Raw genomic sequence first — 57,448 nt, 5'->3', positions numbered from 1 at the left:
GATCTGGAGGGCCTGCTGGGTGGTGGCCTCGTCGGTGACCGGGATCGGCTGGTAGGGCGAGCCGTTCCAGCAGGGCTGGGGGGTCTTGGAGTCGCAGAGGCGGACCTTGTCCCGGACGTCCTGGACCTTCATGTCCAGGACGTCGGCGAGCCGGGTGAGGACGCCGACGCCGTCGTCCTTCATCTTCAGCAGCTCGGTGCGGCTGGCGGAGACGACGAGCCGGGTCTCGTTGTCGGCGAGCGGGACGCCCCGCGCGTCGAGGATCGAGCCGCGCACGGCGGGCTGGACGACCTGCTGCACCCCGTTGCCGGCGGCTTCGGCGGTGTACTCGTCGCCGTTGCGGATCTGGAGGTACCAGAGGCGGCCGCCGAGGGTGAGCAGCAGCGAGAAGACGAGCACCTGGATGACGACGAGCCGGATCTGGACCCGCTGGGTCCGCCCGGTCTCGGGGATGTTGCTCACGCGGGGCCCCCGGTGGTGGTACGGGAGCGGTGCCCCGTGAAGTGCGGTGTCACAGTCGCTTGACCCCCTTGATGCGTCCCGCGCGGGCGGCCCGGCTGCGGGCGGCCTTCACGCGCAGGCCGCCGCGCTGGTTGCCGATGCGCAGCCCGGTGCCGGAGGCGAGCCAGCCCGCGGCGACGTCGTTGCTGCCGCCGGACGCCTCGGAGAGCGGATCGTTCTCGGTGCGTCTGGCCAGGGCCATGATCAGTGGCACGGTGAAGGGTGCCAGCAGCAGGTCGTAGACCGCGGCGGTGAACAGCAGGCTGCCCAGGCCCACGTGGCGGGCGGCCGTGTCACCGACGAGGGCGCCGACGCCTGCGTAGAGCAGGGTCGAGCCGAGCGCGGCGGCGACCACCACGGCCATCGGGGCGAAGGCCGACTTGAGCTGGCCGTTCTCCGGCCGGGCGAGGCCCGCGAGGTAGCCGATGACGCAGAGCACCAGGGCGTAGCGCCCGGCGGCGTGGTCGGCGGGGGGCGCGAGGTCCGCGAGGAGGCCGGCGCCGAAGCCGATGAGCGCGCCGCTGACGGGCCCGTACACGAAGGCGAGTCCGAGGACGGTGAGGAGCAGCAGGTCGGGGACGGCGCCGGGGAGCTGGAGGCGGGCGAGGACGGATACCTGGACGACGAGGGCGACGACGACCAGGGCGATGGAGAGCAGAGTCCGGTTCAGGCGCATGGGGATCAGCTCTACTCCTGGTCGTTTGCCGCGTTGTCGGGTTGCTGGTTGCCTGCCGCGTCGCCGGCTGCCGCACCGTCGCCCGGCTTCTCGTTGATGTTGCCGACGACCTTGCCCGAGCCGTCGACGAGGTCGCCGTTGGGCTGGACGGTGACGGTGACCGTGGGGGTGGGCTTGGGCTTCGTCTTGACGGGCTGCTTGGGCAGGACCGCGTCGCGCGGGTCCGAGCGCGGGGCCTGGACGACGACGCCGACGATGTCGAGCTTGGTGAACCCGACGTACGGCTTCACGTAGACGGTGCGGGTCAGCGCACCGCCCGAGGGGTCGACGCGGACGACCTCGCCGACCGGGACGCCGGGCACGAAGGGCTTGTCCTTGCTGGAGCCGAAGGTGACGAGCCGGTCGCCCGCCGCCACCTCGGCCTTGCCGTTGAGGAACTGGACCGAGAGCGGGCGCGATCCCTGGCCGGTGGCGAAGCCGAGTTCGTCGGTCTTCTCCATCCGGGTGCCGACGGTGAAGTCGGGGTCGTTGGCCAGCAGGACCGTCGAGGTGCTCGGGCCGACGGTGGTGACGCGGCCGACCAGCCCCTCACCGTTGAGGACGGTCATGTCGCGGCGGATGCCGTCGTTCGACCCGGCGTCGATGGTGACCGTCCAGGAGAAGCCCTGGGCCGCTCCTATGGCGATGACCTCGGCGCCCTTGATGCCGTACTGTCCGGCGCCCGCGTTCTTCAGCATGGCGTCGAGCTGGCGGACCCGGCTGTTGGTGCGGTCGTCGCTGCCGAGCCTGGCCTTCAGTGCGGCGTTCTCCTGCTCCAGGGCGGAGATCCGGTCGTGCCGTCTGCCCGAGTCCCGTACCGCCCCTATGGCGTTGCCCACCGGGTCGACCGCCGTCGCGACGCCGTTCTCGATCGGCCCGAAGACGGTGGCCGCGGCCTGCCGTGCGCCGTCGACCGGTGACTCCTCGCCGCCTCGGATATCGACCGTGATCAGGGCGAATGCGATGGCGATCAGCAGCACCAGGAGCAGCCGGCTCTCTCGTGTGTCCCTCACGTGCGGCGGCCGTGCCTTCCTCGTCGGAATGTTCGTGCCTGTGTGTACGAGGCTGTCGTGACGTCAGCACCCGTGTACCTCGGTACGTGTACGTGTACAGCAACGATCTATATCAACGATCCGGCGGGCGGAGCCGCAGCGTCCGCGCGCCGGATCGGGTGATGCTGCGCCTGTCCTACCGGCGGGGCTGGGCGTCCAGCACCTGCTGGAGCGCCTCGAACTCCTCGACGCACTTGCCGGAGCCGAGCGCCACGGAGTCCAGCGGGTCCTCGGCGATGTGGATCGGCATGCCCGTCTCGTGGCGCAGCCGCTCGTCCAGGCCGCGCAGCAGCGCGCCGCCGCCCGTGAGGACGATGCCGCGGTCCATGATGTCGCCGGAGAGCTCGGGCGGGCACTTGTCGAGGGTCGTCTTCACGGCGTCGACGATCGCGTTGACCGGCTCCTCGATGGCCTTGCGGACCTCGGCGGCCGAGATGACGACCGTCTTGGGCAGCCCGGAGACCAGGTCCCGGCCACGGATCTCGGTGTGCTCGTCCTTCTCCAGGTCGAACGCGGAACCGATCGTGATCTTGATCTGTTCGGCGGTCCGCTCACCGAGGAGGAGCGAGTACTCCTTCTTGATGTGCTGGATGATCGCGTTGTCCAGCTCGTCACCGGCGGTCCGGATCGACTGGGCAGTGACGATTCCGCCGAGCGAGATCACCGCGACCTCGGTGGTGCCGCCACCGATGTCGACGACCATGTTGCCCGTGGCCTCGTGGACCGGCAGGCCGGAGCCGATGGCCGCGGCCATGGGCTCCTCGATGATGTGCACCTGACGCGCGCCGGCCTGCGTCGACGCCTCGATGACGGCGCGGCGCTCGACGCCGGTGATGCCGGAGGGCACACAGACGACGACCCGGGGGCGGGCCAGGTAGCGGCGCTTGTGGATCTTGAGGATGAAGTAGCGGAGCATCCGCTCCGTGATCTCGAAGTCGGCGATGACGCCGTCCTTCAGGGGCCGCACGGCAACGATGTTGCCCGGCGTGCGCCCGATCATCTTCTTGGCCTCGGAGCCGACCGCCAGGATCCCGCCGGTGTTGGTGTTGATGGCCACGACGGACGGCTCGTTCAGGACGATGCCGCGCCCCCTGACGTACACCAGCGTGTTGGCAGTCCCGAGGTCGATAGCCATGTCACGGCCGATGAACGACATTGAGTTCCCCTTGTTCCCCATGAGGATGCGTCGGGCCTTCCCAAGAAGCAATGATGGCTTGTTCTGGTAGGCGAGGTTGGCGCTGCGGGCGTGGAAGCTTCCATCGTAGTGCCGTATGCACGGACACAGCGCGAGGGTCCTTCGCCGGATCGAGCGGAACGGCTGCCCGTTCCACCCATGGTGACGTTACGTCGGAGGGATGCGTTCCCGCGATCCCAAACCCTATGCCGAAGGGCGACCGAATTACTTCGGTCGCCCCAGGCAGACAGCGCTGTTTGGCCGATCGGGTCAGGAAAGTCCCGGAAAGAAAAGCTTCAGTTCTCGCTCTGCGGACTCCTGCGAGTCCGAGGCGTGGATGAGGTTCTCCCGGGTGATCGTGCCGAAGTCACCACGGATGGACCCGGGCGCGGCGGCGATCGGGTCGGTGGGGCCGGCCAGGGCGCGGACGCCCTCGATCACCCGCTCACCTTCGGCCACCAGGGCGACGACCGGGCCGGAGGCCATGAACTCCACGAGCGGCTCGTAGAACGGGCGGCCCTTGTGCTCCCCGTAGTGCTGCTCCAGCGTGTCCTGGTCCAGGGTGCGCAGCTCCAGCGCGGTGATCCGCCACCCCGCCTTGCGCTCGATCCGGCCGACGATCTCGCCGATCAGGCCGCGGCGGACCGCGTCGGGCTTGAGCAGGACGAGGGTGCGCTGAGTCATGTGCGGCTCCTTGCAGACACTACGGGTGCGGTGAGGCGAGATTACAGGGGTACGGGACGGAGTCTGCGCCCGGGTTCACTCAGGGTCACCCCCAGCGTTCCCGGGCACCTGCCGTCACGTCAGGCCGTGGCCTCGCCGGCCTCCTGCCGGGCCTGCTGGTCCGCCCAGCGGGCCTTGGCCTCGTCGATCTTGCGGCCGTAGTGGATGGAGGCCCACCACAGTCCGCCGAAGACCAGGCCGAGGATGAACATCATCGGGACCACGAAGCCGCTGAGGACCAGCGCGCCCTGGAGCGCCCAGCCGAGCTGGACGCCGCCGGGGCGGGTGAGCATCCCGCAGAGCAGCAGGGAGAGCACCATGCCCACCCCGCAGACCGTCCAGACCGTGGTCTGGGAGACGTCGTCCAGCTTCATCGCGACGAGTCCGGCGAGACCGATCACGAAGAACTCACCGAGCAGCGTCGAGGCGCAGAGCGTACGCATCCCTTGACTCAGCCCCTTCCCAGAAGCAGCCGGGCCTCGCCGACCGTGATCACCGATCCGGTCACCAGGACCCCGGCGCCCGCGTACTCGTCTTCCTCCTCGGCCAGCGTGATCGCCGCCTCCAGAGCGTCGTCGAGACGCGGTTCGACCTGGACCCGGTCGTCGCCGAAGACCTCGACGGCGATGGCGGCCAGCTCGTCCGCGTCCATCGCGCGGTCGGTGGAGTTCTGGGTGACGACGACCTCGGCGAAGATCGGCTCGAAGGCTTCCAGGAGCCCGCGCACGTCCTTGTCGCCGCTGGTGCCGACCACGCCGATCAGCCGGGAGAAGCTGAACGCCTCGGAGATCCCGCCCGCCGCGGCCCGGGCTCCCGCCGGGTTGTGCGCGGCGTCCAGGACGACGGTCGGGCTGGAGCGCACGACCTCCAGACGGCCGGGCGAGATCACCGCGGCGAACGCCTTGCGGATGGCGTCGATGTCGAGGGAGCGGGCCTGCTCGGCGCCGATGCCGAAGAACGCCTCGACGGCGGAGAGCGCCACTGCGGCGTTGTGCGCCTGATGGGCCCCGTACAGCGGGAGGAAGATGTCCTCGTACTCGCCGCCCAGGCCTCGCAGCGTCAGCAGCTGTCCTCCGACGGCGACCTCACGGGAGGTGACGCCGAACTCCATGCCCTCGCGGGCGACGGTGGCGTCCACCTCGACGGCCTTCTTCAGCATCACCTGCGCGGCGTCCACCGGCTGCTGCGCCAGGATGACCGTGGCGCCCTGTTTGATGACGCCGGCCTTCTCCCCGGCGATCTCGGCGGGCGTGTTGCCGAGGCGGTCGGTGTGGTCCAGCGAGATGGGGGTGACGACGGCGACGGTGGAGTCGATGACGTTGGTGGCGTCCCAGGTGCCGCCCATGCCGACCTCGACGACCGCCACGTCGACGGGCGCGTCGGCGAAGGCCGCGTACGCCATGCCGGTGAGCACCTCGAAGAAGGAGAGCCGGTAGGGCTGCTGGGCGTCGACCATCTCGACGTACGGCTTGATGTCCTCGTACGTCTCGATGAACCGCTCGGGCTCGATCGGAGAGCCGTCGAGGCTGATCCGCTCGGTGATCGACTGGACGTGCGGCGAGGTGTAGCGGCCGGTGCGCAGCTCGAACGCGTTGAGCAGGGCCTCGATCATGCGGGCCGTGGAGGTCTTGCCGTTGGTCCCCGTGATGTGGATCGAGGGGTAGGCGCGCTGCGGCTCGCCGAGGACGTCCATCAGAGCGGCGATGCGCGTGACGGAGGGCTCCAGCTTGGTCTCGCCCCAGCGTCCGGCGAGCTCCTGCTCCACCGCGCGCAGCGCCTGGTCGGTCTCGGGGTCGGTGGGTCGGGCGGGGACCGCTTCGCCCTGGGGGGAACCCGCGTAGGTGCGCAGGGTGCGGCTCCCGGCTTCGATCACCGCCAGGTCGGGGTCGCGCTGGGTCTCTTCGCCGACGATCTCCTCGAAGGTGTCGTCGGGCTGGGACGCGTCGTGCCGGTCTGAAGGGCGGGGCTCACTCACGGGGCCCAGTCTACGGATGGGCACCGACATCGCGCGCAGCGCCCGGCAGACTGTCTCCCGGCGGTACGGCGAAGCCCCCGCTCCCCCGGTCGGTCGGGGTGCGGGGGCTTCGTCCCTGAGCTGATCAGCTCTGCGGCAGGGCCGCCAGCTGGGCGGAGATCCGGTCGATGTCGGCCTCGGCCTTGGTGAGCCGGCCGCGGATCTTGTCGACCACGTTGTCCGGGGCCTTGGCCAGGAACGCCTCGTTGCCGAGCTTCCCGGTGGCCTGCGCCTTCTCCTTCCGCGCCGCCTCCAGGTCCTTCGTGAGCCGCTTGCGCTCGGCCGCCACGTCGATCGTGCCGGACAGGTCCAGGGCGACGGTGGCCCCGGCGACCGGGAGCGAGGCGGTGGCGTGGAAGCCGTCGCCTGCGGGCTGGAGCCGCAGCAGCTGGCGGATGGCCGCCTCGTGCGGGGCGAGCGCCGTGCCGGTCAGGGTCAGCTCGGCCGGGACCTTCTGGCCGGGCTGGAGGCCCTGGTCGTTACGGAAGCGGCGGACCTCGGTGACGACCTGCTGGACGAGCTCGATCTCCTTCTCGGCCGCGTCGTCACGGAAGCCGGAGTCGCCCGGCCACTCGGCGATGACGATCGACTCGCGGCCGGTGAGCGCGGTCCAGAGCGCCTCCGTGACGAACGGGACGATCGGGTGCAGCAGACGCAGCATCACGTCCAGGACCTCGCCGAGGACCCGGCCCGAGACCTCGGCCGGGCGGCCGCCCGCGAAGAACGTGGTCTTGGAGAGCTCCACGTACCAGTCGAAGACCTCGTCCCAGGCGAAGTGGCGCAGCGCCTCGCTGATCTTGGCGAACTGGAAGTCGTCGTAGAACGCGTCGACGTCGGCGACCGTCTTGTTCAGGCGGGAGAGGATCCAGCGGTCGGTGACCGACATCTCCTCGACCGGGGGCAGCTCGCCCTCGATCGTGGCGCCGTTCATCAGGGCGAAACGGGTGGCGTTCCAGATCTTGTTGGAGAACTTCGCCGAGCCCTGGACCCAGTCCTCACCGATCGGCACGTCGGTGCCGGGGTTGGCGCCGCGCGCGAGGGTGAAGCGCAGGGCGTCGGAGCCGTACTTGTCCATCCAGTCCAGCGGGTTGACCACGTTGCCGAAGGACTTCGACATCTTCTTGCCGTGCTCGTCGCGGACCATGCCGTGCAGGACGATCGTCCCGAACGGCGGGACGCCGTCGTTGACGTACAGGCCGAACATCATCATCCGGGCGACCCAGAAGAAGAGGATGTCGTAGCCGGTGACCAGGACGGAGTTCGGGTAGAACTTCGCGAGGCTGTCGGTCCGTTCGGGCCAGCCGAGGGTGGAGAAGGGCCACAGGCCCGAGGAGAACCAGGTGTCCAGGACATCGCTGTCCTGGGTCCAGCCCTCGCCGGTGGGCGCCTCGTCGTCCGGTCCGACGCAGACGACCTCGCCGTTCGGGCCGTACCAGACGGGAATGCGGTGGCCCCACCAGAGCTGGCGCGAGATGCACCAGTCGTGGAGGTTGTCGACCCAGTCGAAGTACCGCTTCTCCATCTCCTGCGGGTGGATCTTGACCTTGCCGTCGCGGACCGCGTCACCGGCGGCCTCGGCGAGCGGGGCGACCTTGACCCACCACTGGAGGGAGAGGCGCGGCTCGATGGTGGTCTTGCAGCGCGAGCAGTGGCCGACGGAGTGGACGTACGGCCGCTTCTCGGCGACGATCCGGCCCTCGGCGCGCAGGGCGGCGACGATCGCGGAGCGGGCCTCCAGCCGGTCCAGACCCTCGAAGGGACCCGGAACGGTGATGACCGCGCGCTCGTCGAGGACGGTGATGAACGGCAGGTCGTGGCGGTTGCCGATCTCGAAGTCGTTCGGGTCGTGCGCGGGGGTCACCTTGACCGCGCCGGTGCCGAACTCCGGGTCGACGTGGGGGTCGGCGACGACGGGGACCGTACGGTCGGTCAGCGGCAGCTTGATCTGCTTGCCGATCAGGTGCTGGTAGCGCTCGTCGTCGGGGTGGACGGCGACGGCGGTGTCACCGAGCATCGTCTCGGCGCGGGTGGTGGCGACGACGATGGTCTCGTCACCCTCCCCGTACGTCATGGAGACGAGCTCGCCGTCGTCCTCCTGGTACTCGACCTCGATGTCGGAGATCGCGGTGAGACAGCGCGGGCACCAGTTGATGATGCGCTCGGCGCGGTAGATCAGCCCGTCGTCGTACATCTGCTTGAAGACGGTCTGGACGGCCTTGGAGAGGCCCTCGTCCATGGTGAAGCGCTCACGGGACCAGGCGACGCCCTCGCCGAGGCGGCGCATCTGCCCGGAGATCTGGCCGCCTGACTCGTTCTTCCACTGCCAGACCCGCTCGACGAACGCCTCGCGGCCCAGGTCGTGGCGGGACTTGCCCTCCTTGCCGAGCTCGCGCTCGACGACGTTCTGGGTGGCGATACCGGCGTGGTCCATGCCCGGCTGGTAGAGGGCCTCGAACCCCTGCATCCGCTTCCGGCGGACGAGGGCGTCGATCAGGGTGTGCTCGAAGGCGTGGCCCAGGTGGAGGGAGCCGGTGACGTTCGGCGGCGGGATGACGATGCTGTAGGGCGGCTTGTCGCTGTGCTCGTCGGCTTCGAAGTAACCACGCTCTACCCAGCGCTCGTACAGCTTCCCCTCTACATCGGCCGGCGCGTACTGGGTCGGCAGTTCGGGGTTGCTGGCTGGCTGCTGCGATGAGTTCTCGGTCACGGGGGACAGTTTAGGGCCGTCACAGCTCTGCACTGAAACGGATTGGTTCAGTAACGGTGTCCGGGCCGATGGCCCATGTCAGGGCGGCTTCCGTCAGGATGTTCGCAACGCATAAGGAATTCTGGAGGGGACACCGCAATGAGCTACAACCAGCCGGGCCCGTACGGTGGGCAGCCGCCGCAGGGCCAGAGCGGACCGTACGGACAGCAGCCCGGGCCGTACGGCGGCCCGCCGCCTCAGGGCCCCCCGCAGGGCCAGCCCGGCTACGGCTACCCCCAGCAGGCCCCTCAGGGCGTCCCGCCGCAGCAGCCCGGTCCGTACGGCGCGCCGCCGCAGGGCCAGCCCGGCTACGGCACCCCTCCTCCGGGCCAGCCCGGTTACGGCTACCCGCAGCCCCAGCAGCCGGGCCCGTACGGGCAGCAGCCGCCCACTCCCCCGTACGGCGGTCAGCCGGCGTACGGGGGGCAGCCGCCGTACCCGCCGCAGCAGCCCAAGAAGAAGACCGGGCTGATCGTGGGGGCGTCCGTGCTGGCGCTGGCGGTCATCGGGGCCGGGGTCTGGTTCTTCGCTGCGGGCGGCGCGAGCAACAGTGATGTGGCCGACTCCACCAAGGGCTACAAGCTGACGCCGGCCGCCTCTGTGGACGACTACGCGAAGGACCCGTCCAAGCCTGACCGGTCCGGCCCGCTGACGGGGAAGTCGAAGACCGATGCCGAAGCCGCGGGCGTCAAGGACCCGCAGCAGGCCGGCGCCCAGTACCAGAGCGGTTCGAAGGACAACCCGCTCACGCAGAAGATGCTCCTGCTCCAGGGGTACTGGGGCGAGGTCGAGGACCCGGCCAAGGTCATCAACAATTCCTTCGGCGACGCCGAGAAGAAGATGAGCGAGAGCAGCAACGGCGGCGAGGTCTCGCTCATCGGCAGCCCCAAGGACGTCAAGCCGGCCGGTTTCGACGGCGCTCTGATGCGGTGCCAGGACATCAAGACGATCAACGACAAGGCCGACGGTACCCTCGCGAAGGGGCCGAAGGAGGTCATCACCCCGGTCTGCATCTGGGCCGACTACAGCACCGTCGGTATCGTCCTCGCCGTGGACATCGGCGGCGCCCTGACCGGCAAGGGCATCCCCCAGGACGACGTGGCCGCCCTCGCCGCCAAGCTCTACAACACCTCGCGCACCAAGATCTGACCCGCTCAACCCCGAAGGGGCGCCCACCGGTTGACCGGACGGGCGCCCCTTCGGCGCAGGTGACCGCGCTGCCGCTACGCGGACTTCTCGTGGCGGCCGCCGTCGTTCTTGCCGATCGTGCGCGGCTCGCGCGGGACCAGCGTCGGGTTGACGTGGTTGCGGACGACGTCCGGCGTGATGACGACGCGGGCGACATCCTTGCGGGACGGGACCTCGTACATCACGGACTGGAGGACTTCCTCCATGATGGCGCGCAGGCCGCGCGCTCCGGTCTGGCGCAGGATCGCCTGGTCGGCGATGGCCTCCAGCGCCTCGCGCTCGAACTCCAGCTCCACGCCGTCGAGTTCGAAGAGGCGCTGGTACTGCTTGACCAGGGCGTTGCGCGGCTCGATGAGGATCTGGAGCAGCGCCTCGCGGTCCAGGTTGTGGACCGAGGTCAGCACGGGGAGACGGCCGATGAACTCGGGGATCATCCCGAACTTCACCAGGTCCTCCGGCATGACCTCCTGGAACTGGTCGCTCGCCTGGATCTCCAGCTTGGAGCGGATCGTGGCGCCGAACCCGATGCCCTTGGCGCCGGCCCGGGACTCGATGATCTTCTCCAGTCCGGAGAAGGCGCCACCCACGATGAACAGCACGTTCGTCGTGTCGATCTGGATGAACTCCTGGTGCGGGTGCTTGCGTCCGCCCTGCGGCGGGACGGAGGCTGTGGTGCCCTCCAGGATCTTCAGCAGGGCCTGCTGGACGCCCTCGCCGGAGACATCGCGGGTGATCGACGGGTTCTCGCTCTTGCGGGCGACCTTGTCGATCTCGTCGATGTAGATGATCCCGGTCTCGGCCTTCTTGACGTCGTAGTCGGCCGCCTGGATCAGCTTCAGGAGGATGTTCTCGACGTCCTCGCCGACATAGCCGGCCTCCGTCAGCGCGGTGGCGTCCGCGATGGCGAACGGGACGTTGAGCATCCGGGCCAGCGTCTGCGCAAGGAGCGTCTTGCCGGAGCCCGTGGGGCCCAGCAGCAGGATGTTCGACTTGGCGAGCTCGATCGCGTCCTCGCGGTTCGCTCCGCCGCCGTTCTCCCCGGCCTGGACCCGCTTGTAGTGGTTGTACACCGCGACCGAGAGGGCCTTCTTCGCGGGCTCCTGCCCGACGACGTACCCCTCGAGGAACTCGTAGATCTCACGAGGCTTGGGAAGCTCCTCCCAGCGGACCTCGCTCGTCTCCGCGAGCTCCTCCTCGATGATCTCGTTGCAGAGATCGATGCACTCGTCGCAGATGTACACACCGGGTCCCGCGATGAGCTTCTTCACCTGCTTCTGGCTCTTGCCGCAGAACGAGCACTTGAGCAGGTCGCCGCCATCACCGATGCGTGCCACGAGGTTGATTCCCCTTCGCCTGGGAGGCCGCCTGGTTCAGCGGCTCCTGGTGCCTCTATCCGACGGTACCTTGCCTGGGCCCCCGTTCGGGCCCCCCTTGGCACGGTTCACACGGCCGAGACCGTGCAAACGGAATGTGCCAAGGGGAAAGACCGACGTCAGACCGATGCGCCCGCGGTCGTCTTACGGGTGGACACGATCTGGTCGACGAGCCCGTACGCCAGGGCGTCCTCGGCCGTGAGGATCTTGTCACGCTCGATGTCCTCGCTGATCTTCTCCAGCGGGGTCGTCGAGTGGCGGGCCAGCATCTGCTCCAGCTGCGTACGCATCCGGAGGATCTCGTTGGCCGCGATCTCCAGGTCGGAGAGCTGCTCGCGGCCCGTCTGCGAGGACGGCTGGTGGATGAGGACGCGGGCGTGCGGGAGCGCCATGCGCTTGCCCGGGGTGCCGGCGGCGAGCAGGACGGCGGCGGCGGAGGCGGCCTGGCCCATGCAGACCGTCTGGATGTCCGGCTTCACGAACTGCATCGTGTCGTAGATCGCGGTGAGCGCGGTGAACGAGCCGCCGGGGCTGTTGATGTAGATCGAGATGTCGCGGTCCGGGTCCATCGACTCCAGGCAGAGCAGCTGCGCCATGACGTCGTTGGCCGAGGCGTCGTCGATCTGGACGCCGAGGAAGATCACGCGCTCCTCGAAGAGCTTCGCGTACGGGTCGTACTCACGCACACCCTGCGAGGTGCGCTCCACGAAGCGCGGGACGACGTAGCGGTTGTCCACCTGCGGGCCGGTGTAGAGGCCGCTCGCGGAGGCGCCGGGGAAGTTGTTCATGTGGGTGTTCACCATCCTGGTGGCGTTCTGTGGGCTGGGGGTCTCGGCGTACGAGAGGTGTGCGGGCGGTGCTGCCGGTCCGGTGGGAACCGGATCAGGCACCCGTGCCGCCGCCGCCCGGGATGCCCGACGCGACCGTGATGATCTCGTCGATGAGGCCGTAGTCCTTGGCCTCCTCCGCCGTGTACCAGCGGTCGCGGTCGCCGTCGCGGATGATCGTCTCGACGGTCTGGCCGGAGTGGCGGGCAGTGATCTCGGCCATGCGCGTCTTGGTGCGGAGCAGGTACTGGGCCTGGATCTTGATGTCCGAGGCCGTTCCGCCGATACCGGCCGAACCCTGGTGCATGAGGATGTCGGTGTTCGGGAGCGCGAAGCGCTTGCCCGCCGCACCGCCGGTGAGCAGGAACTGGCCCATCGAGGCCGCCATGCCCATCCCGATGGTGACCACGTCGTTCGGGATGTACTGCATGGTGTCGTAGACCGCCATGCCTGCCGTCACCGAACCACCGGGGCTGTTGATGTAGAGGTAGATGTCCTTGTCCGGGTCGGCGGCAAGGAGCAGGAGCTGTGCGGTGATCTTGTTGGCGATGTCATCGTCGACCTGCTGACCGAGGAAGATGATGCGCTCGCCGAGCAGTCGGCTGTAGACCTGGTCACCGAGGCCTCCACCGAGGGACGGCTCTCCGGCGGCGTAGGGCATCAGATTCGTCACGTATCCACCTGCTCGTCTCTGACGGCTCCGGCCGTCTCAGCGTCTTCGTACCGGGCGGGTGAGGGACTCCCCCACCCTTCCTCTTCATGGACCCTAACGCGCAGGTGGGACAACGCCATCCCGGTTCCGCAACTGTTCGCTGGGAGCGCAAGCTCCGCAGGGGGCACAGGGGTTCCGGGCCCGCACGGCGGTACGGACGGGATACGGCGACGGGCCCCGGACGCGTGTGGTGCGTCCGGGGCCCGTCGTGCCGATCAGCGCGTGGCTGTCGTACGGATCAGCGCGAGGCTCAGGCCTCGTTCTTCTCCTCGGCCTTGTCCTCGGCCTTGTCCTCGGCCTTGTCCTCGGTGGCGGCCTCGGCCGCCTCCGTGGTCTCTTCCTCGTCGTCCTCGAGGTCGACGACCTCACCGTTGGTGTCGACGACCTTGGCGGCCTCGACGACGACGGCGAGCGCCTTGCCGCGGGCGACCTCGCCGACGAGCATCGGCACCTGGCCACCCTCGACGACGGCCTGGGCGAACTGGTCGGGGCTCATGCCGGAGGAGGCAGCACGCCGCATGAGGTGCTCGGTGAGCTCCTCCTGGTTGACGTTCAGCTTCTCCTTGTTGACGAGCTCGTCAAGGATGAACTGGGTCTTGATGCCCTTGACGGCCTGCTCGGAGGTCTCGTTCTCGAACTCCTCCAGGGTCTTGCCCTGGATCTCGAGGTACTTCTCGAGGTCGAGACCCATCTGGCCGAGCTGGTGGTGCTCCAGGTTGTGCTTGCGGGTCTGGACCTCGTCCGCGAGCAGCTTCTCCGGGATCGGGACCTCGGCGAGCTTCAGCAGCTCCTCCAGGACGCGCTCCTGGGCCTGGGTGGCCTGGTCGTACTGCTTGGTGGTCTCCAGGCGCTTGCGGCTGTCGGCCTTCAGCTCCTCCAGCGTGTCGAACTCGCTGGCCATCTGGGCGAAGTCGTCGTCCAGCTCGGGGAGCTCACGGGCGGCGACGGCGGTGACCTTGACGGTGACCTCCGCGGCCTTGCCCTCGGCGGAGCCGCCCTTCAGCTCGGAGGTGAAGGTGGCCTCGCCACCGGCCTCCAGGCCGGTCACGGCCTCGTCGATGCCTTCGAGGAGCTCGCCGGAACCGATGGTGTACGAGACACCCGCGGCCACGCCGTCCTCCAGGATCTCGCCGTCGACCTTGGCCTCCAGGTCGATCGTGACGACGTCGCCGTCGGCGGCGGCGCGCTCGACCGGGTTGGTGGAGGCGAAGCGCTCGCGCAGCTGCTCCACGGCCTTCTCGACCTCTTCGTCGGTGACCTCGAGGGCGTCGACGGTGACCTCGATGCCGGAGTAGTCCGGAATCTCGATCTCGGGGCGTACGTCAACCTCGGCGGTGAAGGCCAGCAGCTCGCCGTCCTTCAGCTCGGTGATGTCGACCTCGGGCTGGCCGAGGACGTTCAGCTCACCCTCGTTGACCGCCTCGGTGTAGAACTTCGGGAGGGCGTCGTTGACGGCCTCCTCCAGCACAGCACCGCGGCCGAACCGCTGGTCGATGACCCGGGCGGGGATCTTGCCCTTGCGGAAGCCCTTCACCGTGACCTGCTGGTTGATCTTCTTGTACGCCGCGTCGAGGCTGTCCTTGAGCTCCTCGAAGGGCACCTCGATGCTGAGCCGAACCCGAGTCGGGTTCAGGGTCTCCACGGCGCTCTTCACGGTTTCGGTCTCCTTGGTGGCTGACTTCTTGGGGTTCTGCTGGACCGCCGATCGGCGGCTTCGCGGACCGAGCCCGGTACATCAGACACACGGGCACGCAATTTGCATAGTAACGGCAAGGAGGAGCACTCCCCCAATGCGATCTTGCCGGTGGTCGGGGTGGCCGGATTCGAACCGACGACCTTCCGCTCCCAAAGCGGACGCGCTACCAAGCTGCGCCACACCCCGTCGGTGCGACACGTAGGGTACATGCACCGGAGCCGTGCGTCGGCCGCTTTGCGGGGCGGCCGGGGATCAGTGGCCGGGGGCCGGGTCAACGGGTGTGCGGACACCGCCGCCGACCCGCTACGATGCTCTTCGTGCCGCGGTCCCCGGACCTGCGGTGCGGCGCTCGCGGGCGTAGCTCAATGGTAGAGCCCTAGTCTTCCAAACTAGCTACGCGGGTTCGATTCCCGTCGCCCGCTCCATGCCTGGGCCCGGTCCGACATCTCGTCGGACCGGGCCTCTCGCGTGTATGCGTCTGTGCATGCGTGCGGGCCGCGCGGCGGACGCGGCCGCCCCTTCCGGGGCCGAACCGCCTCAGAAGCTGATCTGGTTGATCGTGTCCGCTATCGAGTTCATGAACCTGTTGATCGACGGGGCCATGCCGGTCGACGCCAGGAAGAAGCCGAAGAGCACGGCGACGAGCGCCGGCCCGGGCTTGATGGAGCCACCACGGATCAGCACCACCAGGATGACCGCGAACAGCAGCACCATAGACAGTGAAATAGCCACGTCTGATCACACCCTCGGTCGGTCCGCCTTGCCGGCCCGGAAACGTGCAACACTGCGCGCCCCGTCGCGCCCATCGTGCCACCAACTCCCCGGTGTCTGCTGCCAGGTGACGGATCGCACTGACCGGATCCCGCCATCCTGCCCAGCTCACCGGGGCTCCACGCCGCACACCCCGCGCTTCCGCCGCGAAATCCGCGCGGCCGCATATTCGCCGGCTCGGCAGAGGCGGCCGTTTCCATATCACCACAGGTCGTTCACAGGTAATTCGAGGCGCCCGGTGCGACGTAATACACTCGGTCAAGACTCTGCCGATATGCCCTGTTTAAGGGGGATCAAGCGTGTCATAGCGGGCAGCGTTCGACGGTTTCACATTCGAATTGAGGGGAACACGCGATATCTGATCGCGGTTTTACGCGAGGCAATCGACGGGTCTAAGGTGCCTGAGATGTTCCAAGCTCCGAGCGTATTCACCAGGGCCCCGCTCCCCCCGGCCACCCGGGAGTCGGAGCCCAGACGCGAGCAGGCGCTCACCCCCACGGCCGCCGCCCCGGCCCCCGCCCAAGCCCCGCCGACGGCGGCCAAGCGGCGCGATCCCTACTTCGACAACGTGAAGTATCTGGCGATCGTCCTGGTCGCGGTGGCGCACGCATGGGAACCGGTGATGGACGGCAGCCGGGCCACCCGGGCGCTCTACATGATCGTGTACACGTTCCACATGCCGGCCTTCATCCTCATCTCCGGCTACTTCTCCCGTACGTTCGACATGTCCGCCCCCAAGGTGAAGCGCCTGATCACCGGGGTCGCCGTACCGTACGTGCTGTTCGAGACGGCCTATTCGCTCTTCAAGCGGTACGTGGACGACGCGCCCGACACCTCGATCAGCCTGGTCGACCCGCTGTTCCTGACGTGGTTCCTGATCGCCCTGTTCATCTGGCGGGTCACCACGCCGATCTGGCTCACGCTGAGCCATCCGCTGCCGGTGGCGCTCGCCATCGCGGTGCTGGCCTCGATCTCCCCCGACATCGGCGACGACCTGGATCTCCAGCGGGTCTTCCAGTTCCTGCCGTTCTTCGTCCTCGGCCTGCTGGTGAAGCCCGAGCACTTCCAGCTGGTCCGACGCCGCGAGGTCCGGCTGCTCGCCCTGCCGCTGTTCGCGGGCGCCCTGCTCTTCGCGTACTGGATCGCCCCGCGCATGCGGCTCGGCTGGCTCTACCGCGCCAACAGCGCCCAGGAGATGGACGCTCCGTGGTGGTCGGGCGCGGTGATGTCCCTGGCCCTGTTCGGCTGCGCCCTGGCGCTTACCATCGGCTTCCTGGCATGGGTACCGCGCCGGAGCATGTGGTTCACGGTGCTGGGCGCCGGGACGATCTGCGGCTATCTGCTCCACGGCTTCCTGATCAAGGGCGCTGTGTACACGGGTCTGTTCGACCGGCACACCTGGCTCTCCGGCCCCGTCGGCCTGGTGATCGTCTCGGTCGCGGCCGCGGGCGCGGTGACGCTCATGTGCTCGCCGCCGGTGGCCCGGGCCCTGAAGTTCGCCACCGAACCGGACATGAAGTGGGCGTTCCGGACGGATCCCGCGAAGCGCTGAACCCGTCCCTTCCCCCTCACCTGATCCACCCGCGGCGGCGGCCGCGGGTGGATCAGTGCGTTTCCGGGTTGGCCGAATCCTTTCGGTCCGGCGGTGCTTCTCCCACGGTCAGCCCCAACAGCCCCCGCACCTGCGCATATTTCGCCGCCAACCGGGTACGCGTCGACTCCTCCAGGACCGCGAGGCGGGCCGGATCCGCGTTGTGGGCCAGATCCGCCTCCTTGACGAGCAGCGCGCCCGGCGTGGCGAGGATCCGGCGGGTGTAAGCGGACAGCTCCTCGCCCGGCCGTTTGGTGACGGCCAGGACCATGTCCTTGACCTCCTGCGGCAGTGCGGCCTGCGCCAACCACCGCGCGGAGAGCGCGTCGTCCTCGATCGCGTCGTGCAGCCAGGCCGCGGCGATCTGCCGGTCACTGCCGCCGCGCAGCCGCACACCCTCGGCCACCGCTGCCAGGTGTTCCGTGTACGGGCGGCCCGCCTTGTCGGTCTGGGTCGCATGGGCCTCGCGGGCCAGAGCCTCGACCTGGGCCAGGCTCAGATGTTTGCTGCACATGACCCGACTATCGGGGAGGTGTCCTCGTACGGCGTCCGTAAGTGACGATCACCACATGAGCACGCGCGGATGACGGGCACCTCTCCGTTGACGAGGCTCTCTCAGTGCCTGCGCGAGAGCAGCAGGAGCGCCCGGTCGTCGTTGACGTCCTTGGCGCAGGCCTCGATCAGATGCCAGGCCGCGCCCTCGAAGCCGGTGGAGACATAGCGGTCGGCCTCGCCGGTCAGCCGGTCGATCCCCTCGGCGATGTCCCGGTCGGACGCCTCCACCAGCCCGTCCGTGAAGAGCATCAGCACGTCGCCCGGCGCGAGCGAGCCCTTGACCGCGTCGAACTCGGCCCCGTCGTAGACGCCGAGCAGCGGGCCCTCCCCCGACTTCTCCTCCCACTGCCCACTGCCCGAGTGCAGCTGGAGCGCCGGCGGATGACCGGCCGAGAAGATCTCGTAGTCGCCGGAGTCCAGGTCCAGCACCAGGTGGATCGAGGTCGCGAACCCCTCGTCCCAGTCCTGCCGCAGCAGATAGCCGTTGGCGGCGGTGAGGAAGCCGTGCGGCGGCAGCGAACCGAGCAGCCCGCCGAAGGCGCCGGAGAGCAGCAGGGCCCGGGAGCCCGCGTCCATGCCCTTGCCGGAGACGTCGGTGAGGACGACCTCCAGGGTCCGGCCGCCGTGGGTGCGGGCCGCGACGACGAAGTCCCCGGAGAAGGACTGGCCGCCGGCCGGGCGCAGGGCCATCTCACGGTGCCAGCCCTGGGGCAGCCGGGGCAGGGCGCTCTGGACCCGGATGCGTTCGCGCAGGTCGAAGAGCATGGTGCCGCCGCGCCGCCAGGGCACGCCGACCCGGGCCCGGAACTGGGCGAGGATCAGCCCGAAGAACCCGCAGGCGGCGACCACGAGCACGGTGCCCGGGGTGACCCTGGCCGGGCCGTCCGCGTACGGGCCGAGCGTGAGCGCCTCCACGATCAGGGCGGCGGCGGACATGGCGTACAGACCGAGCAGGCTGGCGGGGCGCAGCAGGAGGCCGCCCGCGACGATGGGCAGGGCGAGGGCGGCCGGGTCGATCCAGACCGGGCTGGTGATGGTGGCGAAGGTGATGGCCGGAATCGTCAGCAGGAGACCGGCCAGGGCGATCCAGTCGGAGCCGTCGCCCCGGAAGTAGTCCACCCCGGATTTGCGCAGCCCGATGCGGGCCCGGTGCATCGATCTGCGCCACCGGGCCCAGAAGTCGTCCACTCCTCCACTACGGGCCATTGCCGGGACCCTATCCACCCGGACGCCTCCGGTGCAGGGGGACCCCGGTGACAATGCGCGCGAAATCGGGTCGTCCGCTTCCGCGCGCCCTGGTAGGGATGGCATATGACTTCAGAACTCCGTGTGCTGCGACCTGCTGAGTGGGACTCCTGGTTCGCCTGTCTGGAGCGTGCGTTCGGGGGCGTGCTGAGCGCCCCGGAGTCGCGTGCGCTCTGGAAGGAGCTGACCGAGCACGACCGGTCCATCGGACTGTGGGACGGGGAGGTGTGCGTCGGTACGGCGGGGGCCTACAGCTTCCGGCTGACCGTCCCCGGCGGTGCGGCGGTGGGCGCGGCGGGGGTGACGGCGGTGAGCGTCGCCGGTACGCACCGGCGGCGCGGGCTGCTGCGGACCATGATGCGGCGCCAGTTGGACGACGTACGTTCCTGGGGCGAGCCGCTCGCCGTGCTGACGGCGTCCGAACCGGCCATCTACGGGCGCTTCGGGTACGGGGCCGCGACCCGGGCCATGAGCCTGGACATCGACACTTCCCGCGTGCGGCTCGATCTGCCGCCGGGCACCGACGAGGTGCGGGTGCGGTACACGGATCCGGTGGCGGCCCTGCCCGCCTGCGAGGAGGTGTACGGGCGGCTCGCCGCGGAGCGTCCGGGCACGCCGGTGCGGCAGCCGAAGTGGGAGCTGGCCGCGGTGATCGACACGGAGAAGGACCGGGCGGGAGCCTCGCCGTTGCAGTGTGTGCTCTCCGAGCGGGACGGGGAGGTGCTGGGGTACGCCACGTTCCGGGTGCGGCCCGACTGGGACCGGGCGGGGCCGAGGGGAACGGTGGCGCTGCGGGACCTGGCGGCGCTGGATGCGGCGTCGTACGCGGCGCTGTGGCGGTTCCTTTTCGGCATCGACCTGACGTCGTCCGTGGAGGCGGCCGGCCGGCCGGTGGACGAGCCGTTGATGCATCTGGTCTCGGACGTGCGGCGGTGCGAGGCGCGGGTGCAGGACTCGCTCTACGTACGGCTGGTGGAGGTGGGGGCGGCCCTGGAGGCGCGGGCGTACCGGACGCCGGTGGATGTGGTGCTGGAGGTGGAGGACGCCTTCTGCCCGTGGAACGCGGGGCGCTGGCACCTGGTGGCGGACGCGAAGGGCGGTGCCTCGTGCCGGCGTGCGCCGGATCGCGCGCCGGATCTGGAGCTGCCGGTGCGGGAGCTGGGCGCCGCCTATCTGGGCGGGGTTTCGTTCACCTCGCTCGCGGCGGCGGGGCGGGTGCGGGAGGTGCGGCCGGGAGCGGTGGAGGAGGTCTCCACGGCGTTCTCGTGGCATGTGGAGCCGTGGCTGCCGCACGGGTTCTGAGCCGGTGAGGCGCGTTTCTGCCTCTGGGGCGTCAGGCTCCGGACACGCCCGGGTCCTGGCATCTTGGGCACCAGAAGAGGTTGCGGGCGGCGAGGTCCGCCGTCCGGATCTCGCTCTCGCAGATGTGGCAGGGCAGGTTGGCCCGGCGGTAGACGTAGACCTCGCCGCCGTGGTCGTCCACGCGGGGCGGGCGGCCCATCGCCTCGGGGAGGTGCTCCGGGCGGACGGTGTCGATCCGGTTGTGCCGCACGCCCTCGTGCATCAGCTCCACCAGGTCCGCCCAGATCGCGTCCCACTCGGCGCGGGTGAGGTCCTTGCCCGCGCGGTACGGGTCGACGCCGTGGCGGAAGAGGACCTCGGCCCGGTAGACGTTGCCGACGCCCGCGATGACCTTCTGGTCCATCAGGAGGGCGGCGACCGTGGTCCGGCTGCGGGAGATCCGCAGCCAGGCGCGCTCCCCGTCCTCGTCGCCGCGGAGCGGGTCCGGGCCGAGGCGCTCGTGTATCGCGCGCTTCTCGGGCTCGGTGATCAGGGCGCAGGTGGTGGGCCCGCGCAGGTCGGCGTGGTGGGCCGCGTTGACCAGGCGGAGGCGGACGGTGTCGGTGGGCGGCGGGGGCGGGGCGGTGCCGAAGCCGAGTTTGCCGAAGAGGCCGAGGTGGATATGGACCCAGCCGGTGCCGCCGAAGCCCAGGAAGAGGTGCTTGCCGTGGGCGTCGGTGGTGGTGAGGATGTGCCCGTCGAGCAGGGCCGCGCTGTCGGAGAACTTGCCCTGCGGGCTGCTCACCCGGACCGGCCCGCCCACGAACCGCTCGGCGTGGTCCTGGGCGAGGCGGTGGATCGTGTGTCCCTCGGGCACGGCGGGCTGCTCCCTGTGGTTCCTGTGGAGGGGCGGGCGGTGACATGGCCGTGCCGCCGGGTACGGAGCCCGGCGGCACAGGTGGCGTGAGGGTCAGCCCTGCTGCGGGTGGTGGGCCGGGATCGGGGGGAGCTCGCCGGTGGTCTCGTACGCCGAGAGCATCTCGATGCGGCGCGTGTGGCGCTCCTCGTTCGAGTACGGCGTGGAGAGGAAGATCTCGACGAACTTCGTGGACTCCTCCACCGTGTGCATCCGGCCGCCGATCGCGACGACGTTGGCGTTGTTGTGCTCGCGGCCGAGGGCGGCGGTCTGCTCGCTCCAGGCCAGTGCGGCGCGGACGCCCTTGACCTTGTTGGCGGCGATCTGCTCGCCGTTGCCGGAGCCGCCGATCACGATGCCGAGGCTGTCGGGGTCCGCGGCCGTCTTCTCGGCAGCACACAGGCAGAACGGCGGATAGTCGTCCTGGGCGTCGTAGATGTGGGGGCCGCAGTCGACGGCCTCGTGCCCGTGGGCACCGAGCCACTCGACGAGGTGGTTCTTGAGTTCGTAACCGGCATGGTCGGATCCGAGGTACACGCGCATGGTGCGAAGTGTGGCACGAACTGCGCGGGGCAGCGGTCAGCGGGGTCGGGGCCTGTCACGTCGCGGGTCAGGGGCCGCCTGCTCGCTCGGCCGGTGTGGCGAACGCCGTGCCGTTCCGCGATGCCCGGTTCCTGCCGCGGCTGCTGTCGCCGCTGGACGGTACGGATGTGGCCTCGGTGCGTGCAGTCCACGAGGAGGTGGGGCGGGTGCTGGAGCCGGCCGTCCTGGGGCGGTCGCTGCACTTCTCCTTCGGCGGCGGGGACCGCGCCGTCGGATCCCATGAGGCGGAAACGGGGAAGAGGCTCGCCGGTCTGGTCTCCCAGTACGATCCGGCGGGCCTCTTCGGGGGCGCTTACGGGGCTTGACGAACGGGGTTTTCAGCCTCGGCGGCCGAGGAGCTTCCAGGAGGCGGGCAGGGCGCCCATCGCCAGAGCCGCCTTGAGGGCGTCGCCGATCAGGAACGGGGTGAGCCCGGCCGCGACGGCGGCGCTCAGGGACATGCCGGTGGCGAGCGCCAGGTAGGGCACGCCGACGGCGTAGATGATCGCGGAGCCGATCACCATCGTGCCCGCCGTACGGAGCACCGAGCGGTCGCCGCCGCGGCGGGCGAGGGCGCCGACGACGGTGGCGGCGAGCAGCATCCCGAGGATGTAACCGAGGGACGGCATCGCGTAGCCCGAGGTGCCCTCGGCGAACCAGGGCATCCCGGCCATGCCGACGAGCGCGTACACCGCGAGGGAGAGGAAGCCGCGGCGGGCGCCGAGCGCGGTGCCGATGAGGAGCGCGGCGAAGGTCTGGCCGGTGACGGGGACCGGGGAGCCGGGGACGGGGACGGCGATCTGCGCCGCGATGCCGGTGAGGGCGGCGCCGCCCAGCACGAGGGCCGCGTCGACGGCGTAGCGGTGCCGGACTGCGGGCAGCAGGTCGGCGAGGACCGCTCCGGAACGGACGGGGGCGGCAGCAGTGCTCATCGGGACTCCGCGAGTGAGGGCAGGCAGGCTGGACGGCTCCGCCAGGCAGGTGGGGAGGGACTGCTGCCGACGTTAGCCCAGCAGTGAACGACCGATCACCATCAGCCGCCCACAAAGCGGTGAATGACGGGTTGGTGGGGTTCACACAAAGGCTGCCACGCAATCACCTCTGGGCGTGATGCTCGTCACGGAGGTGAGGCGGCAGGTGGCCCGTTTTGCCGGGAAGGGCATTGCGGGCCCAGACTGTAGGTTCCCCATAAATGATCCGAGAGTGACCCGCACCCCATGCACGAGGCTGTCGCCACCACGCCCGCCGTCCCGCCGGAGCCCCTGGTTCCCGCCGAGCCGCTCGCCCACGGACTGAAACAGCGTCACCTCACGATGCTCGGGCTCGGCGGGGTGATCGGGGCGGGGCTGTTCGTCGGGTCGGGTGCCGGGATCGCGGTGGCGGGGCCCGCCATCGTCGTCTCGTATCTGATCGCGGGGGCGCTCGCCATGCTGGTCATGCGGATGCTCGGCGAGATGTCCGCCGCGATGCCCGCCTCCGGTTCCTTCTCCGTGCACGCGGAGCGGGCGCTCGGGCGGTGGGCCGGGTTCAGCGTCGGCTGGCTGTACTGGTTCCTGCTGGTCGTGGTCCTCGCCGTGGAGGCGACGGCCGCCGCGCAGATCGCCCACGGGTGGGTGCCGGCGGTCGAACCGTGGGCGTGGGTGCTTCTCTTCATGGTGGTGTTCACCGCCGCCAACCTGACGGCGGTGAAGAACTTCGGCGAGTTCGAGTTCTGGTTCGCCTCCTTGAAGGTCGGCGCGATCGTCGTCTTCCTGGGGCTCGGGGTACTGGCGGTCTTCGGGTGGCTCCCCGACACCGACCCGGTCGGGATGACCAACCTGACCGGCCAGGGGGGCTTCCTGCCGAACGGCTGGGGCGGGGTCGTCTCCGGCGTCCTGACCGTGGTCTTCGCCTTCGGCGGCCTGGAGGTCGTCACCATCGCCGCCGCCGAGACGGACGACCCGGCCCGCGCGGTGGGGCGCGCGGTGCGCAGTGCGGTGGTGCGCATCCTCTTCTTCTACGTCGGCTCGATGCTGGTCATCGTGACCGTGCTGCCGTGGACCGCCCAGCAGTCCGGGCTGAGCCCGTATGTGAAGGTGCTGGACTCGATCGGGGTGCCGTCCGCCGGGCAGGTCATGAACATCGTGGTCTTCGTGGCGCTGCTCTCGGCGCTCAACGCCAATCTGTACGGGTCCTCGCGGATGGTGTTCTCGCTGGCGGAGCGCGGGGAGGCGCCGCGTGGGCTGCTGAAGGTGTCCCGCAGGCCCGGGACGGAGGGCGGAGTTCCCCGGCGGGCCGTGCTGGCCTCGGTGGCCTTCGGATTCGCCTCCGTACTGCTCAACCTGCTCTGGCCGGACACCGTGTTCCTCTACATGCTCAACTCGGTCGGCGCGGTGCTCCTGTTCGTCTGGGCGCTGATCGCCGCCTCCCAACTGCGGCTGCGCGCCCGGTTGGAGCGGGAGGCTCCGGGGGCGCTCACGCTGCGGATGTGGTGCTTCCCGTATCTGACCTGGCTGACGCTGGCCGGGCTGCTGGGGGTGCTGCTGCTGATGCTGACCGACGCCGACGCACGGCCGCAGGTGCTGTGGTCGGCGGGTGCGACGGCGCTGGTGCTGCTGGTGGCGGTGGGGCGTCAGTGGCGGGAGCGTAAGAGTTTGGCCTCTATCGGCCGGTAGGCGGGTGTGCACCTTGTGTGAGCCTCGTGCCCGTATAGCGGACACCCGTTCCGTGTGAACGGTGAGGATGCCCAGACTGTGGGTTCGTCCCTCGCCTCAGCTACCGAACAGAGCTCGTCCATGTCTCGGACCTCCGTGTCTCCCCCCACCGCTGACTCCGCAGCCCCCACCGGAGCCTCGACGGACTCCGCGCTCACCCACGGCCTCAAACAGCGCCACCTCTCGATGATTGCCCTCGGCGGGGTCATCGGCGCCGGGCTCTTCGTCGGCTCCGGGGCCGGGATCGCCGCCGCCGGGCCCTCGATCGTCGTCGCGTACGCGCTCTCCGGGCTGCTCGTCATGATGGTGATGCGCATGCTCGGCGAGATGTCCGCCGCCAACCCGGCCTCGGGCTCCTTCTCCGTGCACGCCGAACGGGCGATCGGCCCCTGGGCCGGGTTCACCGCGGGCTGGTCCTTCTGGTTCCTGCTCTGCGTCGCCGTCGGCCTGGAGGGCATCGGCGCGGCCCAGATCGTCAGCGGCTGGCTGCCCGGGACACCGGAGTGGGCCTGGGTCGCCGTGTTCATGGTGGTCTTCCTGGGGACGAACCTGGCGGCCGTGAAGAACTTCGGCGAGTTCGAGTTCTGGTTCGCCGCCCTGAAGGTCATCGCGATCACCCTGTTCCTGGTGCTCGGCCTGCTGGCCATCTTCGGGATCCTCCCGGACACGGACGCTCCCGGCCTGACCAACCTCGCCGGCGACGGGGGCTTCCTGCCCAAGGGCATGGACGGGTTCATCATCGGGCTCCTCGCCTCCGTCTTCGCGTACGGCGGTCTGGAGACCGTCACCATCGCCGCCGCCGAGTCCGAGAACCCGGTGCAGGGCGTGGCGAAGGCGGTCCGTACGGCGATGTGGCGCATCGCGGTCTTCTACATCGGCTCGATGGCTGTCATCGTCACCCTGGTCCCGTGGGACAACCCGAAGGTCGCCGAGGTCGGCCCCTTCTACGCGATGCTCGACCACCTCGGCATCGGCGGCGCCGCGCAGATCATGAACGTGGTCATCCTCATCGCCCTGCTCTCCGCGATGAACGCCAACATCTACGGCGCTTCGCGGATGGCGCGGTCCCTGGTCGCCCGGGGCCAGGGACCAGCCGTACTCGGCAAGATCTCCTCCGGGGTCCCCCGCAACGCGGTGCTGTTCTCCTCGGTGTTCGGCTTCCTGTGCGTGCTGCTCAGCTACTGGCGGCCGGACGACGTCTTCCCCTGGCTGCTGAACATGATCGGCGCGGTGATCCTGGTGGTGTGGATCTTCATCGCCGTCTCCCAGCTGATCCTGCGCCGCCGCACCGAGCGCGAGTCGCCCGAGAAGCTGGTCGTACGGATGTGGCTCTTCCCGGTCCTCACGATCGTCGCCCTCGCCGGCATGGCCGGCATCTTCCTGCTGATGCTGCGCCAGCCGGGCACCCGCGACCAGTTGCTGGCCACGGGGGCGCTGACGGCGGTACTGATCGGCATCGGTGTCGTACGTCAGCGGCGGCGGGGCGACGCCGCGGCGGAGATCCCCGCGCAGCGGAAGTAGCCGCCCACTGCTGTGACCGGCGCGGCCGCCCTCGCCCCGGTCACAGCAGAAGCAGCACCGCCGCGCCCCACAGCACCGACACGGCCACCAGCGGAGGTCCGACCGGCATGCCCTGCCGGGCCGTCGGCGCCTCCTCGGCCGGCCGCAGCTCCGGGCGGAGCACCAGCGCCTGCACCTCCTCGGTGGCACGCACCGCGTACGGTTCGCGGCCCAGGCGGCGCTCCAGCCACGCCCACCCGGTGGGGGACAACTCGACGGTGGAGTCGCCCTCCCCCGTGCCGACGCGGATGCCGTCCTCGAAGTGGCGTGCGGCGGTGATCGCCTCCCACTCGACCCGTCGAACGCGCCACGCCCCGGTCACCCACAGCCCGTCGCGGTCGGCGGTGATCCGCCAGGTGAGCGCCGTCGCCACGGCGGAGATCAGCCACGGGAGGGCCAAGGGCAGCCACAGCCAGTGCCACGAGGGCCCGTCGTCGACCATCGCCCAGATGCCCCCGCCCTGCACCGCCAGCAGTCCGAGGCCCACGGCGCGCGAGAAGCCGTGCGCCTTCCACACCCGCAGGCCCGTGCCGGGCGTCATGGCGGCGGCGATCTCCTCGACGGGCCGCTGCTCGCTCTTGCGCCCACGGCGCTTCGGGCCGCGCGTCGCCAGCCCCGGGACGGCCGGCTTCACGGCGGTGACGCTGCACTCGACCAGCACCTCGGGCTCGTCCGCGTCGAGGCGTGCTACGAGGGCGACTTCGGCGCCCGCGTAGGGGGCGCCGTACAGGACGGCCTCCCGCAGCGGCGGGGGCGGGTCGCCGCCGGTGAGGATCTGCCTGACCTTGGTGAGGTCGACGGCGTCCGCTTCGCCGTCGCCCTCGCCCCCCTCTTCGTCTTCCTCCTCGTCCTCCTCCTCGTCCTCCTCCTCGAAGGCGTGCAGCGAGTGGAAGTGCAGGACCGGCCGGAGGGTCTCCGGGTCATCGGCCGCGAACACCCAGGTGCGGCCGTCCTCGTGCCCCTCGCGCACCAGCACGCGCAGCACCGGCAGCGGCCGGCGCCGCATCCGCGCCGAACGCGTCCGCCCGTCCACGCCGTTCGCGAAGAACCCCAGCGCCGCGGCCGTGCCGCCCAGCACCAGCGACTCCCAGCCGAAGGCGTCGTACGGCTCCGCGACCAGCGCCGCCCAGTCGCCGTCCACCACGATGTCGACCTGGCTGCCCACGGGGAAGTCCTCGGGAAAGGCCGTCTCCAAGCGATGGGTCCGCTCGTCGGCCTCCACCTTCAGGATGTCGATGCCGTCGTCGTCCTGTTCCTGGGCCACGACCCGTCCGGACAGGTGCGTGGCGCCCGCGGCCCGCTCCTCGTACGCGTCCGCGACCTGCTGGGCCTGCCAGAAGCCGAAGCCCGCGGCGGCGAGCATCAGTGCGGCCAGCGCGAAGGAGAACCGGCCCCGGCGGAACGTCCGCGCGGCGGCGGGCAGCGGCTGTGCGACCGGCCCGGCCGCCTCCAGGGCCAGCGCCCGCTGCCGCCCGGCAAGGGTGAGCCGGTGGACGATCCCGGCGGTGGTGAACGCGGCGGCCACGGGGTGGGCCAGCGCGTACGGTTCGCCGAACGACTCCGTGAAGCCGCCGTCCACGGCGAACCCCGCCAGCCCGGCTGCCAGCCCGGCGAGGGCGAGCCGGGGCTGCCGCCACACCCAGTACGGGGTCAGCACCAGCACGACCATCATCCCGAGCCCCGACCAGTCGGTGCCGCACGGCTCGGCGGACGTACAGGGGGCGAGAGGAGCCCCCTCCATGTACCAGATCATCGAGGCGACCAGCGCCAGCACCGCCCAGAGCGGGTGCGCCCACCGGGCGGGCACGGCGGCGAGCCAGCGCCGGGCTTCGGGGGTCCGCCAGTCGGCGGTGCCGGGGGGTATGTGCTCGGCGGGCAGCGGCACGGGAGGTCTGTTCACCAGCGCATTATGGCCAGGGACGGTGTACGGGCCCGGGCCGGGCCCGGCATTGGCGGTGCCGGCGCCCCACGGTGGCCGATCACCAGGGGGCCGGACGGCCGGTGGGGTGCCGACGCGGCGGCCGACGCGACGGCGGGGGTGGCGACGGAGGCTCCGGCGGCCGCGGTGGCGAGGAGGACCGAACGGCGCCTTGGTGCAGGGGACATGACAGCTCCTCGGGTGGCGGAGCCGCCACGCAAGCGAGGGCGGATGACCTCCCGGCGTACGGCGGCCGACCCTGCCGCTTCCGGTGGCCCACTGGTTCCCGGAGTAGCGCGTACGTATGGCGGCTGTCCGGGGAGTCGGGCCGGCGGACCGCGGTCTTCCCTCGCCCCGCCGCACACGCTCCTCGCGGACGCGCGTGCGGCGGGCCTGAAGGTCGCGCGTACACCTTCCGCGCCGAGAACCAGTACCTTCCGGCCGCCCACCGCCGGGTACCACGCCGAACGACTTCGGCGACGCGTCCGCCGAGTACGCCTTCCACCACGGGCAGGTCGTGGACGCGGTGGTGACGGACTTCCCGGACATCGCGGTGCGGGCCCGGGAGGAACTACGCAGTCAGGCGCCGGTTCTCAGCGGGTGGTGCGCTTGTTCGCCGTCTTCTTCGCGGTCTTCGTGGCCGCCGTCTTCTTGGCGGGAGCTGGCAGCGCCGTTTTCTTCGCCGCAGTGCGCTTGGTGGCCGCGCGCTTCGGTGAAGCGGCCGCGGCCGCCGCCTCCTCGGTGTCGGCACCGGCGTTCGACAGGGAGCCGGAACTGCTCTCCAGGTGGGCGCGGACGAACCACTGGAACTGCTCCAGGCCGCGCAGGTGCTCGATGAGCAGGTCCTCGGTGACGGGGTCGATCTCGCCGACCTTCTCGACCGCCTCGCGGTGGCCCTCGATGATCCCGGTGTAGACCAGGTCCAGGGCGCCGAGGTGGGCGATGGCGTCGGCGCGGCCGACGCTGTAGTCGTCCCAGGTGCGCTCCTTGACCAGGGTGCCCGGAGTGCCCTGCGGCTCGCCACCCAGGGCCGAGATGCGCTCGGCGGCCGCGTCGGCCATGTCCCGTACGGCGGCGGTCTGCGGGTCGAGCATCTCGTGGACGGCGATGAAGTGCGGCCCGACCACGTTCCAGTGGATGTGCTTGAGGGTCAGCGCGAGGTCGTTGAGCGCGTGCAGGCGCAGCGTCAGGAGGTCGATGACCTGGCGGCCCTCGTCGACGCCGAGACCGGGGACGGTGTAGCGGGGGGTGCGTGCGGGGGACATGGGGCTCCTCTTCGTGCAGACGTCGACGGTGGTGGCTTTTCGGAACGCGGGGGTCTAACCGGCGTCGGCGGTGCCGCCCTCGGTCGGGGCGGCGCCGGGGCGCTCCCCGCCGGGCCGGACGGGGCCCGCCGCCGCGCGGATGCTCGCCAGGGCGGCGTCGGCCACCGCGCGGGGGGTGATGCCGAACTCCTCGTACAGGCGCTCGTAGTCGGCCGAGGCGCCGAAGTGCTCGAGGCTGACCATGCGGCCCGCGTCGCCGACGACGTCCCGCCAGCCCTGGGCGACGGCCGCCTCGACGCTGACCCTGGCCCGTACGCCGGGCGGCAGGACCTCGTCCTGGTACGCGTACGGCTGGTCGGCGAACCACTCGCGGCAGGGCATGGAGACCACCCGCGCGTCGTGCCCCTCGGCCGCCAGCAACTCACGGGCCTCCAGGGCGATGTGGACCTCGGACCCGGTGCCGATGAGGACGACGTCGGGCGTACCGCTCCTGCTGTCGGCGAGTACGTAACCGCCCCGGGCGGCCTTTTCGGCGGGGGCGTACCCGCCCTCCCCCCGTTTCAGGACGGGCAGCGGCTGCCGGGTGAGCGCGAGGCCGGCGGGCCGGTCCTGGTGCTCCAGGACGGTGCGCCAGCAGACGGAGGTCTCATTCGCGTCGGCGGGCCGTACGACGTCGAGGCCGGGGATCGCGCGGAGGGCGGCCAGCTGTTCGACGGGCTGGTGGGTGGGGCCGTCCTCGCCGAGGCCGATGGAGTCGTGGGTCCAGACGTAGGTGACCGGGAGCTTCATCAGGGCGGCGAGGCGGACGGCCGGGCGCATGTAGTCGCTGAAGATCAGGAACGTACCGCCGTAGGGCCGGGTGAGGCTCTGGAGCGCGATGCCGTTGAGGATCGCCCCCATGGCGTGCTCGCGGATGCCGAAGTGGAGCGTGCGGCCGTAGGGGTCGCCGGGGAACTCGCCCGTCTGCTTGGACTCCGGTACGAAGGACGGCTCGCCGTCCATGGTGGTGTTGTTGCTGCCCGCGAGGTCGGCCGAGCCGCCCCACAGCTCGGGCAGCACCGGCGCCAGCGCGCTCAGCACGTCGCCGGAGGCCTTGCGGGTGGCGATGCCCTTGGGGTCGGCGTCGAAGACGGGAAGGCTGTCGGTCCAGCCGTCCGGGAACCTCTGCTCCCGCAGCCGGTCGAGGAGTGCGGCGCGCTCGGGGTGGGCCGTACGCCACTGCTGGTAGCGGGGCTCCCAGGCGCGGTGGGCCTCGGCGCCCCGCTCCCGTACCGCACGGGCGTGCTTCAGTACGTCGTCCTCGACGGTGAAGTCGGCGTCCGGGTCGAAGCCGAGCAGCTTCTTGGTGGCGGCGACCTCGTCGTCGCCGAGCGCGGAGCCGTGGGCCTTGCCGGTGTTCTGCTTGGTGGGCGCGGGCCAGCCGATGATCGTGCGCAGCAGGATCAGGGAGGGGCGGCCGCTCTCGCTCTTCGCCGCTTCGACGGCGGCGAGCAGGGCGTCGACGTCCTCCACGTAGTCGCCTGTCCGGGTGAAGTCGACCGTCTGGACGTGCCAGCCGTACGAGGCGTAGCGGGCGGTCACGTCCTCGCTGAAGGCGATGTCGGTGTCGTCCTCGATGGAGATGTGGTTGGAGTCGTAGAAGACGACGAGGTTTCCGAGCTCCTGGTGTCCGGCCAGCGAACTGGCCTCGGACGTCACACCTTCCATCAGGTCGCCGTCGGAGGCGACGACGTACACGTGGTGGTCGAAGGGGCTGGTGCCGGCCGGCGCGTCGGGGTCGAGGAGGCCGCGCTCCCGGCGGGCCGCCATGGCCATGCCGACGGCGGAGGCGAGCCCCTGTCCGAGCGGTCCGGTGGTGATCTCCACGCCCCGGGTGTGGCGGTACTCCGGGTGGCCGGGGGTGCTGGAACCCCAGGTGCGCAGCGCCTTCAGGTCGTCGAGCTCCATGCCGTAACCGCTCAGATACAGCTGGATGTAGAGGGTGAGACTGGAGTGGCCGCAGGAGAGCACGAAGCGGTCGCGGCCGAGCCACTGGTCGTCGGCCGGGTCGTGGCGCATGACCTGCTGGAAGAGCAGGTACGCCAGCGGCGCCAGGCTCATCGCGGTGCCGGGGTGGCCGTGGCCCGCCTTCTGCACGGCGTCGGCGGCCAGCAGCCGCACGGTGTCCACGGCCCGGGTGTCGAGCGGGCCCCAGCCCGCCGCGTCCGCGACCGGCAGAGCCAGCTTCGGGTCGCGGCCGCGGTCCGGGCCGTCCGGCGCTTCGGGGGCGTTGGGGGGTGCCATCGAGTCCTCCTGGTCGGTGGGGCGGGCGGGCGAGCGGCGCACCGGCGGGCCCCGGCCCCGAGCCGCCCGGCTGCTTGGCCGGGTCCCCCGGGAAGCGGCGTCCAAACATGGACGCCCGTGGGGAGAGGGGCAGGCGAGAAGACGGAACGCCTTTATAGCAAGAAAAGGGTTGCTAATAGGGCACCCGGTGACGCCCGCATGCCCCACCCCTCTGCATCCCGGGTCCTAGGCCGAAGGGCTGATCACCTCGAGGAACTTCCTGCTGTTAGCCTGCTCCTGCATATAGGTTGCAATAACAACTGGACGGCATTCCCAGCAGTCGGAGGGCTCGCACCATGGCCACGTACACGCTCCCGGAACTCCCGTACGACTACGCGGCGCTCGAACCGGTCATCAATCCGCAGATCATCGAGCTGCACCACGACAAGCACCACGCCGCCTACGTCAAGGGTGCGAACGACACCCTGGAGCAGTTGGAAGAGGCCCGCGACAAGGAGGCCTGGGGTGCGATCAACGGCCTGCAGAAGAACCTCGCGTTCCACCTCTCCGGCCACATCCTGCACTCGATCTACTGGCACAACATGACCGGCGACGGCGGCGGCGAGCCCCTCGCGGCGGACGGCGTGGGCGACCTCGCCGACGCGATCACCGAGTCCTTCGGCACGTTCGCGGGCTTCAAGTCCCAGCTGACGAAGGCCTCGGCCACCACCCAGGGTTCCGGCTGGGGCGTGCTCGCGTACGAGCCCCTCAGCGGCAAGCTCATCGTCGAGCAGGTCTACGACCACCAGGGCAACGTGGGCCAGGGCTCGGTCCCGATCCTGGTCTTCGACGCCTGGGAGCACGCCTTCTACCTTCAGTACAAGAACCAGAAGGTGGACTTCATCGAGGCGATGTGGCGGGTCGTCAACTGGCAGGACGTGGCGAAGCGTTACGCCGCCGCCAAGGAGCGCGCAGACGTTCTGCTGCTCGCCCCCTGACGTGACGCCGACACCCCGCAGACGTCCTGCCTCGTGATCGTCTTCTCAACCTTCACTTCGGCAGGCGGATGAACGGAGAGCCCTCGCGAGGACGTGACTCGCGGGGGCTTTCCCATGCCTCCACCTGGGTTTTCAGCTATTTGGCTCACATGCAGAACACGAGGCATGGAACCACCCTCCGCGGGTCCCGCTCCTGCTGCCGATGACGAGGCGAGTGTCTTCCGCGCGCCGGCCGACCCCACCCGGCGCCAGATCCTGGAGGATTTGCGCGGGGGCGAGCTGGCCGCCGGGGAGATCGCGAGCCGGTTCGCCATTAGCGCCCCGTCCATCTAACGCCACCTGGGCATCTCCTGCGCCCCCAACTGGTGCGCTGCCAGGCGGTGGCGGGCGTCTGCCTGCTCCGGATCGGCGGCGTCCGCCCCGGCTGGGCCCCGGCGGTGACCGGGCTGACGCGACGGTGGAGCCGGCGCAGGAGCTGCACGGGAGCGGGCTGTTCGCGGACCTGGCGGAGGCGTCGGAGTTCTTCCTTCTCGGCAACCGGGGCCTCTCCCCCAACGCCGGGGGCACACACCTGGGCGTCCTCGTACTGACCACGGGCGCCTGAAGGGTGACTGCGGGCCGGCCCCGTACCGTACGCTCCTCGTTCTTCGAGGACTCAGGCCGCTTCCCGCCGGGGAGAGCGGTGCTGGACAGCGCGCTGGTGATGCGGGGCGCGGCGGCGGACTGGTCGCAGGGGGAGCCGATGCGGGTGGAGTGCGGGACGGGGACGGCGTGGAGAAATCCGCGCGCCTCACCCGGGCAGGGCTGCCACGATGACCTTCGCACGTCTGCCCGTACCCCTTCCCGGAAGCGACCCCATGAGTTCTGCCCCCGTCCCGGCCGACCCCTCCGTCCTGCACCCGATGCCTGGCCAGCCGCGCGTGGTGCAGTTGAAGCCACTGGTCACCTCGGAGCTGATCGAGGCGGGGGCGTACTCGTACTACGACGACCCGGAACACGCCACGGAGTTCGAGACGCGGAACGTGCTCTACCACTACGGCCCGGAGCGCTTGGTCATCGGCAAGTTCTGCGCGCTGGGCACCGGTGTGCGGTTCATCATGAACGGCTCCAACCACCGTATGGACGGCCCGTCCACCTTTCCGTTCCCGACGCTCGGCGGCTCCTGGGCCGACCACTTCGACCTGCTGACGGACCTGCCCAACCGGGGCGACACGGTGATCGGCAACGACGTGTGGATCGGTTACGGGGCGGTCGTCATGCCAGGCGTCCGCATCGGGCACGGCGCGATCATCAGCTCGCGGTCCGTGGTCGTCTCGGACGTCCCGGACTACGGCATCGTCGGCGGCAACCCGGCCCGGCTGATCCGCACCCGCTACGAGGAGGCGGACATCGCACGCCTACTGGCGGTGGCCTGGTGGGACTGGCCGGCGGACCACCTGACGCGCCACATCCGTACGGTGATGTCGGGCACGGTGGCGGAGCTGGAGGCGGCGGGGGCGGGGCGTTGACTCCCCCTTGACCGAAGCTGCGGACCGACCCGCCCGGCTCCGGTCAGCCGTCGGACACACCGGCCTTCACACCGTCGGTGAGACTTGCCGGCTGGTCACGATTCCTCGTCCTCCGCAGTGACGCCCTCCATGGCGTCACGGATGAAGGGGCTGCTCCGATGAGGAGTGAGGGCCGCAGACCTCAGCGTGTCCCGATGGCTTCGGGCGACGCCTCATGCCTCGGCTCCGCTCCGCGGCTGGAACACCGACCCCACGAACTCCGTCAGCAGCCGTTCCTTCAGCCGGCTCGGCAGCGCGTCCAAAAGGAACAGAACCGGGGCCATCCTCTCCGGGAGACCCCCGGAACCGCCCGGCGGCCCCTCCCCCAGGCCCGCGAGGGCCAGGATGCCTGTCACGTCCTCCGGGGTGAGGGTATCGGGGTCCAAGGTCGCCGCCAGGTCGGTGAGGGCCGGGTCGGCGGTGACCGGCGGGAGGGTGCGGGCCGTCGTCAGAGCGGCGGTCAGGTCGGTGAGGAGGGCGTCAACGCGGTCGACCGTGGCGGGGGTCAACGTGAGGTGGAGGTTGGGCGGGAGGCCGTCGAAGGAGAGTTGTGGCTGGAGGTACCAGCCGCGTACGCGCATCTCGTCGGCCAGGTGCAGGAGGAGGCTCAGGTCCGGTGTGCCGGTGGTCCCGTCCGGTGTGGCGGAGGTGAGGACCGTGAACGCGACCAGGCCCGCCTCCGGTTCGCCGAGGATGTGGATCTCCGGGGTGGCGCGTAGACCTTGGATGAGGTGGTCGGAGGCTTCCGCCACGCGTGCGGCCAGGGATGTGTAGCCGTCCTCGCCGATGTGCTGGAGCACCGCCCACGCCTGGGCCAGCAGACCCGCCGACTTGGTGCCCTGCACCGTGGGGTTGACCACCGGGTAGCCCGGCCAGTCCGCGTGGGCGAAATACTGGTGGCGCCGGAGTTCGGCGCTCCGGTAGAGCACCACCGAGGCGCCCTTGTCCGCGTATCCGTACTTGTGCAGGTCCACCGAGATGGACGTCACGCCGGAGAGCGAGAAGTCGAACGGTTCGACCGTACGGCCCGCCCGGCGCAGGTACGGAAGCAGCCAGCCCCCGATGCAGGCGTCCACATGGCACAGCACCTCGTGCTCGGCCGCGGCCTCCGCGATCCTCGCCACCGGATCGATGACCCCGTGCGCGTACGAGGGGGCCGAGGCGACCACCAGGGCGGTGCGGGGTGTGATCGCGGCGGCCATCGCGGTGGGGTTCGCCTTGTACGTCACCGGGTCCACCGGCACCACGACCGGTTCCAGGCCCAGGTAGGCGGCGGCCTTGTGGAACGCGGCGTGCGCGGTGGAGGGGAGCACCAGTTGCGGGTCGGTCACGCCACGGGTCGAACGGGCCTGATCCCTCGCCGTCTTGACCGCGAGCAGGATTGATTCGGTGCCGCCGCTGGTGAAGGTTCCCTGGACTCCGGGGGGCGAGCCGAGGAGGGCCGCCGCCGCTCCCACCAGGTCGTTCTCCAGGCGCGCCACGCTCGGGAAGACCGTGGGGTCGAGGCCGTTGACGGTGGCGTACGCGGCGTAGGCCTCGGCGGCCAGTTCGTCCAGGCCCTCGCGCCCGGCGTCGTAGACATAGGCGAAGGTCCGGCCGCCCCGGGTGGGGGCGTCTGTGGTGCGCAGCGCCTTGAGTTCGGTGAGGATCTCGGCCGCCGGGCGGCCGGCGGGGAGCGCGGGCGCCTCGTGGCTGCTTGCGGTGGGGTCAGGCTGCACGGGTGGCGTCCTCCTGGGCGTCGGCGGGGTCCTCGCGGTGGTGGTGGAGCAGCCACAGGCTCGCGGCGGCGAGGAGTGCGGGCAGCAGGCTCATACCCGCCGTGATGCCGGTCAGCGCGGCGGCCGGCTGGGCGACCTCGTGGTCGGCGTCCGAGGAGCGGAATCCGGTCAGCGTGAGGACCAGCGCGAAGACGCCCGCGCCCAGCGCGAACGCCAGCGTCTCGGCCGCCGTCCACAGGCCGGTGAACGTGGCCGCGCGGCGCTTGCCCGTACGGGCGGTGTCGGCGGCCAGGGTGTCCGCGAGCAGGGTCAGCGGCAGGAGTTGGAGGCCCGCGTAGGCGACCCCGATGACCGCGACGGCGGCGTAACCGAGGGCACTGCCCACCTGGCCGGTGAAGGCGAGGGCGCCCGACCCGGCGACGTACAGCAACGTGGCGCAGCCCTGCGCGTACTTCGCGCCGCGCAGCCGGGCCAGCCGGGTCCACAGCGGCATGACCAGGACCAGCGGGCCGATCAGGCAGGCGAAGAGCGGGGTGACCGCGCCCGGTGAGCCGAGGGTGTACGTGGCGAAATACTGGACCCCCGCCAGCATCACACCGACCGCCAGCGCCTGGAGGAACCACATGCCGGCCAGGAAGAGGAAGGGCCGGTTCGTGCGGGCCACGGCCAGTTGGGCGCGGAGGGAGGGTTCGGCGGTGGAGCGGGCCGCCGCGGGGGCCCACCGGGTGGTGAACCATGCGCCGAACATGCCGACCGCGAGCAGGACGGCCACGGCGATGCCCATCAGCCGGTAGCTCGCCGGGGTACCGCCGTCCGCATGGGCGATGGCGGGGGCGACAGCGCCGGAGAGGAGGATCGCGGCGCCGAGGAAGCCGACCCGCCAGCTCAGCACCCGGCGGCGCTCCGCCGGGTCGTCGGTGATCTCGGCGGGCATCGTCACGTACGGCACCTGGAAGATCGCGTAGGCGGTCGCGGCGAGCAGGAAGAGGGCGGCGACGTATGCGGCGGCGGCCATGCCGCGCAGCGGGGGCGCGGCGAAGATCAGCGCGAAGAGCGGCGGCAGGGTGCACGCGCCGATGAGGAGGAACGGACGGCGTGGGCCGCCGCGCAGCCGGCTGCGGTCGGAGAGCGCGCCGACGAGCGGATTGATCAGGACGTCCCAGGCCTTGGGCAGGAAGACCGCGGCACCGGCGAGGGCCGGGGAGACGGCGAGCACGTTGGTCAGGTAATACAGCAGGATCAGGCCGGGCACGGTGGCGAAGGCCCCTGTGCACAGCGAGCCGAGGCCGTAACCGATCCGCACCCGGCGCGGGAGGAGCGGGCCCGGCCTCCCCGGGCTCCGCTCCGTACCGCTGTCGTGGCGGCTTTCGGTCGGCATGGCGCAGATCATGAACGAGAGTTCGACCGCTGGGCAAGGGGTGCGGCCGGGCGGCGGGGCGTTGGGCCCCCGGTCAGCGCGGCACCGGTGCCCTCCTCGGCGCGTCGGCGGCCGTCCTCGTCAGCGCGTCAGCGCGTGCCCTCGTCGGCCAGGCAGAACTCGTTGCCCTGCGGGTCCTGCAGGACCGTCCAGAACAGCCCGTGCATGGAGTGTTCGCCGATCACCGTCGCCCCCAGCCCCACCAGACGCTCCACGTCCGCCCGGCGGTCGGGGGACGCGAAGTCGACGTGCACCCGGTTCTTGACGGACTTGGGCTCGGGCACCCGCTGGAAGCCGAGGACCAGGGGGGTGGCCGGGACGAGGACGAACTCGCCGTAGTCCTGCGTTCCGTCCACTCCCAGCGCCGTGGCCCACCAGGCGGCCAGCGTCTGCGGGTCGGGACAGTCGATCGTGATCATCTCCGGTGAGATTCGCATGGTCCTCACCGTACGGTCCACCACTGACAACGGGCCGGGAGCACGCGCGTGCTCCCGGCCCGTGACCACCGGAAAGGACCTTCAGTCGAAGATCGGGCCCTGCGTGCGGGTCCGCTTGATCTCGTAGAAGCCGGGGATGGAGGCGACCAGCAGCGTGCCGTCCCAGAGCTTCGCCGCGTCCTCGCCCTTGGGTGCGGGGGTGACGACGGGGCCGAAGAAGGCGACCGGCTCGCCGTCGGCTCCGGGCACGGCGATGACCGGGGTGCCGACCTCCTGGCCGACCTTGTCGATGCCCTCCCGGTGGGAGGCGCGCAGCTCGGTGTCGTACGTGTCCTTGTCGGCGTACTCCACCAGGTCCTCGGGCAGGCCGACGTCCTTCAGGGCGCCGACGATCGCCTCGCGGGTGGGGCCCTCGTCGTTGTTGTGGAAGCGGGTGCCGAGGGCCGTGTAGAGGGGGCCGACGACCTCGTCGCCGTGGAGCTGCTGGGCGGCGACGACGACCCGGACCGGGCCCCACGCCTTGTTCTCCAGCAGGTCGCGGTACTCCTCGGGCAGTTCGTCCAGCTTGTCCTCGTTCAGGACGGCGAGGCTCATCACGTGCCAGCGGACCTCGATGTCGCGGACCTTCTCGACCTCGAGGATCCAGCGGGAGGTCATCCACGCCCACGGGCAGAGCGGGTCGAACCAGAAGTCGGCCGGGGTCTTACCGTTCGCGGGGGTGTTCTGGGACATCTCTCTCCTCGGATAAGGCCTGTTGCTGCTGTGGTCGGGAACGCCGCAGCAGGGCCTCCCATTCCCGGGCAGGGCAGTCCGGCAGCACCGGATACCGGTCCTCCGGGACGCGTGCAAGGATCAATAGGTTCGAACACGACACATGACGCGCGTCACGAAGGAGTGCCCGTGCCCGGTGAAAACCTGTCCCGCGACGAGGCCCAGAAGAGGGCCGAGCTGCTGACCGTCGACGGTTACGAGGTCGCTCTCGACCTGCGTTCCGCCGTCGGCGAGCCCGAGGGGGCCGACGGGGGCAAGGACGGGGGCGACGAAGACGCCGGTCCGCGGACGTTCCGGTCGCTGACCACGATCCGGTTCCGCTCCGCCCGCGCGGGCGCCTCGGCCTTCGCCGACCTGGTGGCGACAGGCGTGGACGCCGTGACGCTGAACGGGAAGGCCCTCGACCCGGCTGCTGTCTTCGACGGGGTCCGGGTGGCCCTGGACGGGCTCCTGGAGGGCGAGAACGTCCTCGTGGTCGACGCCCGGTGCGCGTACAGCAGGACCGGCGAGGGCATGCACCGCTTCGTCGACCCGGAGGACGGCGAGGTCTACCTCTACACGCAGTACGAGCCGGCCGACGCCCGCCGCGTCTTCGCCAACTTCGAGCAGCCTGACCTGAAGGCCCCCTACCGCTTCCAGGTGACCGCGCCTGAGGGCTGGCGGGTCTGGTCCAACGGCGCCGAGGAGTCGCACGAGGGCGGGGTCTGGCGGTTCGTGGAGACCAAGCCGATCTCCACGTACATCACGGCCGTCGTCGCCGGTCCGTACCACTACGTGACCGACCACTACAGCCATACGTTCGACGACGGCACCACGCTGGAGATCCCGCTCGGCGCGATGTGCCGCAAGGGGCTCGCCAAGCACTTCGACGCGGACGACGTCTTCCTGGTGACCAAGCAGGGGCTGGACTTCTTCCACGACAACTTCGACTACCCGTACCCCTTCGGGAAGTACGACCAGGCGTTCGTGCCGGAGTACAACCTCGGGGCGATGGAGAACCCGGGCATGGTCACCTTCCGCGAGGAGTACATCTTCCGCGGCAAGGTCACCTCGGCGGCCTACGAGCGGCGCGCCAACGTCATCCTGCACGAGATGGCGCACATGTGGTTCGGCGACCTGGTCACCATGGAGTGGTGGGACGATCTGTGGCTGAAGGAGTCCTTCGCGGACTTCATGGGCTCCTTCTCGATGGTCGAGGCGACCCGCTTCACCAACGGCTGGATCACCTTCGCCAACAACCGCAAGGCCTGGGCCTACCGCGCCGACCAGCTGCCCTCCACGCACCCGATCACGGCCGACATCCGTGACCTGGAGGACGCCAAGCTGAACTTCGACGGCATCACGTACGCCAAGGGCGCCTCCGTACTGAAGCAGCTCGTGGCGTACGTGGGACGTGACGCCTTCCTTGAAGGCGCGCGGCGCTACTTCAAGAGTCACGCGTACGGCAATACGCGCCTGGGTGACCTTCTTTCGGTGCTGGCGGAGACCTCCGGCCGTGACATGACGGTCTGGTCGCGTTCCTGGCTGCAGACGGCCGGTGTCAACGTGCTGACGCCCGTCGCGACGCACGACGCGGCCGGGAAGCTGACCGAGCTGGCCGTCGTCCAGGAGGCCGCGGCCTCCCACCCGGAGCTGCGCCCGCACCGGGTCGCGGTCGGTCTGTACCGGCGTACGCCCGCGGGTGAGCTGACGCGTTACGCGCGGGCCGAAGTGGACGTGGCCGGGGAGCGCACGGTGGTCAAGGAGCTGGCCGGGACGGAGAAGCCCGACCTGATCCTGGTCAACGACGACGACCTCACGTACTGCAAGGTCCGCTTCGACGAGGGGTCGCTCGCCACCCTCCGCGACCACCTGGGCTCCATCACCGACCCGCTGGCCCGCGCCCTGTGCTGGTCGGCGCTGTGGAACCTCACCCGGGACGCCGCTCTGCCCGCCCGCGACTTCGTCGCGCTGGTGCTGGCACACGCCGGGCGCGAGAGCGACATCGGGGTCCTGCAGATGCTGCACGCCTGGGCGCAGTCGGCGCTGGTGAACTACGCCGCCCCCGCCTGGCGCGAGGAGGGCGGCCGGGCGCTGGCCGGGGGCGCGCTGCGCGAGCTGCGGGCCGCCGAGCCGGGCAGCCAGCACCAGCTGACGTGGGCCCGCTTCTTCGCGGCCGTCGCGGGTTGCGAGGCGGACTTCCAGCTGCTGGGCGAGCTGCTGGAGGGCACGGCCCGGGTCGACGGGCTGGAGATCGACCAGGAGCTGCGCTGGGCCTTCCTCTCCCCGCTCGCCTCGCACGGGGTGGCGGACGAGGCAGCGATCGATGCCGAACTGGCCCGTGACGACACGGCGTCCGGCAAGCGCCACCACGTACGGTGCCTGGCCTCGCGCCCCTCGGAGGCGGTCAAGGCGCAGGCGTGGGCGGCGGTCGTGGAGTCGGACAAGCTGTCCAACGCCCTGGTCGAGGCGACGATCGCGGGCTTCGAGCAGCCTTCGCAGCGGGCGCTGCTGGCCCCGTACGCGCGCCGCTACTTCGAGGTGATCGAGCGCGTGTGGGCGGAGCGGTCCATCCAGATCGGCATGCACGTGGTGAAGGGGCTCTTCCCCGCTCTCCAGGACAGCCCGGAGACCCTCGCGGCGACCGACGCCTGGCTGACCGGCCACGCGGAGGCCGCTCCTGCGCTGCGCCGGCTGGTGCTCGAGGCCCGGGACGACCTGGCGCGAGTTCTGCGCGGCCAGGAGTGCGACGCTCGGGCGTAAGCGGGCGTGAGCGGGCGGCCCCGGCCGGGGGCTCAGCGGGTCTCGGAGGGCTCGCCGGTCAGGGTCGTCGGACAGGCCCCCAGGAGGGGCGCGCGGGTCCGGTGTGTGCGCGGCGCGAAAACAGCGCTCGCACATCCGCCCCACGCGCCCCTTCCCATTTTCCGCGTGATGACCCTTTTCGGTCCTCGAACGCCCGTACTTTAGGGCGGCGTTGTCCGGAATTGTCGACGGGCGTGTAACAGGGGGTAGGGCACCCTGGGCCGGCGGGAAATCATCGACCATGACCCAGAACACCCCGCCCTTCCCCCTGTCCCCGCTGTTCCCCCGCCCCCTGGACCACCTCCTGGACGTGACGCACCGCGTCCTGTCCGCGGCTCAGCTCCGCGCCCGGGGCGTCTCCGCCGGGCAGACGTCCGCGCAGTGCCTGCCCGGCGGTCCCTGGCAGCATCTGCTGCCCGGTGTCTACCTGCTGCACCCGGGCCCGCCGAGCGGCCAGGAGCGGCTGCACGGCGCCCTGTTGTACGCGGGCCGCCCGCCGGCCTCCTCCCGGCGTACGGTCCCGGAGCCGGTGGACGCGGGGTTCGGCGAGGCGATGGTGACCGGGCAGGCGGCGCTCGCGCTGCACGGCTTCGCCGCGGCGCCGGACCTCGGAGCGCTGCACCGCGTCGACGTCCTGGTGCCGCGCACCCGGCGGCTGCGCTCGACCCGGTTCGTTGAGGTGGTGCGGGCGAACGCCGCGCTGCCCGCACCGGTGCGGCTGGCCGGGGTGCCCGTCGCCCCGGTGGAGCGGGCGCTGGCCGACGCGGTGGCGGGGCTGGGCGAAACGGCGGACGTGAGCCGGCTGCTGACCGAGGCCGTACGGGCCGGGCACAGCGAACCGGCCGCCTTGGTGCGGGAGCTGAGCGCGGCGAGGCTGCTGGGGCGGCCGGCGGTGGTGGGTGCGGTGGAGGCGCTGCTGGCGGCGGGGCGGGCGGTGGCGGAGGAGCGGCTGTACGCGATGGTGCGCGAGCACGGGCTGCCGGAGCCGCTGTGGAACGTGGACCTGAGGCTGCCGGGCGGGCCGGAGCTGGGCGGGGTCGACGCGTACTGGCCGGATCTCGCCGTCGCCGTCGAGCTGGACACCCGGGCGCCCCGGTCCGGTGCACCGGAAGAGGGACGGCGGGACGGGAACCCGGACGCGGGACGCGTGGAGGACCCGCAGGGGTCCGCGTACGCCGCCCGGCGGGACCGGCTGGAGCGGCTGGGGGTCACGGTCCTCCACCTCACCCCGAGGAAGCTCCGCGAGGCGATGGACCAGCAGGCCACGGTGGTGCGTACGGCACTGATGGCGGCGAACGACCGGGAACCGGCCGCGTATCTGGTGGTGCTGCCGCGGTGAGCCGGGGGCGAGGTGTTCCAGGTGCCACCGGTCCGGACCACCAGGCGCGTGGTCCGGACCACAGAGCCGGAATCAGTGGTTCCAGCAGACACTTTCGCCTCTTTCGTCCCGCGTGACGCATCGTCCCCCGTGGCGGATTTATGCCATGTACCTGTCTCGTCTCCGTCAACTCTCTACAAAGCCCTGTCATTTACGACAGTCTGAGCGGTCATCCGGTACCGAATTCCGGACTCTCTCTTTCAATTACAGGGATGCTGATGACCAAGGAATCCCCCAGCTCCATATCCGGGACGAGACGCGCCGCGCGCGTAGCGGCCGCTGCCGGCCTGGCTGCCGCCCTCGCGGCCGCCGGCGCCGCGCCGGTGTTCGCCGTCGACGACCCGGCACCGGCACCCGTCAAACCGGCCGCCACGAGCGACCGGGGCGACAAGCTCGGCAAGGCCGACGCCGAGGTTCTGGCCAAGGCCGAGGCCAAGGGCGAGAAGAACGTCACGATGATGATCGCCACCACCCCGGGGGCGACCGAGCAGGTCACCGAGCAGCTGGACGCCGTCAAGGGCTCCGTGCTGGGCCAGACCTACGACAAGCTCGGCTACGTACGGGCGACGGTGCCGACCAGCACCGCCGAGGCCACCATCGCGGCGGCCTCCAAGCTGAAGTCCGTTCTCGGTATCGATCTCAAGCAGGAGATCAAGCTGGACGACCCGACGCCCTCGGGCGACCGGGCCGCGGGGGCCAAGCAGCTGAAGGCCACGGGAAGTTACGCGGCTCCGGGCAAGAACACCCCGGCCGCCAACCCGTACAACCCCTCCTTCGAGACGGGTGCGGTCGAGTTCGTCGAGAAGAACCCGCAGGCCGACGGCCGCGGGATCACCATCGGTGTCCTGGACTCCGGTGTCGACCTCGGCCACCCGGCGCTGAAGAAGACCACCACCGGCGAGCGCAAGATCGTCGACTGGGTCACCGCGACCGATCCGGTGAACGACGGCGACGGCACCTGGCTGCAGATGTCCGAGACCGTCACCGGCCCGACGTTCACGTCCGGCGGCAAGACCTACTCGGCTCCGGCGGGCAGCTACAAGTTCGCCACCTTCGCCGAGTCGGCCACCACCGGCGGCGACATGGCGGGCGACCTCAACCGCGACGGTGACACCACCGACGTCTGGGGCGTGCTGTACGACGCGGCCAAGGGCACCATCCGCGTGGACCTGAACGAGAACGCGGACTTCTCCGACGACACGGCCCTCAAGCCGTACAAGGACAAGTTCCAGGTCGCGTACTTCGGTGAGGACGACCCGGCCACCAAGGTCGTCGAGCGCATCCCGTTCGTCGTCGAGACCCGTAAGAACGTGGTCTACAACGCGGCGGGCGCCAAGGCCGACTACGTCAGCATCGGCGTGATCGAGGGCTCGCACGGCACGCACGTCGCGGGTATCACCGCGGCCAACGGCCTGTTCGGCGGCAAGATGAACGGCGCGGCGCCCGGCGCCAAGGTCGTCTCCTCGCGCGCCTGCACCTGGTCCGGCGGCTGCACCAACATCGCGCTGACCGAGGGCATGATCGACCTCGTCGTCAACCGCGGTGTCGACATCGTCAACATGTCGATCGGCGGCCTGCCGCCGCTGAACGACGGCAACAACGCCCGCGCCGAGCTCTACAAGCGCCTCGTCGACATCTACGGCGTCCAGCTCGTCATCTCGGCCGGCAACAGCGGCCCGGGCCTCAACACCATCGGTGACCCGGCCCTGGCCGACCACGTCATCTCGGTGGGCGCGTCGATCTCCAAGGAGACGTGGGCCGCGAACTACGGCTCCAGCGTCACCAAGAAGTACGACCTGCTCCCCTTCTCCTCGCGCGGTCCGCGTGAGGACGGCGGCTTCACGCCGACCATCTCGGCTCCGGGCGCGGCGATCAACACCACCCAGACCTGGTCCGCGGGCGGTCCGGTCAAGGAGGCGGGCTACGCCCTGCCGCCCGGCTACTCGATGCTCCAGGGCACCTCGATGGCCTCGCCGCAGGCCGCCGGTGCGGCAGCCCTGCTGCTCTCCGCCGCGAAGCAGAAGGACCTGGAGCTGCCCCCGGCCGACCTGCGGGTCGCGCTGACCAGCTCGGCCACCCACATCAAGGACGTGCCCGCGCACGCCCAGGGTTCCGGTCTGATCGACATCGTCGGTGCCTGGAAGCTCATCACCAAGAAGGGCAACCCGGCGCACGAGTACAAGGTGAAGGCCCCGGTCGACACCGCGATCGACTTCGCGCTCAAGGACCCGGGCTTCGGCACCGGTCTCTACGACCGTGAGGGCGGCCTCAAGGTCGGCGAGACGAAGGTCTACGAGATCACCGTCAACCGCACCACGGGCCCGGACCGCAACGTCCAGCACAAGCTGTCGTGGAAGAACAACGACGGCACCTTCAAGCTGAGCAGCCCCGAGTACGTCTCGCTGCCGCTCGACACCCCGGTGAAGCTGAAGGTCACGGCGAAGGCGAAGACCGCGGGCGTGCACAGCGCCATCCTGGAGCTGGACGACAGCAAGACCAAGGGGATCGACCACCAGGTCCTCTCCACGGTCGTCGTCGCGCACGAGCTGAACCACCCCGGTTACGCGTTCAAGTCGTCGAGCTCGGTGCAGCGCAACGGCACCACCTCGTACTTCATCAACGTGCCGCAGGGCGCCAAGACCCTCGAGGTCGCCCTCAGCGCGCTGCGCTCGGGCAGCCAAACCCGGTTCATCGCCCTGCACCCGTACGGGACGCCGGTCGACCCGACCTCCACGGTCAACTGCTACCCGAACTACGAGAACCCGGCCAACACCTGCCGTCCGGACGTGCGGTCCTACAAGGACCCGTACCCCGGCGTGTGGGAGATCGAGGTCGAGTCGCGCCGTACGTCGCCGCTGCTGGACAACCCGTTCAAGCTGGACGTCTCGCTGCTCGGCGCCACCTTCGACCCGGCGGTGCAGACCATCGCCGAGGCGAAGATCGGCGCTCCGGCCGCGGTGAACTGGAAGGTCACCAACGGCGCGGCGGCTCTTGAGGGCAAGCTCAAGGGCGGCTCGCTGGGCTCGGCCAAGGTCGACAAGCCGTCGATCTCCACCGGCCAGACCCGCCAGACCACGGTCACCATCGGTGCGGGCGTCGAGAAGCTCGACTTCGCCATCGGCGGCACGTCGGACGCCAACGCCGACCTCGACCTGTACGTCTTCCGGGGCGCCACGCAGGTCGGCAGCGGCACCAGCGCCGGCTCCGAGGAGAAGGTCAGCCTGACCAACCCGGCCGCCGGTACGTACACGGTCACCGTCGAGGGCTACTCGGTTCCGTCCGGGTCGACCGCCTACGACTACCGCGACGTGTACTACGCGGCTTCGCTCGGCACCCTGAAGGTCGACGCGTCGAAGACCTACAACCTCGCGAACGGCGCCTCGGCGCAGGTCGGCGCCGAGGTCGTGGTCGCCGGTGCGGCGCCCGAGGGCCGGCAGTTCTTCGGTGAGGTCCAGCTGGTCAACGCCCGCGGCACCGCCGCGGGCACCGGCAGCGTCGTGATCGAGAAGGTCACGCCGTAACGGATCATTTCCAACAGGTCGTGATCGACGGCGGGGCGGGCGCTCTTCATGAGCTCCCGCCCCGCCGTGCGTGTTCATCGTCACACCGCGGCGACGGCCGCCGCAGATGTTCCCCCTGGCCCGTCCGGCCGATGCAGAATCTGCGGTCCTCGCGCGGCGAGTCCGCAGGTCGGACAATGGATTGGACAAGGCGGGCCCGGACATACGCATCATGGAGCGGCAAACGGGCCGCGCACACATACAGAGGAGTCCCAGTGAAGGTCGGAATCGTCGGCGCCACCGGTCAGGTCGGCACAGTCATGCTCAAGATCCTGGCCGAGCGGGACTTCCCGGTCGACGAGCTGCGGCTGTTCGCCTCCGCCCGGTCCGCCGGCTCCACGATCGACTGGAAGGGCTCCGGCATCACCGTCGAGGACGCCTCCACGGCCGACTACACCGGCCTGGACATCGTGCTGTTCTCCGCCGGTGGCGCGACCTCCAAGGCGCTGGCCGAGAAGGTCGCCGCCCAGGGCGCCGTGGTGATCGACAACTCCTCCGCCTGGCGCAAGGACCCCGAGGTCCCCCTCGTCGTGTCCGAGGTCAACCCGCACGCGGCCCGCGTCCGGCCCAAGGGGATCATCGCCAACCCGAACTGCACCACGATGGCCGCCATGCCCGTGCTGCGCCCGCTGCACGCCGAGGCCGGCCTCGAAGCGCTGACCGTCGCCACCTACCAGGCCGTCTCCGGCTCCGGCGTGGCCGGCGTCGCCGAGCTGCACGGCCAGGCGTCCGAGGTCGTCGCCGAGGCCGAGAAGCTGGCCCACGACGGCGAGGCCGTGGACTTCCCCGAGCCGGCCGTCTACAAGCGCCCGATCGCCTTCAACGTGCTGCCGCTGGCGGGCTCGATCGTGGACGACGGTTCGTTCGAGACGGACGAGGAGCAGAAGCTCCGCAACGAGTCCCGCAAGATCCTGGAGATCCCGGAGCTGAAGGTCTCCGGCACCTGCGTCCGGGTCCCGGTCTTCTCCGGCCACTCGCTCCAGATCAACGCCCGCTTCGCCCGCCCGATCGGCGTCGAGCGCGCCTTGGAGCTGCTGAAGGACGCCGAGGGCGTCGAGCTCTCGGAGATCCCGACCCCGCTCCAGGCGGCGGGCAAGGACGCCTCCTTCGTGGGCCGCATCCGGGTCGACGAGACCGTCGACAACGGCCTCGCGCTCTTCGTCTCCAACGACAACCTCCGCAAGGGCGCGGCGCTGAACGCCGTCCAGATCGCGGAGCTGGTGGCGGCCGAGCTGAAGGGCTGACGCGCGACCCTTGTATGCGCACGCGTACGGGAAGGGGCGGCCACCGGGCACACCGGCGGCCGCCCCTTTCGCGTGCCTGCCTCAGGGCCGCCGCACCTCAAAGTGGAAACACCCGTACTCCACCGCCCGTACGTGCACCAACGCCACCTCCGGGTCCGCGAACGACTCGTCGAACTCCGCGTCGAAGCCCCTCTCCGCCTGGGCCGGGACCTCCAGCAGCCGACCGCCGACGATGTGCCCGCGCGCGTCGTAGCGGCGCACCGTGCGTAGGGCGCCGGGACGCGAGAAGGGGTAGCCCTGGCGCGCCGGGTCCGGGCCCGCGCACTCCTCGGCGTGGATGAAGACGGGGCCCTGCTCGTCGTACGCCCCCGGGGCCGCCCCGGACCCGGCCGCCCAGCGGCGCAGCGGGGCGTAGGAGACCAGGGCGATGCGCTCCCCCGGTTCGCTGCCGCGCAGGCAGCAGCGGAGGGGAGCGCCGGCCCCCGTCTCCGTGTAGGGGGCGCAGGGGCGGCCCGCGTCGTCCGTGGCGCGGAGTTCGGCGAGGGCGGCGGCGGCGATGGCGCGGGGCTCGTATCCGGTGGTCACGCGGGGCTCGTATCCGGTCATGGTTCGAGCCTCTCCCTCTGAGCCGTCCGCGTCCGGCGGAAAACGGACATCGCGCTGAGAGCGCGCCCCATGGAAGGATGGCGGAAACGCCGCATATCAAGTCGCACACCTAGGAGATGACCGCGTGCCTGGCACGAATCTGACCCGCGAAGAGGCACAGGAGCGGGCGCGCCTGCTGACCGTGGACGCGTACGAGATCGATCTCGACCTCTCCGGAGCGCAGGAGGGCGGCACCTACAGGTCCGTGACCACCGTGCGCTTCGACTCCGCGGAGGCCGGAGCGGAGACCTTCATCGACCTGGTCGCCCCGGCCGTCCACGAGGCCGTGCTCAACGGCGAGGCGCTGGACGTCGCCGCCGTGTTCCGTGACTCCCGGATCGCCCTGGCCGGGCTGCGCGAGGGCGCCAACGAGCTGAAGGTCGTCGCCGACTGCGCGTACACCAACACCGGTGAGGGCCTGCACCGGTTCGTCGACCCGGTCGACGAGCAGGCTTATCTGTACACCCAGTTCGAGGTGCCGGACGCCCGCCGCGTCTTCGCCTCCTTCGAGCAGCCGGACCTGAAGGCCACGTTCCAGTTCACCGTGCAGGCCCCCGCCGGCTGGACGGTCATCTCGAACTCGCCGACGCCCAAGCCGAAGGACGACGTCTGGACGTTCGAGCCGACGCCGCGCATCTCCACGTACATCACGGCCCTCATCGTCGGGCCGTACCACTCGGTGCACAGCAGCTACGAGAAGGACGGCCAGTCCGTCCCGCTCGGCATCTACTGCCGCCCCTCGCTCGCGGAGTACCTGGACGCGGAGGACATCTTCGCCGTCACCCGGCAGGGCTTCGAGTGGTTCCAGGAGAAGTTCGACTACGCGTACCCGTTCGCCAAGTACGACCAGCTCTTCGTCCCGGAGTTCAACGCGGGCGCGATGGAGAACGCGGGCGCGGTCACCATCCGCGACCAGTACGTCTTCCGCTCCAAGGTGACGGACGCGGCGTACGAGGTGCGGGCCGAGACGATTCTGCACGAGCTGGCCCACATGTGGTTCGGCGACCTCGTCACGATGGAGTGGTGGAACGACCTCTGGCTGAACGAGTCGTTCGCCACCTACACCTCGATCGCCTGCCAGGCGGACGCCGAGGGTTCCCAGTGGCCGCACTCCTGGACCACGTTCGCCAACTCCATGAAGACCTGGGCCTACCGGCAGGACCAGCTGCCCTCCACGCACCCGATCATGGCGGACATCGGGGACCTGGAGGACGTCCTCGTCAACTTCGACGGGATCACGTACGCCAAGGGCGCCTCGGTGCTCAAGCAGCTCGTGGCGTACGTCGGCAAGGACGCGTTCTTCCAGGGCGTGCAGGCGTACTTCAAGGCGCACGCCTTCGGCAACACCCGCCTGAGCGACCTGCTGGGCGCGCTGGAGAAGACCTCCGGCCGTGACCTGAAGACCTGGTCGAAGGCGTGGCTGGAGACGGCGGGCATCAACATCCTGCGCCCGGAGATCGAGACCGACGAGAACGGTCACGTCACCTCCTTCACCGTCCTCCAGGAGGCCCCGGCGCTGCCCGCCGGAGCCAAGGGCGAGCCGACACTGCGCCCGCACCGGATCGCGGTCGGCGCTTACGACCTCGACGAGAGGGGCAAGCTCGTCCGGACGGGCCGGATCGAGCTCGACGTCGACGGCGAGCGCACCACCGTGCCGGATCTGGTGGGCAAGGCCCGCCCGGCCGTCATCCTGCTCAACGACGACGACCTGTCGTACGCGAAGGTCCGCCTCGACGAGGAGTCGCTGCGGGTCGTCACCGAGCACCTGGGCGACTTCACCGAGTCGCTCCCGCGCGCCCTGTGCTGGGCCTCCGCCTGGGACATGACGCGCGACGGCGAGCTGGCGACCCGCGACTACCTCTCGCTGGTGCTCTCCGGCATCGGCAAGGAGTCGGACATCGGCGTCGTCCAGTCGCTGCACCGTCAGCTGAAGCTGGCCCTGGACCTGTACGCGGCGCCTGAGGCCCGTCAGGCCGCGCTCAACCAGTGGACGGAGGCGACACTGGCGCACCTGCGTGCGGCGGAGCCGGGCAGCGACCACCAGCTGGCGTGGGCCCGTGCCTTCGCGGCGACGGCCCGCAACCCGCAGCAGCTGGACCTGCTCCAGTCGCTGCTGGACGGTACGGAGGCCATCGAGGGCCTGACCGTCGACACCGAGCTGCGCTGGTCGTTCGTGCAGCGGCTGGCAGCCGTCGGCCTGCTGGACGAGGAAGAGATCGCCGCCGAGTACGAGCGCGACAGGACGGCGGCGGGCGAGCGCCACGCGGCCACCGCTCGGGCCTCGCAGCCCTCCGAGGAGGCCAAGGCCCAGGCGTGGGCCTCGGTCGTGGACTCCGGCGAGCTGCCCAACTCGCTCCAGGAGGCGGTCATCAGCGGCTTCGTCCAGTCGGACCAGCGTGAGCTGCTGGCCCCGTACACGGAGAAGTACTTCGCCTCGGTGAAGGAGGTCTCGGACTCCCGCAGCCACGAGATGGCCCAGCAGATCATCGTGGGCCTCTACCCGGCCCTCCAGGTCTCCCAGGAGACCCTGGACGCCACGGACGCGTGGCTGGCCTCGGCCGAGCCGAGTGCGGCCCTGCGCCGGCTGATGTCGGAGTCGCGGTCGGGCGTGGAGCGCGCCCTGAAGGCCCAGGCGGCGGACGCGGCGGCGGCCACCGCGTAGTCCGTGCGGGTGCGGTCCTGGGGGCGTCCTCTTCGCTACGGCGGCGGGGGCGCCCCCTTGGCGTACGCCCGCGTGCAGGCACGTACCCGGCGGCCTGGCGTGGGAGACGTACGCCCTACGCGACCGGCGGGTCGATGCCCGGCTTCGCCGCTGTGCCGCTCGCGCCGGTTCAGACGCTGCGGTTCTCCGCGTACGCCGCCTGGACCGCGGGCCGTTGGAAACCGCCCGGCGGGCGGGCACAGGCGCGCAGCCGTCCGCCGGGCGGGATCTGGGGGGGGTGAACTACGCGCCCGACTCCTCGTAGCGGCGGGTGAGCTCGGCCGTGCCGGACTCCGTGAAGCCGCCGTGCAGCCGCATCCGGGCCACCCCGCCGTCGGGGAAGGCGTCGAGGCGGACGTGGGTGACGACGGCCTGGGCACGCAGCACGAAGCGGTGCAGGGTGTCGGGCTGGAGGCGGGTGCGCGGGATGATCTCGAACCACTCGCCGGTGTCGCCGTTGCGGCCCTGCAGGGCGACCCAGCCGGCTGAGTTGCCCTTGAGGTAGGCGGTGTCGATCTCGACCGCGCGGACCGCGCCCTGGGCGGGGAGGCGGAAGCGGACCCAGTCGTTGGTGTCGCGGACCCGGCGACGGCGGTTCTCCCAGCCGTCGTCCATCTTGCGGGAGGTGCCCGGCAGGATGATCTGGGTGGGCGAGGAGTAGAAGCGGTCGGAGGCGTCCTCGTACGTTCCGCCGTTGAGCACCGAGATCAGGTCGACCGTGCCGAGCGCGGCGATCCAGGCCGGGTCGGGGACGACCTCGCCGTGGACGCGCAGGCGGGCTATGCCGCCGTCGGGGTGCTGGCGAAGGCGCAGGTGGGTGTAGCGGCGGCCGCCGGTGATCTCGAAGGCGTTGGCCGCGTGACCGCGTACGGGGGTGGGCGGGAGGATCTCCTCCCACTTCACGTCGTCGGCGAGCAGCTCCTCGGGGCTCGGGGCACCTTCGACGGCGGTGGCCTGCACCGATACGCGCTGGGGGTAGTTGCCGCGGAAGTGGGCGGTGTCCACGATCAGGCCGCGCACGATGCCGGGGGCGCCGAGGCGGACGATCGCCCAGTCGTGGTCCTCGGGGGCCGGGAAGGGGTGGGAGGCGTCGGCGCCACGGCGGCGGCGGGTCTCCCAGCCGTCCATGATCTTGCCCTTGTGGCCGAAGTGCTCGGGGTCGAAGACGGCGCGCTCGCGCAGGAGGAGGTTCTCGCGCTCGGCGAAGAACTCGTCGTTGGCGGCGATCACGCCCGCGCCGAGGCGGCGGTCGGCGAGGTCGACCAGCTCGGTGAAGGGGAGGTCGCCCGCCTCGCGGTAGTCGGCGTACGGGTCGCCGCCGCCGTAGGGCGCGGCGTCATTGGCATGGGGATCGGTGCCGGAGTTCTGGAATGCGGTCTCGCTCGCGTCGAAGGTCATGGGTCCACCTTCGCGCCGACGACCCATCAGGTCCATCGAAAGTTTCCGCAGACACTGTTCAGTTCAACTGAACGATACGGCGATGTCCGTGAGCGCCTTGAGCACCCGCGCCACCGCCGGGCCGCTCTCCGCCCCGTGCCGGACCGCCGCCACCACATGGCGGCGCGGCTGATCCGCCTCCAGGACCCGCATCACCACTCCCTCCGGCCGCTGCTCCCGGGAGGCCATCCGGGGGACGAGGGCGATGCCCATGCCCGCCTCGACCAGGGCCAGGATCGCGGTCCAGCCGGCGGCGCTGTGGGCCTGCTCGGGGACGAAGCCCGCCGCCTCGCAGGCGGCCGTGGTGATCTGGGACCAGGGTCCCGAGCCGCCGAAGATCCAGCGGTCTGCGGCCAGGTCGGCAAGGCGCAGCGCGGGCGCGTCGGCCAGTGGGTGGGCGGCCGGGAGCGCCACGTCCAGCGGGTCGGCGAGGAGCGGGAAGAGGGAGAAGCGGGGGTCGCGGGCGGTCGGGGCGTGGGCGGCCAGCGAAAGGGCCAGGTCCACCTCGCCCGCGGTGAGCAGCTCGTACGCCTGGGCCGCCTCGGCCTCCCGTACGCGTACGTCGGGTCCCGGGCGGTCCTCGGCGCGCAGCAGCCTCACGGCGGGGACCACGAGGGCGGGTACGGCGGTGGAGAAGGCGCCGACCCTGACCTCGCCGGCCTCGCCGCGCAGATAGCCGGTGAGTTCGGCGTCGGCCCGCTCCAGCTGGGCGAAGACCGCCTCGGCGTGGCGCAGGACGAGGTGGGCGGCGTCCGTGAGGCGGACACGGCGGCCCTGGGGCTCCAGGAGCTCCACGCCGAGCTGTTTGGCCAGGTTGGTGAGCTGCTGGGAGACGGCGGAGGGGGTCATCAGGAGCGCATCGGCGGTAGCCGTGACCGTGCCGCGGTCGCGCAGGGTGCGCAGGATGCGGAGCTTCTTGACGTCCCACTCGGTCATGACCGCAACCTACCGGGGCCCTGTCCCGTGCCGGACGTACGGATGCGCCGCGCGGTAGCTCCTACCGGCGGCGCGTCCTTCGTGCGGGTGCGGGTCAGACCTGCTTCTTGGACTTGTCCAGGACCATGACCAGGGCCGTGATCAACAGGAACAGGCCGATGGGCGCGATGACGTAGAGACCGATGGTCTCCATCGCGCTGAGGCCCGGACCCGGGTCGTCACCGTCGTCGGGCGTGTACGCCAGAGCCGGGGCCGACATGAGCAGCATCATCAGCGTCGTCCCGGCCGCAACGACGCCGGCGCGCATAGCGTTCTTCTTGTCCACGGTGCCAACGTAGCGAACGCCTAGTCGGGGCGCTCGCCCGGGGGTGCCGTACGGGCCTGCGCGGGCCGCAGGACCTCCATCAGGCCGTGCAGCCGGGGCGAGGCGGCGATCTCCTCCAGGCTGACGGGATGGCCCTCCGGGTCGGCGATGGGCAGCCGCCAGTTGGGGTACTGGTCCCAGGTGCCGGGGAGGTTCTGCGGGCGGCGGTCGCCCACCGTGTCGGGGAGCCACACTCCCGCCATCCGGGCGGGGGTGGCGAGCAGGAAGCGGTGGACCGCGCGGACGGCCGCCTCCTCGTTGCCGTCACCCTCGGGGAGCATCCGCAACCGGGCGAGGAGGGCCAGCCATTCCGCCGTACCGGTCACGTCCTCGGTGAGCTCCTCCTCCAGGGGGCGGGTGAGCAGGCCCAGCCGGTGGCGGAGCGTCACATGGTCGCCGGTCAGCCGGGCGGCGGTGGAGGGCAGGTCGTGGGTGGTGGCGGTGGCGAGGCAGTCGCGCCGCCACTCCCCGGGGGCCAGCGGGCGGCCGTCACCGTCCCAGTCGCGCTCGAACCAGAGCACGGAGGTGCCGAGCACCCCGCGCCGGGCGAGCGCCTCGCGGACGCCGGGCTCGACGGTGCCGAGGTCCTCGCCGACGACGACACAGCCGGCCCGGTGGGCCTCCAGGACGAGGACGCCGAGCATCGCCTCGGCGTCGTACGCGACGTACGCACCGTCGGTGGGCGGGCGGCCCTCCGGCACCCACCAGAGCCGGAAGAGGCCCATGACGTGGTCGATGCGCAGGGCGCCCGCGTGGGCCAGGAGGCCGCGCAGCAGACCCCGGAAGGCGGCGTAACCGGTGGCGGCGAGGGCGTCGGGGCGCCAGGGCGGCAGGCCCCAGTCCTGGCCGCGCGCGTTGAAGGCGTCCGGGGGCGCGCCGACGGACATGCCGTGGGCGAAGGCGTCCTGCTGGGCCCAGGTGTCGGCCCCCGCCGGGTGCACTCCGACGGCCAGGTCGTGGACGATCCCGATCTCCATCCCGGCGTCCTCGGCGGCCCGCTGGGCGTCGGCGAGCTGGGTGGCGGTCAGCCAGGCGAGGCGGCAGTGGAGGTCGACCCGGTCCAGCAGCTGGGAGCGGGCGCGGGCGGTCGCCGGGGAGCGGGGGTCGCGCAGGGGCCCGGGCCAGCTGTGCCAGTCGGGCCCGTGCGCCTCGGCGAGCGCGCACCACAGGGCGTGGTCCTCCAGCGCCTGGCCCTGCTCGGCGAGGAAGTCGCAGTAGGCGGCGCGGCGGCCGGGGGTGAGGGGCACCTGGGCGACCAGCTCCAGGGCCTGCCTCTTCAGCTCCCAGACGGCGTCACGGTCGATCAGGGCGCCCTTGTTGAGCACGGCCTCACTCAGGGCGGCGGCGTCCTGGCGGAGGTCGTCCAGGGTGGCCCGGTCGCGGACGTGCCCGTATTCCGGGATCGATTCGACGTGCAGGTGCACGGGATCGGGGAAGCGGCGTGAGGAGGGGCGGTAGGGGGACGGGTCGGTGGGCTTCCCGGGAACCGCCGCGTGCAGCGGGTTGACCTGGACGAACCCCGAGCCGAGGGTGCGCCCGGCCCAGGCGGCGAGGTCGGCCAGGTCGCCGAGGTCGCCCATGCCCCAGGAGCGGGCGGAGAGCAGGGAGTAGAGCTGGACCAGGAAGCCGTGGGTGCGCTCGGGCGGCTGCGGGGTCCGGGCCGGGGCGACGACCAGGATGGCGGTGGCCTCGTGGTGCTCGGGCGTACGGACGTGGAGGCGGTGGACGCCGTACGGGGGCTGGGTCCAGCCGGGCGGGGGCTCGGCCGGGTCCGGGACGCCGTCTGCGGCCCCCGGGACCTTCCAGGACGCGGCGGCCTCCGGCACCTCCCAGGAGGTGGCGGGTGCGGGGGGCCGACCCGCCGGCTCCGGCTCGACCGTGACGGTCGAGCCGGGCGGCAGCGCGGTCAGCGCGGGCGGCAGCGGCTCACCGGCCCAGACCACCACGGTCGGCGGCAGCAGGCGCGAGCGGGACTCCGCGGCGGCGAGTGACCTCCGTACGTCCTCCGGGGTGCCGGCGTCCACGCCCAGCGCGGCGAGCACGGCGATGACCGTGTCGTCGGGGACGGACACCGTGACATCCGGGGACGGGGAGTAGGAGGTGGCGACACCGTGCAGTGCGGCGAGCCGGGACAAGCCCATTCAGACTCCTGGGAACTCCATGCCCCCTGCGGTGCCGGGTGCGGTCGGCTCGCTGGTCAGAGGGGCGACGGCGGCGAGCGGAGGCTCGCTCGTGAGCGGGGTGGCATCGGCGAGCGGGGGCTCGCTGGTCAGCGGTGCGGCGTCGGGATACGAGGATTCACCGAGCAGGAGGGAGACATCGGCGAGCGGCGGCCCGCTGATCAGGTGGGCGACATCGGCGAGGGGAAGTCCGCTGGTGAGCGGTGCGGGATCGGCTTGGGCGGGTACCTGTTTGGAGAGGGCGGAGAGCAGGAGCTGCGCGGATGCGGGCATGGGTGGCCTCCTGGCCATGGACAACAGGACACAGCAGGCCTACCCAGGCCTCGCGTACGCAGACCTGGACGTGACGTAGGCGTTATGTCCAGGCAGGTACCACGTACGCATCAGAACAACGAGCCAACGTGCCGTGGGTCACATTCCGTTCCCCCGTGCGGCAGGTATGGGCCGTTTTCAGCCATTCCCGTCAGCCACAGCCGTCCCATCAAGCCCGAAGGTGTCACTATTCCCGGCAAATCCGACAGAACAGCCACGCGCATTGACACCCTCGCGCACGGGTGGTGGGCTCGGACCCCACTCAGGCCTTTCGAGGGAGCGCGACGTGCGGTTCGGGCGCAGAAAGCAGGCCACGGCCGTCGCCGTCGCCGTGATCGGTGGGCTGCTGAGCCCCTTCGCACCGGCCGCGACCGCCGCCCCTGCCGACCCCGGCAAACCCCCCGCCACCTCGCCCGACCGTGCCGACAGCGCACAGCCGCCCGCCGTGTGGCCCCGGCCGCAGAGCATCAAGGCCACCGGCCCGGCCGTGCCGCTCGGCCGTGAGGCCACCGTCGTCGTCGCGCCGGACTCCGATCCGTACGCCGTGGAGGAGCTCCGCTCCTTGCTGGGTACCGCCGGTGTCACGACCCTGCACGAGAGCCTGCCCGGACGCGGGCCCCTCATCCGGATCGGCGGCCCGGGCGCCGGGGAGGCGCTGCGGGCGCTGCGCGCACCCGACCGCGCCGACCTGCCCACCGGCGGCTACCGGATCGCCTCCGGCCAGGTCGCCGGCCGCGCCACCGTGGCCCTGGACGGGCTCGGCGAGGACGGCCTGTTCCATGCGGTCCAGACCCTGCGGCAGCTGGTGAGCGGCGGTTCGGTGGCCGGTGTCGTGGTGCGGGACTGGCCGGGGACGTCCGTACGCGGCATGGCCGAGGGGTTCTACGGACAGCCCTGGACCCAGGAGGAGCGGCTCGCACAGCTCGCCTTCATGGGCCGCACCAAGCAGAACCGGTACCTCTACGCGGCGGGCGACGACCCCTACCGGCTGGCCCGCTGGCGCGAGCCGTACCCGGCCCGGCAGCGCGCCGACTTCCGGGCGCTGGCGCAGAAGGCCGAGGCCGAGCATGTGACGCTCGGCTGGGCGGTCTCGCCGGGGCAGGCCATGTGCATGGCCTCCGACCAGGACGTCCGCGCGCTGACGAAGAAGATCGACGCGATGTGGGCGCTGGGCGTGCGGGTCTTCCAGCTCCAGTTCCAGGACGTCAGCTACAGCGAGTGGCACTGCGACCTGGACGCCGAAACGTTCGGCAGCGGCTCCGAGGCGGCGGCTCGCGCGCAAGCCCGGGTGGCCGGGGCCGTCGCCCGGCACCTGGAGGAGCGCCACCCCGACGCGGCGCCGCTGTCGGTGCTGCCGACGGAGTTCTACCAGGACGGCGCGACCGACTACCGCACGGCGCTCGCCGCCGAGCTGGACGGGCGGGTCCAGGTGGCCTGGACGGGCGTCGGGGTCGTACCGAAGAAGATCACCGGACGTGAGCTGGCCGGGGCGCGGGCCGCGTTCCGCCATCCGCTGGTGACGATGGACAACTACCCGGTCAACGACTACGCCCAGGACCGGATCTTCCTGGGGCCGTACACCGGCCGGGACCCGGCGGTGGCGAGCGGTTCGGCGGCGCTGCTGGCCAACGCGATGGAGCAGGCGTCCGCCTCGCGCATCCC

44 protein-coding genes, 2 tRNA genes and 4 pseudogenes (2 of these 50 cut by a window edge) are annotated in these 57,448 nt (G+C 70.9%); 18 read left to right on the top strand and 32 right to left on the bottom strand.

Annotated features, from left to right (window positions below; translation table 11 throughout):
* The 8 genes from mrdA to ABZ154_RS14375 form a co-directional block, all read right to left on the bottom strand.
* A protein-coding gene (mrdA, locus tag ABZ154_RS14410) for a penicillin-binding protein 2 (RefSeq protein WP_356832370.1) crosses the window boundary here: on the bottom strand, positions 1-462 show its 5' end (the start). The gene continues 1,758 nt to the left of window position 1, outside the view; only the first 462 of its 2,220 coding nucleotides appear in the window; it begins with the start codon at positions 460-462; the stop codon falls past the left edge of the window.
* Between the two features lie 49 nt (positions 463-511).
* Complete coding sequence (mreD, locus tag ABZ154_RS14405; RefSeq protein ID WP_356832368.1) at positions 512-1,177, bottom strand: rod shape-determining protein MreD; 666 nt, start codon at positions 1,175-1,177, stop codon at positions 512-514.
* Positions 1,178-1,188: 11 nt separating this feature from the next.
* Entirely contained in the window at positions 1,189-2,229 is a 1,041-nt protein-coding gene (gene mreC / locus ABZ154_RS14400) for a rod shape-determining protein MreC (protein WP_356832366.1), read from the bottom strand.
* 175 nt (positions 2,230-2,404) lie between these two features.
* Positions 2,405-3,424, bottom strand: coding sequence for a rod shape-determining protein (locus ABZ154_RS14395; protein WP_015608503.1), 1,020 nt, complete (start codon positions 3,422-3,424; stop codon positions 2,405-2,407).
* 288 nt (positions 3,425-3,712) lie between these two features.
* A complete protein-coding gene (ndk, locus tag ABZ154_RS14390; protein ID WP_032753273.1) occupies positions 3,713-4,126 on the bottom strand; it encodes a nucleoside-diphosphate kinase in 414 nt (137 codons plus the stop codon).
* A gap of 119 nt (positions 4,127-4,245) precedes the next feature.
* A complete protein-coding gene (locus tag ABZ154_RS14385) occupies positions 4,246-4,608 on the bottom strand; it encodes a DUF4233 domain-containing protein (RefSeq protein ID WP_356832363.1) in 363 nt (120 codons plus the stop codon).
* Positions 4,609-4,616: 8 nt separating this feature from the next.
* Positions 4,617-6,140, bottom strand: a complete 1,524-nt coding sequence (locus tag ABZ154_RS14380; RefSeq protein ID WP_356832361.1) for a folylpolyglutamate synthase/dihydrofolate synthase family protein — start codon at positions 6,138-6,140, stop codon at positions 4,617-4,619.
* 124 nt (positions 6,141-6,264) lie between these two features.
* Positions 6,265-8,886 (bottom strand): valine--tRNA ligase, encoded by a 2,622-nt coding sequence (locus ABZ154_RS14375; RefSeq protein WP_356832359.1) that lies wholly within the window; start codon positions 8,884-8,886, stop codon positions 6,265-6,267.
* A gap of 138 nt (positions 8,887-9,024) precedes the next feature.
* Here ABZ154_RS14375 and ABZ154_RS14370 point away from each other — a divergent pair, with 138 nt between their 5' ends.
* Positions 9,025-10,074, top strand: a complete 1,050-nt coding sequence (locus ABZ154_RS14370; RefSeq protein WP_356832357.1) for a hypothetical protein — start codon at positions 9,025-9,027, stop codon at positions 10,072-10,074.
* A gap of 74 nt (positions 10,075-10,148) precedes the next feature.
* On the opposite strand, the gene clpX is transcribed toward ABZ154_RS14370, so the two are convergent.
* From clpX to ABZ154_RS14345, 5 genes are all read right to left on the bottom strand, one after another.
* On the bottom strand, positions 10,149-11,447 hold the full coding sequence (gene clpX, locus ABZ154_RS14365) for an ATP-dependent Clp protease ATP-binding subunit ClpX (protein ID WP_030563667.1): 1,299 nt from the start codon (positions 11,445-11,447) through the stop codon (positions 10,149-10,151).
* 158 nt (positions 11,448-11,605) lie between these two features.
* A complete protein-coding gene (locus ABZ154_RS14360; protein ID WP_030563669.1) occupies positions 11,606-12,289 on the bottom strand; it encodes an ATP-dependent Clp protease proteolytic subunit in 684 nt (227 codons plus the stop codon).
* 79 nt (positions 12,290-12,368) lie between these two features.
* Entirely contained in the window at positions 12,369-12,974 is a 606-nt protein-coding gene (locus ABZ154_RS14355) for an ATP-dependent Clp protease proteolytic subunit (RefSeq protein WP_030563671.1), read from the bottom strand.
* A gap of 301 nt (positions 12,975-13,275) precedes the next feature.
* Positions 13,276-14,679, bottom strand: coding sequence for a trigger factor (tig, locus tag ABZ154_RS14350; RefSeq protein WP_356832354.1), 1,404 nt, complete (start codon positions 14,677-14,679; stop codon positions 13,276-13,278).
* A 151-nt stretch (positions 14,680-14,830) separates the two neighbouring features.
* A tRNA-Pro gene (locus ABZ154_RS14345) sits at positions 14,831-14,907 on the bottom strand.
* Between the two features lie 165 nt (positions 14,908-15,072).
* On the opposite strand from ABZ154_RS14345, the gene ABZ154_RS14340 reads away from it, so the two are divergent.
* Positions 15,073-15,146 (top strand) — tRNA-Gly (locus ABZ154_RS14340).
* A gap of 112 nt (positions 15,147-15,258) precedes the next feature.
* Here the strand turns inward: ABZ154_RS14340 and ABZ154_RS14335 are convergent.
* Positions 15,259-15,453, bottom strand: coding sequence for a hypothetical protein (locus ABZ154_RS14335; RefSeq protein WP_026241379.1), 195 nt, complete (start codon positions 15,451-15,453; stop codon positions 15,259-15,261).
* Positions 15,454-15,898: 445 nt separating this feature from the next.
* Between ABZ154_RS14335 and ABZ154_RS14330 the strand changes: the two genes are divergently transcribed.
* A complete protein-coding gene (locus tag ABZ154_RS14330; protein WP_356832352.1) occupies positions 15,899-17,044 on the top strand; it encodes an acyltransferase family protein in 1,146 nt (381 codons plus the stop codon).
* A 52-nt stretch (positions 17,045-17,096) separates the two neighbouring features.
* On the opposite strand, the gene ABZ154_RS14325 is transcribed toward ABZ154_RS14330, so the two are convergent.
* Together ABZ154_RS14325 and ABZ154_RS14320 are read right to left on the bottom strand one after the other, a co-directional pair.
* Positions 17,097-17,597, bottom strand: a complete 501-nt coding sequence (locus tag ABZ154_RS14325; protein WP_356832350.1) for an HD domain-containing protein — start codon at positions 17,595-17,597, stop codon at positions 17,097-17,099.
* 101 nt (positions 17,598-17,698) lie between these two features.
* Positions 17,699-18,844, bottom strand: a complete 1,146-nt coding sequence (locus ABZ154_RS14320; RefSeq protein WP_356832348.1) for a PP2C family protein-serine/threonine phosphatase — start codon at positions 18,842-18,844, stop codon at positions 17,699-17,701.
* 105 nt (positions 18,845-18,949) lie between these two features.
* Between ABZ154_RS14320 and ABZ154_RS14315 the strand changes: the two genes are divergently transcribed.
* A complete protein-coding gene (locus ABZ154_RS14315; protein WP_356832346.1) occupies positions 18,950-20,185 on the top strand; it encodes a GNAT family N-acetyltransferase in 1,236 nt (411 codons plus the stop codon).
* Between the two features lie 31 nt (positions 20,186-20,216).
* Here ABZ154_RS14315 and ABZ154_RS14310 read toward each other — a convergent pair whose 3' ends face one another.
* Positions 20,217-21,041: a DNA-formamidopyrimidine glycosylase family protein gene (locus ABZ154_RS14310; protein ID WP_356832344.1), complete on the bottom strand. Its 825-nt coding sequence runs from the start codon at positions 21,039-21,041 to the stop codon at positions 20,217-20,219.
* A gap of 93 nt (positions 21,042-21,134) precedes the next feature.
* Positions 21,135-21,623, bottom strand: a complete 489-nt coding sequence (locus ABZ154_RS14305) for a ribose-5-phosphate isomerase (protein WP_356832342.1) — start codon at positions 21,621-21,623, stop codon at positions 21,135-21,137.
* A 98-nt stretch (positions 21,624-21,721) separates the two neighbouring features.
* On the opposite strand from ABZ154_RS14305, the pseudogene ABZ154_RS14300 reads away from it, so the two are divergent.
* Positions 21,722-21,988, top strand: a pseudogene (locus ABZ154_RS14300) (FAD-binding protein); the annotation flags it as partial.
* Positions 21,989-22,000: 12 nt separating this feature from the next.
* Here the strand turns inward: ABZ154_RS14300 and ABZ154_RS14295 are convergent.
* Positions 22,001-22,594 (bottom strand): biotin transporter BioY, encoded by a 594-nt coding sequence (locus tag ABZ154_RS14295; protein ID WP_356832340.1) that lies wholly within the window; start codon positions 22,592-22,594, stop codon positions 22,001-22,003.
* Positions 22,595-22,879: 285 nt separating this feature from the next.
* Here ABZ154_RS14295 and ABZ154_RS14290 point away from each other — a divergent pair, with 285 nt between their 5' ends.
* Both ABZ154_RS14290 and ABZ154_RS14285 read left to right on the top strand, forming a co-directional pair.
* Positions 22,880-24,316: an amino acid permease gene (locus tag ABZ154_RS14290; RefSeq protein WP_356832338.1), complete on the top strand. Its 1,437-nt coding sequence runs from the start codon at positions 22,880-22,882 to the stop codon at positions 24,314-24,316.
* A 120-nt stretch (positions 24,317-24,436) separates the two neighbouring features.
* On the top strand, positions 24,437-25,876 hold the full coding sequence (locus ABZ154_RS14285; RefSeq protein WP_356832336.1) for an amino acid permease: 1,440 nt from the start codon (positions 24,437-24,439) through the stop codon (positions 25,874-25,876).
* A 40-nt stretch (positions 25,877-25,916) separates the two neighbouring features.
* Here the strand turns inward: ABZ154_RS14285 and ABZ154_RS14280 are convergent, their stop codons facing one another.
* Positions 25,917-27,815, bottom strand: coding sequence for a hypothetical protein (locus tag ABZ154_RS14280; RefSeq protein ID WP_356832334.1), 1,899 nt, complete (start codon positions 27,813-27,815; stop codon positions 25,917-25,919).
* Between the two features lie 357 nt (positions 27,816-28,172).
* Between ABZ154_RS14280 and ABZ154_RS14275 the strand changes: the two are divergent.
* Positions 28,173-28,410: pseudogene (locus ABZ154_RS14275) on the top strand (glycerophosphodiester phosphodiesterase); the annotation flags it as partial.
* 16 nt (positions 28,411-28,426) lie between these two features.
* Here the strand turns inward: ABZ154_RS14275 and ABZ154_RS14270 are convergent.
* Together ABZ154_RS14270 and tkt are read right to left on the bottom strand one after the other, a co-directional pair.
* Positions 28,427-29,098 (bottom strand): DNA starvation/stationary phase protection protein, encoded by a 672-nt coding sequence (locus tag ABZ154_RS14270; protein WP_356832332.1) that lies wholly within the window; start codon positions 29,096-29,098, stop codon positions 28,427-28,429.
* A gap of 54 nt (positions 29,099-29,152) precedes the next feature.
* Positions 29,153-31,381 carry a transketolase gene (gene tkt, locus ABZ154_RS14265; protein WP_356832330.1) on the bottom strand — a complete coding sequence of 743 codons (2,229 nt, stop codon included), beginning with the start codon at positions 31,379-31,381 and terminating at the stop codon, positions 29,153-29,155.
* Between the two features lie 335 nt (positions 31,382-31,716).
* Between tkt and ABZ154_RS14260 the strand changes: the two genes are divergently transcribed.
* The 4 genes and pseudogenes from ABZ154_RS14260 (at position 31,717) to ABZ154_RS14245 (ending at position 33,866) form a co-directional block, all read left to right on the top strand.
* On the top strand, positions 31,717-32,358 hold the full coding sequence (locus ABZ154_RS14260) for a superoxide dismutase (RefSeq protein ID WP_128848451.1): 642 nt from the start codon (positions 31,717-31,719) through the stop codon (positions 32,356-32,358).
* Between the two features lie 165 nt (positions 32,359-32,523).
* A pseudogene (locus ABZ154_RS14255) lies at positions 32,524-32,688 on the top strand (helix-turn-helix domain-containing protein); the annotation flags it as partial.
* A gap of 20 nt (positions 32,689-32,708) precedes the next feature.
* Positions 32,709-33,124: pseudogene (locus tag ABZ154_RS14250) on the top strand (hypothetical protein); the annotation flags it as partial.
* A gap of 91 nt (positions 33,125-33,215) precedes the next feature.
* Positions 33,216-33,866, top strand: coding sequence for a CatB-related O-acetyltransferase (locus ABZ154_RS14245; RefSeq protein ID WP_356832327.1), 651 nt, complete (start codon positions 33,216-33,218; stop codon positions 33,864-33,866).
* A 212-nt stretch (positions 33,867-34,078) separates the two neighbouring features.
* Here the strand turns inward: ABZ154_RS14245 and ABZ154_RS14240 are convergent, their stop codons facing one another.
* The 4 genes from ABZ154_RS14240 to ABZ154_RS14225 form a co-directional block, all read right to left on the bottom strand.
* Complete coding sequence (locus tag ABZ154_RS14240; protein WP_356832325.1) at positions 34,079-35,623, bottom strand: aminotransferase class V-fold PLP-dependent enzyme; 1,545 nt, start codon at positions 35,621-35,623, stop codon at positions 34,079-34,081.
* Positions 35,613-37,001: an MFS transporter gene (locus ABZ154_RS14235; protein WP_356832323.1), complete on the bottom strand. Its 1,389-nt coding sequence runs from the start codon at positions 36,999-37,001 to the stop codon at positions 35,613-35,615. Before ABZ154_RS14235 ends, ABZ154_RS14240 begins: the two co-directional genes overlap by 11 nt.
* A gap of 128 nt (positions 37,002-37,129) precedes the next feature.
* Positions 37,130-37,477: a VOC family protein gene (locus tag ABZ154_RS14230; RefSeq protein ID WP_356832321.1), complete on the bottom strand. Its 348-nt coding sequence runs from the start codon at positions 37,475-37,477 to the stop codon at positions 37,130-37,132.
* Between the two features lie 81 nt (positions 37,478-37,558).
* Positions 37,559-38,209 (bottom strand): DsbA family protein, encoded by a 651-nt coding sequence (locus ABZ154_RS14225; protein ID WP_356832319.1) that lies wholly within the window; start codon positions 38,207-38,209, stop codon positions 37,559-37,561.
* A 168-nt stretch (positions 38,210-38,377) separates the two neighbouring features.
* Between ABZ154_RS14225 and pepN (ABZ154_RS14220) the strand changes: the two genes are divergently transcribed.
* The 4 genes from pepN (ABZ154_RS14220) to ABZ154_RS14205 all read left to right on the top strand — a co-directional run bounded on the left by pepN (ABZ154_RS14220) (position 38,378) and on the right by ABZ154_RS14205 (position 47,211).
* The gene (pepN, locus tag ABZ154_RS14220) at positions 38,378-40,990 is read left to right on the top strand and encodes an aminopeptidase N (RefSeq protein WP_356832317.1); all 2,613 of its coding nucleotides are present in this window, start codon (positions 38,378-38,380) and stop codon (positions 40,988-40,990) included.
* 280 nt (positions 40,991-41,270) lie between these two features.
* A complete protein-coding gene (locus ABZ154_RS14215; protein WP_356832315.1) occupies positions 41,271-42,368 on the top strand; it encodes a hypothetical protein in 1,098 nt (365 codons plus the stop codon).
* A gap of 251 nt (positions 42,369-42,619) precedes the next feature.
* Positions 42,620-45,928 (top strand): S8 family serine peptidase, encoded by a 3,309-nt coding sequence (locus ABZ154_RS14210; protein ID WP_356832313.1) that lies wholly within the window; start codon positions 42,620-42,622, stop codon positions 45,926-45,928.
* A 254-nt stretch (positions 45,929-46,182) separates the two neighbouring features.
* A complete protein-coding gene (locus tag ABZ154_RS14205; RefSeq protein ID WP_356832311.1) occupies positions 46,183-47,211 on the top strand; it encodes an aspartate-semialdehyde dehydrogenase in 1,029 nt (342 codons plus the stop codon).
* Positions 47,212-47,292: 81 nt separating this feature from the next.
* Here ABZ154_RS14205 and ABZ154_RS14200 read toward each other — a convergent pair whose 3' ends face one another.
* A complete protein-coding gene (locus ABZ154_RS14200; protein ID WP_356832309.1) occupies positions 47,293-47,817 on the bottom strand; it encodes a DUF1203 domain-containing protein in 525 nt (174 codons plus the stop codon).
* A gap of 124 nt (positions 47,818-47,941) precedes the next feature.
* Here ABZ154_RS14200 and pepN (ABZ154_RS14195) point away from each other — a divergent pair, with 124 nt between their 5' ends.
* On the top strand, positions 47,942-50,518 hold the full coding sequence (pepN, locus tag ABZ154_RS14195) for an aminopeptidase N (protein WP_356832307.1): 2,577 nt from the start codon (positions 47,942-47,944) through the stop codon (positions 50,516-50,518).
* A gap of 282 nt (positions 50,519-50,800) precedes the next feature.
* Here pepN (ABZ154_RS14195) and alc read toward each other — a convergent pair whose 3' ends face one another.
* The 5 genes from alc to ABZ154_RS14170 all read right to left on the bottom strand — a co-directional run bounded on the left by alc (position 50,801) and on the right by ABZ154_RS14170 (position 55,747).
* Positions 50,801-51,955, bottom strand: a complete 1,155-nt coding sequence (alc, locus tag ABZ154_RS14190) for an allantoicase (protein ID WP_356832305.1) — start codon at positions 51,953-51,955, stop codon at positions 50,801-50,803.
* Positions 51,956-52,018: 63 nt separating this feature from the next.
* Positions 52,019-52,930, bottom strand: coding sequence for a LysR family transcriptional regulator (locus ABZ154_RS14185; RefSeq protein ID WP_356832303.1), 912 nt, complete (start codon positions 52,928-52,930; stop codon positions 52,019-52,021).
* Between the two features lie 94 nt (positions 52,931-53,024).
* Positions 53,025-53,237: a hypothetical protein gene (locus ABZ154_RS14180; protein WP_356832392.1), complete on the bottom strand. Its 213-nt coding sequence runs from the start codon at positions 53,235-53,237 to the stop codon at positions 53,025-53,027.
* A gap of 38 nt (positions 53,238-53,275) precedes the next feature.
* A complete protein-coding gene (malQ, locus tag ABZ154_RS14175; RefSeq protein WP_356832301.1) occupies positions 53,276-55,435 on the bottom strand; it encodes a 4-alpha-glucanotransferase in 2,160 nt (719 codons plus the stop codon).
* Positions 55,436-55,747, bottom strand: a complete 312-nt coding sequence (locus ABZ154_RS14170; protein ID WP_356832299.1) for a hypothetical protein — start codon at positions 55,745-55,747, stop codon at positions 55,436-55,438.
* 325 nt (positions 55,748-56,072) lie between these two features.
* On the opposite strand from ABZ154_RS14170, the gene ABZ154_RS14165 reads away from it, so the two are divergent.
* Positions 56,073-57,448, top strand: the beginning of a protein-coding gene (locus ABZ154_RS14165; protein ID WP_356832297.1) for a beta-N-acetylglucosaminidase domain-containing protein. 1,636 nt of this gene lie beyond the right edge of the window; 1,376 of the gene's 3,012 nt are visible here — the first part of the coding sequence; it begins with the start codon at positions 56,073-56,075; its stop codon lies off the right edge, out of view.

This window comes from Streptomyces sp. NPDC006261 (assembly GCF_040613515.1).
Taxonomy (GTDB): domain Bacteria; phylum Actinomycetota; class Actinomycetes; order Streptomycetales; family Streptomycetaceae; genus Streptomyces.
This window is presented reverse-complemented; position numbering and strand designations above follow the sequence as displayed.

Coding starts and splice junctions, on each gene's coding strand:
- malQ (WP_356832301.1), bottom strand. CDS start 55,435: ATGGGCTTGTCCCGGCTCGCCGCACTGCACGGTGTCGCCACCTCCTAC.
- ABZ154_RS14290 (WP_356832338.1), top strand. CDS start 22,880: ATGCACGAGGCTGTCGCCACCACGCCCGCCGTCCCGCCGGAGCCCCTG.
- ABZ154_RS14225 (WP_356832319.1), bottom strand. CDS start 38,209: ATGTCCCAGAACACCCCCGCGAACGGTAAGACCCCGGCCGACTTCTGG.
- ABZ154_RS14170 (WP_356832299.1), bottom strand. CDS start 55,747: ATGCCCGCATCCGCGCAGCTCCTGCTCTCCGCCCTCTCCAAACAGGTA.
- ABZ154_RS14325 (WP_356832350.1), bottom strand. CDS start 17,597: ATGTGCAGCAAACATCTGAGCCTGGCCCAGGTCGAGGCTCTGGCCCGC.
- ABZ154_RS14305 (WP_356832342.1), bottom strand. CDS start 21,623: ATGCGCGTGTACCTCGGATCCGACCATGCCGGTTACGAACTCAAGAAC.
- ndk (WP_032753273.1), bottom strand. CDS start 4,126: ATGACTCAGCGCACCCTCGTCCTGCTCAAGCCCGACGCGGTCCGCCGC.
- ABZ154_RS14210 (WP_356832313.1), top strand. CDS start 42,620: ATGCTGATGACCAAGGAATCCCCCAGCTCCATATCCGGGACGAGACGC.
- ABZ154_RS14235 (WP_356832323.1), bottom strand. CDS start 37,001: ATGCCGACCGAAAGCCGCCACGACAGCGGTACGGAGCGGAGCCCGGGG.
- ABZ154_RS14330 (WP_356832352.1), top strand. CDS start 15,899: ATGTTCCAAGCTCCGAGCGTATTCACCAGGGCCCCGCTCCCCCCGGCC.
- ABZ154_RS14385 (WP_356832363.1), bottom strand. CDS start 4,608: ATGCGTACGCTCTGCGCCTCGACGCTGCTCGGTGAGTTCTTCGTGATC.
- tkt (WP_356832330.1), bottom strand. CDS start 31,381: ATGGCACCCCCCAACGCCCCCGAAGCGCCGGACGGCCCGGACCGCGGC.
- ABZ154_RS14180 (WP_356832392.1), bottom strand. CDS start 53,237: ATGCGCGCCGGCGTCGTTGCGGCCGGGACGACGCTGATGATGCTGCTC.
- ABZ154_RS14230 (WP_356832321.1), bottom strand. CDS start 37,477: ATGCGAATCTCACCGGAGATGATCACGATCGACTGTCCCGACCCGCAG.
- ABZ154_RS14215 (WP_356832315.1), top strand. CDS start 41,271: ATGACCCAGAACACCCCGCCCTTCCCCCTGTCCCCGCTGTTCCCCCGC.
- ABZ154_RS14315 (WP_356832346.1), top strand. CDS start 18,950: ATGACTTCAGAACTCCGTGTGCTGCGACCTGCTGAGTGGGACTCCTGG.
- ABZ154_RS14395 (WP_015608503.1), bottom strand. CDS start 3,424: ATGTCGTTCATCGGCCGTGACATGGCTATCGACCTCGGGACTGCCAAC.
- alc (WP_356832305.1), bottom strand. CDS start 51,955: ATGACCTTCGACGCGAGCGAGACCGCATTCCAGAACTCCGGCACCGAT.
- ABZ154_RS14260 (WP_128848451.1), top strand. CDS start 31,717: ATGGCCACGTACACGCTCCCGGAACTCCCGTACGACTACGCGGCGCTC.
- ABZ154_RS14200 (WP_356832309.1), bottom strand. CDS start 47,817: ATGACCGGATACGAGCCCCGCGTGACCACCGGATACGAGCCCCGCGCC.
- ABZ154_RS14285 (WP_356832336.1), top strand. CDS start 24,437: ATGTCTCGGACCTCCGTGTCTCCCCCCACCGCTGACTCCGCAGCCCCC.
- ABZ154_RS14270 (WP_356832332.1), bottom strand. CDS start 29,098: ATGTCCCCCGCACGCACCCCCCGCTACACCGTCCCCGGTCTCGGCGTC.
- ABZ154_RS14360 (WP_030563669.1), bottom strand. CDS start 12,289: ATGGTGAACACCCACATGAACAACTTCCCCGGCGCCTCCGCGAGCGGC.
- ABZ154_RS14370 (WP_356832357.1), top strand. CDS start 9,025: ATGAGCTACAACCAGCCGGGCCCGTACGGTGGGCAGCCGCCGCAGGGC.
- ABZ154_RS14185 (WP_356832303.1), bottom strand. CDS start 52,930: ATGACCGAGTGGGACGTCAAGAAGCTCCGCATCCTGCGCACCCTGCGC.
- mreD (WP_356832368.1), bottom strand. CDS start 1,177: ATGCGCCTGAACCGGACTCTGCTCTCCATCGCCCTGGTCGTCGTCGCC.
- ABZ154_RS14245 (WP_356832327.1), top strand. CDS start 33,216: ATGAGTTCTGCCCCCGTCCCGGCCGACCCCTCCGTCCTGCACCCGATG.
- ABZ154_RS14295 (WP_356832340.1), bottom strand. CDS start 22,594: ATGAGCACTGCTGCCGCCCCCGTCCGTTCCGGAGCGGTCCTCGCCGAC.
- ABZ154_RS14355 (WP_030563671.1), bottom strand. CDS start 12,974: ATGCCCTACGCCGCCGGAGAGCCGTCCCTCGGTGGAGGCCTCGGTGAC.
- ABZ154_RS14320 (WP_356832348.1), bottom strand. CDS start 18,844: ATGGCCCGTAGTGGAGGAGTGGACGACTTCTGGGCCCGGTGGCGCAGA.